The organism is Streptomyces sp. NPDC059582 (assembly GCF_042735715.1).
Classification (GTDB): Bacteria; Actinomycetota; Actinomycetes; order Streptomycetales; family Streptomycetaceae; genus Streptomyces.
In genome coordinates, this window is record NZ_JBHWCC010000031.1 from 1 (window position 1) to 57671 (window position 57671).

Annotated in this window: 42 protein-coding genes and 7 pseudogenes; 25 read left to right on the forward strand and 24 right to left on the reverse strand. The window is 67.2% G+C overall.

Going from position 1 to position 57671, the window contains the following annotated elements; genetic code table 11:
* Positions 1–72 precede the first annotated feature (72 nt).
* Both ACFV0T_RS24810 and ACFV0T_RS24815 read left to right on the forward strand, forming a co-directional pair.
* Complete coding sequence (locus tag ACFV0T_RS24810) at positions 73–4830, forward strand: amino acid adenylation domain-containing protein (RefSeq protein WP_385783065.1); 4758 nt, start codon at positions 73–75, stop codon at positions 4828–4830.
* A gap of 100 nt (positions 4831–4930) precedes the next feature.
* Positions 4931–6241: an MFS transporter gene (locus ACFV0T_RS24815; RefSeq protein WP_385783068.1), complete on the forward strand. Its 1311-nt coding sequence runs from the start codon at positions 4931–4933 to the stop codon at positions 6239–6241.
* Between the two features lie 93 nt (positions 6242–6334).
* Here the strand turns inward: ACFV0T_RS24815 and ACFV0T_RS24820 are convergent.
* Positions 6335–6918: pseudogene (locus ACFV0T_RS24820) on the reverse strand (transposase family protein); the annotation flags it as partial.
* 449 nt (positions 6919–7367) lie between these two features.
* Here ACFV0T_RS24820 and ACFV0T_RS24825 point away from each other — a divergent pair.
* Both ACFV0T_RS24825 and ACFV0T_RS24830 read left to right on the forward strand, forming a co-directional pair.
* On the forward strand, positions 7368–7727 hold the full coding sequence (locus tag ACFV0T_RS24825; protein ID WP_385530519.1) for a hypothetical protein: 360 nt from the start codon (positions 7368–7370) through the stop codon (positions 7725–7727).
* A 400-nt stretch (positions 7728–8127) separates the two neighbouring features.
* Positions 8128–8891: pseudogene (locus tag ACFV0T_RS24830) on the forward strand (transposase family protein).
* Positions 8892–8904: 13 nt separating this feature from the next.
* On the opposite strand, the gene ACFV0T_RS24835 reads toward ACFV0T_RS24830, so the two are convergent.
* From ACFV0T_RS24835 to ACFV0T_RS24845, 3 genes are all read right to left on the reverse strand, one after another.
* Positions 8905–9258, reverse strand: coding sequence for a hypothetical protein (locus tag ACFV0T_RS24835; RefSeq protein WP_385783071.1), 354 nt, complete (start codon positions 9256–9258; stop codon positions 8905–8907).
* Positions 9259–9887: 629 nt separating this feature from the next.
* On the reverse strand, positions 9888–10949 hold the full coding sequence (locus tag ACFV0T_RS24840) for a glycoside hydrolase family 19 protein (RefSeq protein WP_385783074.1): 1062 nt from the start codon (positions 10947–10949) through the stop codon (positions 9888–9890).
* A gap of 753 nt (positions 10950–11702) precedes the next feature.
* Positions 11703–12758 (reverse strand): aldo/keto reductase, encoded by a 1056-nt coding sequence (locus ACFV0T_RS24845; protein ID WP_385783076.1) that lies wholly within the window; start codon positions 12756–12758, stop codon positions 11703–11705.
* A gap of 927 nt (positions 12759–13685) precedes the next feature.
* Here ACFV0T_RS24845 and ACFV0T_RS24850 point away from each other — a divergent pair.
* The gene (locus ACFV0T_RS24850; protein ID WP_385783078.1) at positions 13686–13994 is read left to right on the forward strand and encodes a DUF6896 domain-containing protein; all 309 of its coding nucleotides are present in this window, start codon (positions 13686–13688) and stop codon (positions 13992–13994) included.
* Between the two features lie 180 nt (positions 13995–14174).
* Here ACFV0T_RS24850 and ACFV0T_RS24855 read toward each other — a convergent pair whose 3' ends face one another.
* The 6 genes and pseudogenes from ACFV0T_RS24855 to ACFV0T_RS24880 all read right to left on the reverse strand — a co-directional run bounded on the left by ACFV0T_RS24855 (position 14175) and on the right by ACFV0T_RS24880 (position 18477).
* Positions 14175–15593, reverse strand: coding sequence for an RICIN domain-containing protein (locus tag ACFV0T_RS24855; protein ID WP_385783081.1), 1419 nt, complete (start codon positions 15591–15593; stop codon positions 14175–14177).
* A gap of 368 nt (positions 15594–15961) precedes the next feature.
* A complete protein-coding gene (locus ACFV0T_RS24860) occupies positions 15962–16318 on the reverse strand; it encodes a hypothetical protein (protein ID WP_385783083.1) in 357 nt (118 codons plus the stop codon).
* Positions 16319–16684: 366 nt separating this feature from the next.
* Positions 16685–16912: a hypothetical protein gene (locus ACFV0T_RS24865; protein WP_385783086.1), complete on the reverse strand. Its 228-nt coding sequence runs from the start codon at positions 16910–16912 to the stop codon at positions 16685–16687.
* Positions 16913–17156: 244 nt separating this feature from the next.
* A pseudogene (locus ACFV0T_RS24870) lies at positions 17157–17441 on the reverse strand (DUF3099 domain-containing protein); the annotation flags it as partial.
* 248 nt (positions 17442–17689) lie between these two features.
* Positions 17690–18011: pseudogene (locus ACFV0T_RS24875) on the reverse strand (hypothetical protein); the annotation flags it as partial.
* Between the two features lie 235 nt (positions 18012–18246).
* Positions 18247–18477 carry a hypothetical protein gene (locus ACFV0T_RS24880; protein WP_385783089.1) on the reverse strand — a complete coding sequence of 77 codons (231 nt, stop codon included), beginning with the start codon at positions 18475–18477 and terminating at the stop codon, positions 18247–18249.
* A gap of 285 nt (positions 18478–18762) precedes the next feature.
* Here ACFV0T_RS24880 and ACFV0T_RS24885 point away from each other — a divergent pair, with 285 nt between their 5' ends.
* Positions 18763–18912, forward strand: a complete 150-nt coding sequence (locus ACFV0T_RS24885) for a hypothetical protein (RefSeq protein WP_385783092.1) — start codon at positions 18763–18765, stop codon at positions 18910–18912.
* A 96-nt stretch (positions 18913–19008) separates the two neighbouring features.
* On the opposite strand, the gene ACFV0T_RS24890 is transcribed toward ACFV0T_RS24885, so the two are convergent.
* On the reverse strand, positions 19009–19404 hold the full coding sequence (locus ACFV0T_RS24890; protein ID WP_385783094.1) for a hypothetical protein: 396 nt from the start codon (positions 19402–19404) through the stop codon (positions 19009–19011).
* Positions 19405–19639: 235 nt separating this feature from the next.
* Here ACFV0T_RS24890 and ACFV0T_RS24895 point away from each other — a divergent pair.
* Positions 19640–19885 (forward strand): annotated as a pseudogene (locus ACFV0T_RS24895) (transposase); the annotation flags it as partial.
* A 268-nt stretch (positions 19886–20153) separates the two neighbouring features.
* On the opposite strand, the gene ACFV0T_RS24900 reads toward ACFV0T_RS24895, so the two are convergent.
* Together ACFV0T_RS24900 and hutH are read right to left on the reverse strand one after the other, a co-directional pair.
* The gene (locus tag ACFV0T_RS24900) at positions 20154–21845 is read right to left on the reverse strand and encodes an AMP-binding protein (protein ID WP_385783097.1); all 1692 of its coding nucleotides are present in this window, start codon (positions 21843–21845) and stop codon (positions 20154–20156) included.
* A 287-nt stretch (positions 21846–22132) separates the two neighbouring features.
* Positions 22133–23686, reverse strand: a complete 1554-nt coding sequence (gene hutH, locus ACFV0T_RS24905; protein WP_385783100.1) for a histidine ammonia-lyase — start codon at positions 23684–23686, stop codon at positions 22133–22135.
* Between the two features lie 486 nt (positions 23687–24172).
* Here hutH and ACFV0T_RS24910 point away from each other — a divergent pair, with 486 nt between their 5' ends.
* The 4 genes and pseudogenes from ACFV0T_RS24910 (at position 24173) to ACFV0T_RS24925 (ending at position 27486) form a co-directional block, all read left to right on the forward strand.
* A complete protein-coding gene (locus tag ACFV0T_RS24910; RefSeq protein ID WP_385783103.1) occupies positions 24173–25165 on the forward strand; it encodes a MarR family transcriptional regulator in 993 nt (330 codons plus the stop codon).
* 281 nt (positions 25166–25446) lie between these two features.
* Positions 25447–25575, forward strand: a pseudogene (locus tag ACFV0T_RS24915) (alkaline phosphatase family protein); the annotation flags it as partial.
* A 52-nt stretch (positions 25576–25627) separates the two neighbouring features.
* A complete protein-coding gene (locus ACFV0T_RS24920) occupies positions 25628–26407 on the forward strand; it encodes a phospholipase domain-containing protein (protein WP_385783106.1) in 780 nt (259 codons plus the stop codon).
* 605 nt (positions 26408–27012) lie between these two features.
* Positions 27013–27486 (forward strand): hypothetical protein, encoded by a 474-nt coding sequence (locus ACFV0T_RS24925; protein ID WP_385783109.1) that lies wholly within the window; start codon positions 27013–27015, stop codon positions 27484–27486.
* Positions 27487–27590: 104 nt separating this feature from the next.
* On the opposite strand, the gene ACFV0T_RS24930 is transcribed toward ACFV0T_RS24925, so the two are convergent.
* Positions 27591–28016: a hypothetical protein gene (locus ACFV0T_RS24930; protein WP_385783112.1), complete on the reverse strand. Its 426-nt coding sequence runs from the start codon at positions 28014–28016 to the stop codon at positions 27591–27593.
* 16 nt (positions 28017–28032) lie between these two features.
* On the opposite strand from ACFV0T_RS24930, the gene ACFV0T_RS24935 reads away from it, so the two are divergent.
* The 6 genes from ACFV0T_RS24935 (at position 28033) to ACFV0T_RS24960 (ending at position 36490) form a co-directional block, all read left to right on the forward strand.
* Positions 28033–28218, forward strand: coding sequence for a hypothetical protein (locus ACFV0T_RS24935; RefSeq protein ID WP_385783115.1), 186 nt, complete (start codon positions 28033–28035; stop codon positions 28216–28218).
* A gap of 773 nt (positions 28219–28991) precedes the next feature.
* Entirely contained in the window at positions 28992–29198 is a 207-nt protein-coding gene (locus tag ACFV0T_RS24940) for a hypothetical protein (protein ID WP_385783117.1), read from the forward strand.
* A gap of 1134 nt (positions 29199–30332) precedes the next feature.
* The gene (locus ACFV0T_RS24945; protein WP_385783120.1) at positions 30333–31604 is read left to right on the forward strand and encodes a nucleotide sugar dehydrogenase; all 1272 of its coding nucleotides are present in this window, start codon (positions 30333–30335) and stop codon (positions 31602–31604) included.
* A complete protein-coding gene (locus ACFV0T_RS24950) occupies positions 31601–33358 on the forward strand; it encodes a glycosyltransferase (RefSeq protein WP_385783123.1) in 1758 nt (585 codons plus the stop codon). Before ACFV0T_RS24945 ends, ACFV0T_RS24950 begins: the two co-directional genes overlap by 4 nt.
* Positions 33359–33626: 268 nt before the next feature.
* Positions 33627–35048: a cellulose binding domain-containing protein gene (locus tag ACFV0T_RS24955; protein WP_385783126.1), complete on the forward strand. Its 1422-nt coding sequence runs from the start codon at positions 33627–33629 to the stop codon at positions 35046–35048.
* Entirely contained in the window at positions 35045–36490 is a 1446-nt protein-coding gene (locus tag ACFV0T_RS24960) for a polysaccharide deacetylase family protein (protein WP_385783129.1), read from the forward strand. The genes ACFV0T_RS24955 and ACFV0T_RS24960 overlap by 4 nt, the downstream gene beginning before the upstream one ends.
* A 136-nt stretch (positions 36491–36626) precedes the next feature.
* Here ACFV0T_RS24960 and ACFV0T_RS24965 read toward each other — a convergent pair whose 3' ends face one another.
* A complete protein-coding gene (locus tag ACFV0T_RS24965; protein WP_385783132.1) occupies positions 36627–37103 on the reverse strand; it encodes a hypothetical protein in 477 nt (158 codons plus the stop codon).
* A 315-nt stretch (positions 37104–37418) separates the two neighbouring features.
* Positions 37419–38885 carry a calcium-binding protein gene (locus ACFV0T_RS24970; protein WP_385783134.1) on the reverse strand — a complete coding sequence of 489 codons (1467 nt, stop codon included), beginning with the start codon at positions 38883–38885 and terminating at the stop codon, positions 37419–37421.
* A gap of 1014 nt (positions 38886–39899) precedes the next feature.
* On the opposite strand from ACFV0T_RS24970, the gene ACFV0T_RS24975 reads away from it, so the two are divergent.
* From ACFV0T_RS24975 to ACFV0T_RS24985, 3 genes and pseudogenes are all read left to right on the forward strand, one after another.
* A complete protein-coding gene (locus tag ACFV0T_RS24975) occupies positions 39900–40757 on the forward strand; it encodes an alpha/beta fold hydrolase (protein ID WP_385783137.1) in 858 nt (285 codons plus the stop codon).
* Positions 40758–41081: 324 nt separating this feature from the next.
* On the forward strand, positions 41082–41801 hold the full coding sequence (locus tag ACFV0T_RS24980; RefSeq protein WP_385783140.1) for an SDR family oxidoreductase: 720 nt from the start codon (positions 41082–41084) through the stop codon (positions 41799–41801).
* 232 nt (positions 41802–42033) lie between these two features.
* Positions 42034–42132: pseudogene (locus ACFV0T_RS24985) on the forward strand (IS5/IS1182 family transposase); the annotation flags it as partial.
* A gap of 137 nt (positions 42133–42269) precedes the next feature.
* Here the strand turns inward: ACFV0T_RS24985 and ACFV0T_RS24990 are convergent.
* Both ACFV0T_RS24990 and ACFV0T_RS24995 read right to left on the reverse strand, forming a co-directional pair.
* Complete coding sequence (locus tag ACFV0T_RS24990; protein ID WP_385783143.1) at positions 42270–43871, reverse strand: TROVE domain-containing protein; 1602 nt, start codon at positions 43869–43871, stop codon at positions 42270–42272.
* 818 nt (positions 43872–44689) lie between these two features.
* Positions 44690–45991 (reverse strand): MFS transporter, encoded by a 1302-nt coding sequence (locus ACFV0T_RS24995; protein ID WP_385783146.1) that lies wholly within the window; start codon positions 45989–45991, stop codon positions 44690–44692.
* A 45-nt stretch (positions 45992–46036) separates the two neighbouring features.
* Between ACFV0T_RS24995 and ACFV0T_RS25000 the strand changes: the two genes are divergently transcribed.
* Positions 46037–46651 carry a TetR/AcrR family transcriptional regulator gene (locus ACFV0T_RS25000; protein ID WP_385783149.1) on the forward strand — a complete coding sequence of 205 codons (615 nt, stop codon included), beginning with the start codon at positions 46037–46039 and terminating at the stop codon, positions 46649–46651.
* Between the two features lie 213 nt (positions 46652–46864).
* Here ACFV0T_RS25000 and htpG read toward each other — a convergent pair whose 3' ends face one another.
* The gene (gene htpG, locus ACFV0T_RS25005) at positions 46865–48805 is read right to left on the reverse strand and encodes a molecular chaperone HtpG (protein ID WP_385783151.1); all 1941 of its coding nucleotides are present in this window, start codon (positions 48803–48805) and stop codon (positions 46865–46867) included.
* 402 nt (positions 48806–49207) lie between these two features.
* Between htpG and ACFV0T_RS25010 the strand changes: the two genes are divergently transcribed.
* The gene (locus ACFV0T_RS25010) at positions 49208–49612 is read left to right on the forward strand and encodes a hypothetical protein (protein ID WP_385783280.1); all 405 of its coding nucleotides are present in this window, start codon (positions 49208–49210) and stop codon (positions 49610–49612) included.
* A 422-nt stretch (positions 49613–50034) separates the two neighbouring features.
* Here the strand turns inward: ACFV0T_RS25010 and ACFV0T_RS25015 are convergent, their stop codons facing one another.
* Both ACFV0T_RS25015 and ACFV0T_RS25020 read right to left on the reverse strand, forming a co-directional pair.
* Entirely contained in the window at positions 50035–50484 is a 450-nt protein-coding gene (locus tag ACFV0T_RS25015) for a peptidoglycan-binding protein (protein WP_385783154.1), read from the reverse strand.
* A gap of 669 nt (positions 50485–51153) precedes the next feature.
* Positions 51154–51840, reverse strand: coding sequence for an alpha/beta fold hydrolase (locus tag ACFV0T_RS25020; protein WP_385783156.1), 687 nt, complete (start codon positions 51838–51840; stop codon positions 51154–51156).
* A 111-nt stretch (positions 51841–51951) separates the two neighbouring features.
* Here ACFV0T_RS25020 and ACFV0T_RS25025 point away from each other — a divergent pair, with 111 nt between their 5' ends.
* Entirely contained in the window at positions 51952–52923 is a 972-nt protein-coding gene (locus ACFV0T_RS25025; protein ID WP_385783159.1) for a helix-turn-helix transcriptional regulator, read from the forward strand.
* Between the two features lie 257 nt (positions 52924–53180).
* Here ACFV0T_RS25025 and ACFV0T_RS25030 read toward each other — a convergent pair whose 3' ends face one another.
* The 3 genes from ACFV0T_RS25030 to ACFV0T_RS25040 form a co-directional block, all read right to left on the reverse strand.
* Positions 53181–53585 carry a transposase family protein gene (locus tag ACFV0T_RS25030; protein WP_385783283.1) on the reverse strand — a complete coding sequence of 135 codons (405 nt, stop codon included), beginning with the start codon at positions 53583–53585 and terminating at the stop codon, positions 53181–53183.
* 422 nt (positions 53586–54007) lie between these two features.
* The gene (locus tag ACFV0T_RS25035) at positions 54008–55345 is read right to left on the reverse strand and encodes an MFS transporter (RefSeq protein ID WP_385783162.1); all 1338 of its coding nucleotides are present in this window, start codon (positions 55343–55345) and stop codon (positions 54008–54010) included.
* Entirely contained in the window at positions 55342–56007 is a 666-nt protein-coding gene (locus tag ACFV0T_RS25040; RefSeq protein WP_385783165.1) for an ArsR/SmtB family transcription factor, read from the reverse strand. The genes ACFV0T_RS25035 and ACFV0T_RS25040 overlap by 4 nt, the downstream gene beginning before the upstream one ends.
* Positions 56008–56414: 407 nt before the next feature.
* Here ACFV0T_RS25040 and ACFV0T_RS25045 point away from each other — a divergent pair, with 407 nt between their 5' ends.
* Together ACFV0T_RS25045 and ACFV0T_RS25050 are read left to right on the forward strand one after the other, a co-directional pair.
* On the forward strand, positions 56415–56615 hold the full coding sequence (locus ACFV0T_RS25045; RefSeq protein WP_385783168.1) for a hypothetical protein: 201 nt from the start codon (positions 56415–56417) through the stop codon (positions 56613–56615).
* A gap of 65 nt (positions 56616–56680) precedes the next feature.
* Positions 56681–57262 (forward strand): dihydrofolate reductase family protein, encoded by a 582-nt coding sequence (locus tag ACFV0T_RS25050; RefSeq protein WP_385783171.1) that lies wholly within the window; start codon positions 56681–56683, stop codon positions 57260–57262.
* Positions 57263–57671 lie beyond the last annotated feature (409 nt).

Here is a 57671-nt window from a genome sequence, read left to right on the forward strand (position 1 = left end):
GGCTATGCCGGCCGCGCGGGACTGTCGGCGCAACGGTTCGTGGCGAACCCGTACGGTGGTGCCGGTGAGCGCATGTACCGCACCGGCGACCTGGCCAAGTGGAACACCGACGGACAACTCGAGTTCCTGGGCCGCACCGACGACCAGGTCAAGGTCCGCGGCTTCCGCATCGAACTCGGCGAAATCGAAACCGCACTGGTCTCCAATGCAACGGTGAATCAGGTAGCGGCCGTCGTTCGCGAGGACAGGCCAGGCGACAAGCGGATCGTGGCCTACATCGCATTGAAGAAGGGCGTAGCTGTTGATCCGGCCGCGTTGCGCGCCCACATGGCGGCGACATTCCCCGAATACATGGTCCCGTCAGCGATTGTCACCCTCGACGCCCTGCCGTTGACGGTGAACGGGAAGGTCGACCGCAAGGCACTGCCCGCACCCGACTACACAAACCACCGTGCAGGTCGTGGCCCGGTGGATATGCGTGAGGAGGTGGTCTGCCTTGTCTTCGCCGAGGTCTTGGGTGTGGGTGAGGTGGGGGTGGAGGACAACTTCTTCGAGCTGGGCGGGCATTCGCTGCTGGCGGTGACGCTGGTGGAGCGGTTGCGTGCCCGCGGTGTGGTGGTGGACGTCCGGACGGTGTTCACGGATCCCACGCCTGCGGGACTCGCGGCGAGTACGGGCCGTGCCGAGGTGGTGGTTCCTGCACGGTGCGGGACGGCGGGGCTGGAGTCGTTCACGCCGGAACTGTTCCCGCTGGCTGATCTGTCACAGGACGAGGTCGACCGGATCGTGGGGCAGATCCCCGGCGGCGCGGGCAACATCGTGGACATCTATCCCCTGGCTCCACTGCAGGAAGGCATCCTCTTCCACCACCTGCTCACACACGATGCCACCGCGGACAGCACCGACGACCATGGCGGCCGCGACGGCCGCGCCGGCCGTGTCGGCCGTGTCGGCCGTGTCGGGGCTGACGCCGGGGATGTCTATGTGCTGCCGGCGGTGTTCGGCTTTGACTCCCGGGACCGTCTGGTGACCTTCGCGGAGGCGTTGCAGAGGGTCGTTGACCGACACGAGATTCTACGGACGGCGGTGGTCTGGGAGGGACTGCGCGAACCGGTCCAGGTCGTCCAGCGTCAAGCAACCATCCCCATCACATACCTCGACGCCCCAGACTCGTCCGTCACTGACATCACTGACTGGCTGCTGAACCGGATGTCCCAGGGGTTCGATCTGTCGCGGGCACCATTGATGCGGATCAGCGCGGTGCCGGATCCAGCCGGGACGGATAGTTGGACCGCTCTGGTGGAGATCCATCACATCGTCCAGGACCACACCGCGCTGGAAGTCCTTCTTGCTGAAGTCCACGCCTTCTTCACTGGCCAGGACGGGGATCTGGGTGACCCGGTGCCGTTCCGTGACTTTGTCGGGCGGGCCCGGCTGGGGGTGTCGATTGCGGAGCATGAGGAATACTTCCGCGCTCTCCTGCAGGACGTGGAAGAGCCGACCGCGGCATTCGGTGTCATTGACGTGCAAGGTGACGGCAGCGAGATCCGGGAAGTATCGCGGCCGCTGACACCGGAGCTGGCACAGCGTCTGCGAAAGGCAGCCCGCTGGCACGGGGTCAGTCCTGCCACGGTGTTCCACCTGGTGTGGGCGCGTGTGCTGGCCAAGGTGTCCTCACGTGAGGATGTGGTCTTCGGCACGGTTCTGCTGGGCCGCATGGGCGGCGGCAGCGGTGTCGACCGCGCCCCGGGCCTGTTCATCAACACCCTTCCCGTACGCATCGACGCCGGCAGCGCGACCCTCACGGCTGCTCTGCGAAAGATGCAGCAGCAGCTGGCGGGTCTGCAACTGCACGAACACGCTCCCCTCGCATTGGCGCAGCGCGCGAGTGGCGTCGCAGCCCAGACTCCGCTGTTCACCACACTGCTCAACTACCGGCACAGTGCCCCCACCAGCCCGGCCGAGCAGTTGGAAGGCATCACCCTCCTCCACGTCCACGAACGCACCAACTACCCGGTGGGCGTTTCCATCGATGACTTCGGCGGTGCCTTCACCATCACCGTCAAGGCAACTGAATCAATCAGCACATGGTTGGGATCGACTTTCGAGACCACCACGGAGAGCTTCGTCGATGCGTTGGATGCCCACTCCGAAGTACCGGGCATCGACCCGGCACTCCACGAGATCGATGTCCTCACCGTCGCTGAGCGTCGCCGCATCCTTGAGGAGTGGAACGAGACCACGGCCGATGTGCCGGCGGTAACGCTGCCCGGGTTGTTCGAGGCTCAGGTGCTGCGGACTCCTGATGCGACGGCGATGGTTTTCGAGGGGCAGGCACTGTCGTATGCCGAGGTGAACGGGAAAGCGAATCGTCTGGCCCGGCTCCTTGTGCGGCAAGGGGTCGGTCCGGAGTCGTTGGTCGCGGTGGCGTTGCCGAGGTCGGTGGATCTGGTGGTGGCGCTGCTGGCAGTGGTGAAGGCAGGCGGCGCGTATGTGCCCATCGATCCAGACTATCCCGCCGACCGCATCGCCTTCATGCTCGACGACGCCCAGCCGGTCACCGTCATCACGCGGAGTTCCGTCGAGGCTTCGGGGGCGCTGGTGGGTGCGGAACCCGACCGGATACTGCTCCTGGATGCTTCGGAGACGCAGTCCCTCCTGGCGGGTCTGGGCGGCTCGGATCTGTCCGACACGGACCGCAGTAACGTGCTGCTGCCGGATCATCCGGCGTATGTGATTTATACGTCTGGATCGACCGGGCGCCCCAAGGGTGTCGTGGTTCGCCAGGAAGGCGTGGTGAACTATGTGGCCCGGGCCGGCACCACATATACGGGTGTGGATCAGAGTGTGCTGTTCCATGCGTCGGTCGCTTTCGACACCAGCGTGACCTCGGTATGGGGCGCCCTGGCCAGCGGTGGCTGTGTGTGGGTGGCCGGGCTCGACGAGACGCTTCCCCAGGCGCTGGGAGAAAAGCCTCTGGCGTTCTTGAAAGTGACACCCGCGCATCTGCCCCTGCTCAATTCACTCGGAGACGGTTTCGGCCCCACCGGCCTGCTCATGGTCGGTGGCGAAGCGGTCCAAGCGGAGCAACTGCAGCGCTGGCGTGATGCCCATCCCACTGTGGACGTCGTCAACAGCTACGGCCCGACCGAGATCACCGTTGCATGCACCGACTTCCTCATCCCCGCAGGAGACCCGCTGGATCAGGGAGTTGTACCGGTCGGCCGGCCGGTGGCCAATGCCCAGGTATATGTCCTGGACCGACGCCTGCAGCCAGTCCCTGTCGGTGTCGCCGGAGAACTCTACGTCGCCGGTGCCGGACTGGCCCGAGGCTATGCCGGCCGCGCAGGACTGTCGGCGCAACGGTTCGTGGCGAACCCGTACGGTGGTGCCGGTGAGCGCATGTACCGCACCGGCGACCTGGCAAAGTGGAACACCGACGGACAACTCGAGTTCCTGGGCCGCACCGACGACCAGGTCAAGGTCCGCGGCTTCCGCATCGAACTCGGCGAAATCGAAACCGCACTCCTGGCCCAGCCAGGCATCGCCCAGGCCGCCGTCATCGTCCGCGAGGACACTCCCGGAGACAAGCGGATCGTCGGCTACGTGACTTTGGCCGCGGGCGATCCTGAGGCTTCCGCTCCCATACTCAATGCCGCCGGCATCCGGGCCGCCCTGCACACACACCTGCCCGAATACATGGTCCCGTCAGCGATCATCACCCTCGACGCCCTGCCGTTGACGGTGAACGGCAAGGTCGACCGCAAGGCACTGCCCGCACCCGACCACACAAACCACCGTGCAGGTCGCGGCCCGGTCACGCCTGAGGAGCGATTCCTGTGTGAAACATTCGCCGAGGTGCTGGGCATTGACGAGGTCGGATTGGATGACAACTTCTTCGAGCTGGGTGGACATTCACTGCTAGCGGTCCGGCTCATCAGTAACATCCGATCGGCTGCAGGAATCGATGTATCACTGATCAACTTCATGCAGCGACCAACGGTGGCCGATCTTGCGGAGTTGCTTAACCACCCACTCAGGAGCAAGCCATTCGATCCGGTTCTACCGTTCCGCACCACTGGAACTCAGCCGCCACTGTTTTGCTTGCCTCCTGTCAGTGGGCTGAGCTGGACCTACTCCGGTCTTCTTAGGCATCTCGGCACTGAGCAACCGCTGTACGGACTTCAAGCTCCAACGCGTAGAGGGGAAGTTGCCGATCCTGGGCCGGAAGATCTGGTCAGCTGGTATATCGACCACATTCGGTCGATCCAGGCCAACGGGCCCTACCGCTTGCTCGGTTATTCCGTCGGAGGAAACATCGCCCATGCCGTAGCGGTGGAGTTGCAGCGACAAGGCGCGGAAGTCGAATTTCTCGCCCTGTTGGATTCCTACCCTGTCCAGACTGCAACAGCACCGAGCCAAAAGCTCGATGACTCCATGCTCCTAATGGAACTCCTGGATGGTTTGGGGATCAAGCCGGACGCGGATAGGAGCACGATTACGGTAGCGGAGGCCCGCCATGTCGTGATGAGACATCTCGGCGACTCTTGGGACATTCAAGAGTCTGACATATCGACCTACTTGCGAAATGTGCGCACCAATTCAAGATTTCGGAGGGAAGTGGCGCCCGGCCTCTATCGAGGTCATGCAATCCACTTCATGGCCGTACGCGCTGGACGCGGTTCTCGTGAAGACGTTTGGCACATGTGGCGAGAATTCTTCGACGGAGAATTGCGCGTCGTGCCGGTCGATTCAGACCATGCGGGAATGTGTGATCTCCGTCCATTGGCCCAGATTGGTCCTGTGCTTGCCGAGCAATTGGCCAAGTAAGAATTCTAAGTCGTAACGGTTCTTGACGGGTCGCCGAATTATGCGGCCCGTCAAGACGAGGCCGCATCCGCCACACGCCTTTCTGGCTCGGAGAATCACGATGAAATACTTTTTGCTGGTGTGGATCGGGCGCGTGTTCACTGTTCTCGGCTCAAGGGTCAGTAGTTTCGCACTTACTCTGTGGGTATATCAGCAAACACATTCCATCACGCAGTTCTCGACCGGGCTCTTCCTTGGCTTTGTGCCCGGACTAATAGCCGGTCCAGCGGCGGGTGTCCTTGTGGACAGATTCCGACGCAAGACGATCCTGCTCGTGGCGGACACCGCGGCACTGGCTGGGGTTGTCGCTCTGGTAATCAGCCAGAGCTCGGGCTACCTCACTGTGTGGCAGATTTATGCAGTTGTGGTCGTGAAATCGATTTGCGGTGCCTTTCAATGGCCAGCGTTCTCCGCAAGTGTCAGAACAATGGTCCCACCGCAGCATCGTGGCCGCGCCGGAGGTATGACGCAGACAGGCTTCGCGGTCACACAAATACTCGGCCCGGCAATTTCCACTTCACTGCTAAATACCGGCGGACTCACTCAAGTTCTCTTCGCTGACATTCTTGCCGGAGCAGTTGGAATTATAAGCCTTGCCGGCGTAAAAATTACTGAACTCGCCAAAACGGACACGGACTTCACTGAAAGGAAGTCGTGGAGGTCAGAAATCCTCATCGGGTGGCGGGCAATCAGCAGCGACCACCGACTGGTTCGTCTACTCAGGATCGCTACCGCTATGTACGCCGTACAAGCCGCTGCAAGCGTTCTGCTGTTGCCGCTTATTGTGGCCAGCGTTCCTGAAAGTCAGCACAATGTGGCGGTCGCCGCGGTCAGCACCGCTGGGGGAATCGGCCTCGCAGCGGGTAGCCTCGTCATGTCCATTTGGGGTGGACCGAAACGTCCGCTGCCATGGATCACCACAGCAGCTGTTCTGAGCGGAGTAGCCGTTGTCGTTGCCAGCATGATCTCTCAATCACTCGTCCTTGTCGGCTCTTCGTTTGTGTTTTCCTTTGGTTTTCCCGTTGTCATCTCTTGTTCTCAGAGCGTCTGGCACGAGGCTATAGAACCCAGTTTGGAGGGCAGGGTCTTTTCTCTGCGACGAATGACGGTACAGGCCGGAACGGTGACCGGCCTAGTCACTGTCGGCCCACTCGCAACTTACGTATGTACTCCGCTGCTAACTGCCCGGACAGCACCGTCCCGTGTTCTGCGAGGTATCTTTGGAAGCGGAGCGGAAGGTGGCTCCGGAATGCTTCTATGCTTCCTCGGAATCACCTTGGTCGCCACTTCTGTGATAGGGAATGTGAATTCGATGCCGAGTAATCCATCAGCGACTGATCAGCAGCGCAAGCTTCTGAACTTGAACTCGTGATGTCGGCTGGATCGTGGTGACGTCTCGGTTCGCGACCGCTGGAAGCTGCTGGCTCGGTTCACGAGCGTGACTGAGCCTTTTCCATCTTGATCGGCTGGCGAATTCAAGACTGGCGACAGCTCGGACGATGCCGGTGATCCGGGTGGTGCTACAGCGAAGTTTCCGCAGAAGCCGCCAGGACTTGAGGATCGCATGGCGCGTTCGCCCAGGCTGCGGATGTTGACGTGGGCCCGATTGTGACGCCGGCGCCAGCCGCGCGGGTGCTTGCCCCGGAACGGGACGCGGATGGCGGAGCCTGCACCCTGATACGCCTGGGTCGCCCAGCGCTTGATGCCGTCGGCTGCCAGAGCGACGGGGATCCCGTGGGTCCGGGCTGCGGTCAGGTCGTGCGTGGCTCCCGGCAGCGCGTCCGACACCCAGATCAGGCGTCCGTCTGGATCGGCGAGGACCTGCACGTTCATCCCGTGATGCTACTCCTTCCTCGAGTAGTACGGCCGGTCGGCGGCGATGCGGTCGATCGGCAGGAGCGTGCCGTCGAGGATCACGTATGCCTTCTTCCGTACGGTCTGCATGGCCTGCTCAAGCGTGGGCGCGAGGGCGGCCAAGAGGTCGACGGCCTAGCGTATGTAGCGGTAGACCGTGGCGATCCCGACGCGGAATCCCGCCGCGAGGCGGGCCTAAGGGCTGTCCCGTAATCCCCGGCGGGCGCACGACGACAGCTACGGCACCTCGCCGCGTTGTCGGATCGCCCGCATACGCCCAGTATGCGGGCGACCCTCCGCCTTGCGATGCACCGCATCTGACGCCGCGCGCTGATCCACCAGGGATTACGGGACAGCCCTTAGGTGTCGCCGCAGCGCAGGTGGGCCAGGACCAGCAGGGCCTGTCGGCCAGGTCGGGTCTGCTGGCCACCCGTTGGATCACGGAACGCCTGGCTCACTGACCGCCCTTGAGAGGGAACCAGGCGCCCCACGACAATGTCCGGTAAGGCGTGAAAGCCATTCTCTTCTTGATCCTGGCGTTCTCGCCCCTCGTGTGTCCATGGGTGGTCGTGGGCACGGCCGTTCAGCTTGTGTGGCGCGCACGTCACGGTCAGCCACCAAACGGGTGGACGTCACCGGACGCCATGTCGTGTGCGCTGGTCGTGCAACTGGCCGGCGCAGCGGCTGTGGGCGCGTACGCCTGGGGCGTGATGTCGGGGTTCTACATCCTGGACCCGGACCAGATGTGTGCGGCTTCCGGTGCCGACGGCGACCACGTGGTGACGCGCATGACGCTGCCGGTGAGCGTGCAGTGCGTCACGGACCAGGGTGTGGGGACCGAGTTGGTGCCGGTCTGGGTGAACCCGGTCGTCTTCGCCGGCCTGGCGGTCTGCGTGCTCGCCGTCTGGGCGGGAGTCTCCGCCGCGATACGCCGACGCGCCGACCGGGCGCGCGGTGAGGTTGAGGTGGGAGGCGGCGAACTCCGTAGCGGCGGGGTCGGCTGACCGCTCCGACATCCCTTGCCCGAGCCGTGGCCCGGGGAGCGTGGCCGATCGGGTGCAAAGAACGCGCCATGAGGCGCGAGGGGGGCGTGCCGGGGAGTCCGGTCGGCGTGGCAGGAGCCTGTGTGCTCGTACGTTGATGCCGTGGAGGTGTCCGGATGCGTGCCGGCCGTCGCGAGCGTTCCGTCGCTCCGGTGCGCTCCAGTACCACCCCAGGGGCCACAGTCAGCCAGCGGATTACTCGGCAGCAACTACGGCGCCGAACACAGCCAGGGGATTGTCTCGATCCCAATTTGGAGGCAGCGACCCTTTCCAACTTGCCTGGCAGTTGGGCTGACAACGTGGTGAATCCCCTGGTAGATGGGTTTTCGACCAAGAGAACCGTCTCCACCAGAGGCTTCACGTGCTTGCTTACCCGTCGGGCGTCGACGTGTCCAGCTCTGCCCTCCGCTTCCTCACGCAGCAGTTGCGGCGGCACCGCCGTACGATCGGCTCCCGTTGGCGGCGCCTGAGCGCCGGTCGCCAGGCTTTGCTCGCGCTCGCTCATCTGCGAGTGGGGCACACGTATGCCCAACTCGCGGTGGGGTTCGGCGTCGGAACCACGACGGCCTACCGCTATGTCACCGAGGCTGTCGAACTCCTGGCCGCTCTTGCCCCCAGTCTGGCCGACGCGTGCGGACCGCCTCGGTGAAGGCGTTCGTGATCCTGGACGGCACGCTCCTGCCGATCGACCGCATTGCCGCGGACCGCCCGTTCTACTCCGGCAAACACAAGAAGCACGGGATGAACGTGCAGGTCATCGCAGACCCCTTCGGCCGACTGCTGTGGGTCTCACCGACACTGCCCGAAGCAGTCCACGACATCAAGGCCGCGCGAACCCACGGCATTATCGACGCCCTGGAGGAAGCCGGCGTGGAGTGCTGGGCCGACAAGGGCTACCGGGGCGCCAACGGCACCATCCGGGTGCCCTACTGGGGTCGCTGGGAGACGCTGTCCACAGGTCAGCAAGCCGTCCACCGCTCACACGCGAAGATCCGCGCACTCGTTGAGCAGGCCATGGCCACTCTCAAAACCTGGCGGCCCCTGCGCAAGCTGCGATGCTCCACAACCCGCATCACCACCCTCGTCCAAGCCGCCCTCACGCTGCACCTGACCTGCTCAAACTGAGGTTGGAAACAGCTCACTGTAGCCACTGCCGCGCCGTGGCGAGGTTCACCTCGACGTCATCGCTCCATGAGCAGACCTCCAGCCACGAGAGGTAGCCACCTTGCGCGAAGACCAGGACCTCGCCTGGGCATTCGCCGGTTCCGGTGAGTAGCTGCACGTCGGCGGCTACGACCGTGCCAGGGCCAGTCGGCGCGGGCTCCACCTCGTCCGTGTCAAGTTCGAAGTAGACGGTGCCGCACCCGCATTTGCAGCGGGACTGCACCCTGAGATGAGGGATCTGCCGTTGGAGCGCAACGTGAACGGGCTCATCTTGGTTGAGCACGAGGTCAAGCACGTCGGCTACGTCATCGGGCAGGCTCCCATTCATGCCGCCACGGTAGTTGACCAGCTATTTCCGGCTTGGACCGATCCCGGGTCCGTCGGCCGTGGAGCAGTTGAGGGGGTTCGCACGTGCAGGGCCAAGTCGGTGCCTGCAAGACAGCCGTCGATGCCCTCCGGTCGGTACTGCAGCATCTTCAACTTGCGCTTCACCGCGCGGGTCAGCGGATGATCAGGTCGCGCAGCCGAGTGCGGAGCCATCGACTGCCCGGCCTCGTCCGCGAAGACGGTCCAGGCTCCGCCACACGTCGCAGCCGTCCGGCCCGCCGTGTCCGGCCAGGGACACCGGGGCGTCCTGCCCGCACGCACGGTGGAGCAGGGCACAGGATTTCGCGGTCGGGCTGCCGTGAGGCTCCTCGTCCTCGTAACCGGGAGGCGAAGGGGAGCGGAAGGCGGCCGTGCCGGTGCGATGCACAGCCGCACGGCCGCCTGGTGCGGCCCGGCGATCGACCGCTCGTGGACGCTCGTCGTACCGTGGGGTTGGGAGGGCATCGTCCGTGGACCGCATCACGCAGAAGCAGATGCGGTCCGCGGGCGCGTCAAGCGGTTGTCCGGGTGTGCGTGCACGGTGCTCCCGTTCCGAGGCCCGGAACGATTCGCGCACACCCGGGGACCGGGTCAGCAGTACAGGTTGGCGCCTGCCGACACGCCCAGGATCTGTGTGAACTGCTGGTACGCGGTCACACGGCTCTGCACCTGCGCCGGGTTCCTGCCGTCGCACTCGAGGGAACCGTTGATGGAACGGATCGTCTGGCCGAAGCCCGCGCCGTTGACCATGGCGTTGTGTGGGGTCATGGTGCCAGGTCCGGACTGGGTGTTCCAGTACCAGAGGGCCGTCTTCCACGCCACGGCGGCGTCGGTCTGCACCAGCGAAGGGTTGTTGAGCAGGTCGATGCCGAGCGCATCGCCTGCGGCCTTGTAGTTGAAGTTCCAGCTGAGCTGGATGGGGCCACGTCCGTAGTAGGCCGACTGGCCCGCCGGGCAGCCGTACGGCTGGCCCCAGTCGCAGTAGTGCGAATAGTTGGCGGTGTTCTGCTCCACGACGTGAACCAGTCCGCCCGTCTCATGGCTGACGTTGGCGAGGAAGGCAGCCGCCTCCTGCTTTTTGGTCTGGTCGCCGCCGGTAGTGGCGAAGCCGGGGTACGCGCTGAGCGCGGCGACAAGACCGCTGTAGGTGTAGAAGCCATTGCGGTTCGGGAACATCTGGTTGAACTGGGCTTCGGAGACGACGAAGTTGCCGATCGGCGTGCTGCCACCGTCGCAGTTGTACGGTTCCCAGTACCAGGTGCTGATGACCGGGTCGTAGCCCGGGTTGTCGTGCTCGGCGATGTACGCCTTGCCGTCCGTGTAACGGACGATGTCACCAGTGGCATACGCCCTGCCGGCCACCCAGCTCGGGTAACTCGAGCAGGTGCCGGAGGGCGTGCCGCTGTCGCAGCCGTACGGTTCCCAGTACCAGGTGCTGATGACCGGGTCGTAGCCCGGGTTGTCGTGCTCGGCGATGTACGCCTTGCCGTCCGTGTAACGGACGATGTCACCAGTGGCATAGGCCCTGCCGGCCGCCCAGCTCGGGTAGCTCGAGCAGGTGGCGGCGGACGCGCTGCCGGTCGGCACCAGCACCGGTATGGCGGCGGAGAGGGCGAGCGCGGTCACAACCGCGGCGATATGACGCCTCGACACGAAATCAACTCCTCAGCGGAGAGGGGTCGTACCCGGCGCAGGCAGGACAGAGCGAGCCTTGTGCACGTGCCGGCGGAACCGGACGGGGCGCTGGGCCGACCGCGGTGGGGGGTGTGCGGCACACTCAACCGCATTGGTCTGTACCAGTCAATACGCAGACCGATCGGCGGCGAAGGAACCACGGGGCGAGTGGGGATGGCTAACTAGTCTGAGACAGAGTCCAGTTGAGCACGAGGACCGTGAACCGCCGGCTTCGCCGGGAGCGGCCCGGGGGCCCACAGCGGGGTGGCGCAAGTCTTCGGCGTACGCATCGCCGGTGCGTTGCCCCCGAACCCGATGACCGCGCACGGCGCCCGCACCTGCACCGCGCCGGACATACCCGGCTTCGGCGGCCAGACCCCGTGCACGGTGGGAGGCAGATCTGACGTCGTCCATCGAGAAAGGAGACGACCGCTGATCACCCGTACGCAGACCGTACGTGGCTGCGCTGACGTCCACCTCTTCGGGTCTTCGTGCCGCTGCGGGCCAACCCACCATGCCCGGTGGGTGGCCGCTGGCGACGGACGTCACACACCCTGACCTGCCACGGGCACCACCCAGAACCCCAACGCCGGCCTGACCCTCTGCGGAGTCCTGGCCCCCCCTCCCAGCCTCCACGGACGCCGGACCGGCACCTGCACGACCTGCGGATGCCCTCCTACCCACCACCCGCACAACACCGGCCTACCGAAGCGCTACTCAGCGGGCAGGTAGTCACGATGCGGCCCGTGCGTCCGCGGGGCGGCGGCGCAGACCCGTGTCCGTCAGGGCGGCTGGCTTCCATACGCCGTCGGGGTGGTAGAGGTTCATGCCGGGCGCAACGATCTCGTCGATGCGGTCGAGAGCCGAATCGTCCAGGACCACCGGTGCCCCCTTCAACACGGCCTCCAACTGTTCCGCCGTGCGAGGGCCGATGATGACCGAGGTGACGGCCGGATGGGCGAGCGGGAAGGCGACTGCCAACTCCGGAAGGCTGCAGCCGATGTCCGCAGCCAGTTCGGCGAGTTTGTCGGCGGCCTTCAACTTGGTGATGTTCTCCGGGATGGACGGGTCGAAGCGGGCGGGGTTCAACCGCGCACGCCCGCTGCTGAGATCGACCGTCCGCCCGGCCCGGTAGCGGCCGCTCAGGAAGCCCGAGGCAAGCGGGCTCCACGTCAGCACCCCCATCCCGTAACGCTGAGCCGTCGGCAGCACCGAAGCCTCCACGCCGCGTGCGAGTATCGAGTACGGGGGCTGCTCCGTCCGGAAGCGTTGGAGGCCGCGTCGCTCCGCCACGTGCTGCGCCTCCGCGATCTCTTCGGCCGGGAACGTCGACGATCCGAACGCCCGGATCTTCCCCGCTTGCACAAGGTCGCCGAGAACCCCGAGTGTCTCTTCGACGTCCGTGGTGTGATCCGGGCGGTGCACCTGGTAGAGGTCGATCCATTCGGTGTCGAGCCGCCGCAGACTGTCCTCCACGGCCTGGGTGATCCAGCGGCGGGAGTTCCCGCTCCGGTTCCTTCCCTCCCCCATCTGGAAGTGGACCTTCGTCGCGAGTACGGCCTCATCCCGCCGGCCGGATGCCCGCAGGGCCTTTCCGACGATGACCTCGGACTCGCCGGCCGAGTACATGTCCGCGGTGTCGATGAAGTTGACGCCTGCGTCCATGGCGGCGTGGATGATCCGGGCGCTGTCCTCGTGGTCGGGGTTGCCGACCGAACCGAACATCATCGTGCCCAGGCAGTACGCGCTCACTTCGATGCCGGTGCGGCCGAGTGTGCGGTATCGCATGTTGTCTTTCCTCACTGTCGGGCTACCGTGGTGCGGCGCATCTTAGGAGTTGAAGTGCGCTCGATGGCAAGGCAGTTGGGACCCGCCATGCTTCCGGGACGCACGGGGTGAAACGGCTACGGACTTCCGTACGCGGCGGCCGCAGCCGACCAGGACCTGGGCCCCACAACCGCAACGTGGAATGATCAACAGATGACCGACGCGAACCACGGGGAAGACCAGGCCTCTGGGCGCGAGACCGAGTAGATCGTCGATGTCTCGCCGAGGACCTCCAGCCCGGCGACCTCCTCGAGCTCCCGACCGACTTGGGCACCCCCATCGTCCGGTTGACTCATGTGGAGCGGCGTGCCCAAGGCATCAAGTTCATGGGCCGCCATCACCAAGGGGTCCTCCACTCCAGCGTCATGAAGTACGGCGAGCTGGCGCGGTGCGTCCGGTCGTAGACCGTCGCGTGGACTACCGCCGGCAGTTACGGGACAGCCCTTCGGCTTCGCTTCTGCGGGCAACACCGCGCTTGGTCGAAGCCTGCGGGTCTCCGCCTTTACCGATCGTTGCAGAATGCCGCTCGACGGAGATGTCGGAAGCCCCTGTGTGACAATCGCTTCGAGCGCGGACGGGGGAAGGGCACATGGAACGGAGCTCGGCTTCGGAAGAACCGCATGCGGTGACAACGCGTGATCTTGTGATCGGTTACATCGATGCCCTCAACGCGGTTGGTGTGGCCATGAGAGCGGCAGTCACCCCGCTTGAACGGCTAAGGGCTGTCCCGTAATCCCTGGTGGATCAGCGCGCGGCGTCAGATGCGGTGCATCGCAAGGCGGAGGGTCGTCCGCATACTGGGCGTATGCGGGCGATCCGACAACGCGGCGAGGTGCCGTAGCTGTCGTCGTGCGCCCGCCGGGGATTACGGGACAGCCCTTAGGGGACGTGCTCAGCCTGGTCCGTTCGCACCGGATCATCAGCTGGCGCGGCGAAATCGGGTCCTACTCATACCAGGTCCACGGAGCAGGCTGCCTCTTCATCAGCGACAACGGCACCGAGATCGACGTGGACTTCGCGGCCGACGGCAGGGAGATCTTCGATTTCTGGCGGCTGCGCTGCTACGGGCGGAGTTTGCCTGAGCCTCATGACCCCACGGAGCAGGAATTGCGGTCCGCAGTGGAGTCCGTGAAGCCCCTGCTGGTCGAGGTTCGGCCGGGGTGGTTCAGCGTGGCTGAGGCCAAGGCTTCAGCATGAGATCGGCATGTCAGCCGGCAGTTGGTGATCTTCCGCGGCAGGGTCAGCGAGATGTCCGAACAGGGGCGGCCGGCCGCCCTTTGCCCACGGCACGAACAGCCCCCCGGCCCTCTCGGGTTCCGAGGGTTTCCCAGGTTTCCCGGGCTTCTCGGGTTTCTCAGGTCTCTCCACCGCGCTCCGTCAGGAGGGATGGATGATGTCCCACTCCTGGTCGTCGGCGTTGCTGCAGGTGAAGATCGTCAGCGCGGTGTCGTTGCCGCCCGTGCTGTAGCCGGAGACGTCCAGGCACAGGTGGTTGCTGGAGTAGTTGCGGATCCAGTAGTGGCCGTCGTCCTGCTTGTCGAGCCACCACAGCTGGTTGTCGGCGGTCGTGCCGTCGCACTGGAACTCGTACACGCCCGTGCGCGCGGGCTTGGCGCCGTAGTCGGGCAGGTCCATGCACATCTGGTCCTTGACGTTGCGGATCTGGAACAGGTCCGACTTCTGGGGACCGACGCCCTTCTCCCGCACCTCCAGGTTCCAGAGCTGGTTGTCGTGCGCGGTCCCGTCGCAGGTGTACTCCCTGACCGGCCCGGCCGACCGGCCCTTGTCGTAGCCCGGGACGTCGGCGCACTTCCTGGTCGTGACGTTCCTGAGGACGACGCCGGACGCGGGCAACGGCCCCGTCGCCGCCTTCTTCGTAGCCTTCGGACTCGCCACCGCGCCGCCGCCTCCGCCGTCGCCGGCCGCGGGCGACTGCTGCGCCGCCGCCTGCGTCGGCTCCTGGACGGGAGCCGGACTCGTCGGCGCAGGCAGGCTGGGGGTGGGCGCGGGAAGGGTGCTGACGCCGGCGTCCTGGAGCTTCTCGGTGGCGGCGCTGCGGACTGGTGGCCTGTACGCGAGCCACAGCATCACGAACGTGATCGCCAGCGCCATGAAGACACCCAGGAACGTCGCCAGCCACCGGGGCAGGAACCCGCGCTGCACATATGTGCCCTCCACCGGCTGCGGCTTCGTCCCCGACCGCTGGACAGCGAGCGTGTACGGCCGCTGCTCCTTCGGTCCGAACCAGATGATCTGCCGCGGCTTCAGCGTCGCCTTCACAAAGGCCGCACGCCCCGGCTCGATCTGCACATTGCCCGGATGGATGTCGTAGGAGAGATGATCCCCGTTGTCACTCCCACTGACCGACGCCGTCAGCCTCGTATTGCCGAGGTTGTCGATCGCGAGCTTCGGTCGCCCACGGAAACGCCCCTTGACCGTCGGCGGCACCAACTCCGCACGCAGTTCGGCGAACGGAGTGATCGTCAGATTGCCCTCGGGAACCGTCGTCGCCTCCGGATGTCCGGTCGACGTGATCCGCACCGCGTACGGATTCGGGCCCGCCGCCGCATCCGGAGTCCTCGGCGGCGCGAACGTCAGCTCCACCGTCCCCGTCGTCCCCGGATACAGCCGCAGCGTCTGCGGCTCCACCGTCGTCCAGGGCGCGACATCACCCACCGGCTCAAAACGGTACTCGTCGACGATGTCTGCGGTGTTGCGCAGGCGCAGCCGCACACGCGTACTGGCGCCCGGGTCCACGGTCGCGGACGCGGGTTCCAGAGAAGTCCACATACTCACCGTCGAGACGCTAGCGGCGCGAGCGGTGCCGGTCAGGAGGCTCAGGGGTAAGGCCGCCGCACGAACAGGCAGGCAGGAGTGCCCTTCGGGGTACCGGCACGGCGCCCGGTCCGGGCCAGACCGGGCGGGACCGGACCGGACCGCCTGGACCGGACCGGCCTGGAGAGGACCGTCGTACGCCCGCCACCACCGTGCGCGTGCTGGTGTGCTGGGAGTTGGGGACGAAGGCGCGGCTGTTCTCGTCCCAGGTCGGCAGTGGATGGTTGTCGTCGTCGCAGATCGTCCACGGAGCGGAGTCGACGGCGGTCATGGAGCATTGTCTGCGCCGGTCGCCGTCGAACCCTCGTGCAAGGCTGAGGCTGGGTTGGTCAGGGGTGGACAACGATGAGCGAGGCCAGGAGCAGTGCGGCCGCGGCGGACAGCCCCAGGATCCGGTAGCGCCGCCATGCCGTCAGTGCCACGGCGGCGGCCCATACCGCTCCCACCACGACGGCCGGCCACTTGCCGAGTGCGCTCAGTGCGGCATTGAGCGGGAACGGTGCCAGCAGGAGCGTCGGCGGGATGACCGTCAGCCCGGGGCGGATGCCCAGCAGCCTGTACGCCACGATCAGCCCGACGAGTGCGACGGCGAACGAGGCGGGGAACGAGAGAACCGGCAACGGCGTCAGGCACACACTCGTCTCATCGGCGCACACCCGGGCGTCGTAGGCGTACGCCTCCTGCACAAGATGAATCGACAGGTAAGTGAGAGCGGCACCGGTTGCGGCAGCGCCCGTGATGCGCACGGCCAGAGCCCCACCGGATGGCGCCGCAGGCTCGTCGTGTCGCTGTACCGCAGTAGCGTCCATGACGAAATTCTCTCCGGTCGTGACGACCGGGGCCTGAGTACGCGTACTCACGCCCCGGCCTACTGACCGCCGGTTCCGTCTCGCACCGGGATTGGCCACCCGGCCCCTCGCCGCACACCCCTACTGGCAGAGCCCGTCGGAACGCCGGCGGCCCCATGGCGCTCACAGCTCACGCGCGGCAGCGAGCACACCATGACCCCCGTGACGTCGGTTGGCGACCCGGGTCGCTCACTCGCGCCGGTCTCAGCCGCTCACGGCGACAAACAGCCGAACGGTGCCGATCGTTGTGCCGGTCACGCCGAGGACGGCACCCGCGGCCCGCAGCACCGTGGGAGTGAGAACGACGCCCACCCTCGGACGACTCGCGACGTAGCCGTGCAGCCGCCAGGCGCAATTGCGCACGTTGAACGCCACCAACATCATGGCCACCCCGAACCCGAGGTCGTAGACCGCCCTGCTCCAAGCGCTCATCGCACCCCCTCCCTTAGAGATCCGCGCCGATCATGCCTGATCCGGGCCCTGATCCGCGAGGCGTACGGCACGGTCCGCGCGGAAGGTCGGTCACGGGGTGGCCGGGGTGCCGACCAGAACAGCTAAAGGCGCACAGTGAGGGTCTCGCAGTGGAGAGGAAGATCCAGCGGGAAAGCCCAGAAGAAGATCTCGTTCTTCCTGGTCACAGCCTGCGTGCGGGTCGGATTTCCGAGTCGGCGGCCGGAGTCGGCGCGGTCACGAAGGTCGTCGGCAGCGACGGCGCGTTCTCCCGCCCGGCGTTGGCGACGACCACCGCGAAATAGGGCAGAAGTACGCCCAGAACGAGGGCCGCGATCGCGATGTATCGTTCCACGCCCCACAGGGTGGCCGCGAGGATCACGGACAGCGTACGGACCGCCATCAAGATGACGTACCGGCGCTGCCGGCCGTGCACGTCGTCCTGCAGGCTCTGCCGGGCGCCGGTGATCCGGAATACCTGAACGCTGCCACCGTCGCGCTGCTTCCGCATCACATTCCACCATCCACCCGCATCGGGCTGATATGTCCCAAAAGGGATCCATCAGTCACCGCTGTCGGCCCTCCATGCCGGACGCCACGTCGGTAGCGTCGTTCTCGTCAGGGCTGCTGCCCCCGCCACAAACTGACCGAATGGCCTCCTGTTTTGTGACAAGATCACCTATCCGCGGCGGCAGGCCGGTCACCGAGCGAGGCACGGCCACGTGCATACCAGAACCGACGCCCCGAGGAGTGACAGCCCCGGTACGCCAAAGACACCCCCACCTTGCGGATACCGGGATGTCCGGCTGCCACCTGGTCGGGCAGCTGGGTACCGGTCACGGAGTCCTGGACACGGGCCGCGGTGACCAACACTGCCCGTAGGAGGCCAATCGCGTCAGTCACCACCCCGGTGTTTGGTCACATGGAGAAGCGCATTCATGGTCTCGCGTAGTTCCTGTTCGGGTGGCCGCCCAAAGTTCAGGGCCCGGCCTCGGCGCTCGAAGCGCCAGGCCGCCAAGACCGGCTCGATCAACTCCGAGCGGGTGTCGGACAGATGACTCGGATGCCGCACCCACGGCACAGCCGCCGCCCCGAGTCGTCGTCCGCGACCAGCCGCAGCCGGGGCACTCCATCCCTGCCCATGGTTCGCCACCGCATGACTTGCAGTGGCATCCGTCGAGCCCTGCATTGTCGGCAGTGGTAGCGCGCAGTTCCCAGAACCGGGCTCGGAACTGCTGCTGGGCGTAGGCACCACCGGCGGCTGGCGCCTACGCCCAGCACTGGGTGTCAAGATCCCTCGATCAGCCGGGCACGCTCTAGCGTATGTACAGCCAGTACTTCGTCGCGGCGGTGGAGACGTACTCACACTTGTACTCGTTGAAGCCCTCACGCTGGTACTGCTGTCCGGCGTCCACGCAAGCGGACTGGGTGGCGTAGGTCTTCACCAGCAGCCACGACGCTGTCGAGGTCGCCTGGGCGGGGGCGCTGACGGCGGTGGCTGCCAGCAGGCCGGCACCCAGGGCGAGAACTGCTAAACGCTTACGCATCACAATCTCCCTCCGTTTGTGTTTCGAACTGCGAAGTAACACAGAGGGAGCTTGGTTAACATGCCAGGCGGAACGCAAGCCTCCATCATCAGGATCAAGCAAAGAGCTTGTAACAGGATATTACTGAAGTTCCTTGGGGTGGTCAGACGGGTGTGATGATCCTTCCGTTTATGGCCGATCACATGCGCACCGGGCTCGTCACCGACGCGCCGCCGGCCGAGTCGGATCAGCGTCGAGAGAAGCCGATCCGAACGGCAAACAGAGATTCTCCCGCCGTATAGCGCCGTGAGCACCACAATGAATTGGAGACACAGCTTCTCATCCCTGCTGTGCGAACAGCTCGAGGCCCCTGTCCATGAAGCCGCGGTCGCCGACCTGAACGAGGTGGGCAGCGACACGTCGCTGACGCGCCAGGCGCACGAGGCCGTCGGGTGATCTCCCTGCGGTCGGGGCATGGACGGGAGGGTAGGTTGCTACGCAACTCGTGGTTGGGGTGGAGGGTCCTGACGGTGTGTATGTGAGTGGTGTCGCTCAACGCGTGTGCTCTTGCCGGTAGCGGCGGTATGTGAGGGCTGCCAGCATCACCAGGCAGCCGGTCAATGTTGCGGCCATGCAGGTGAACAGGAGCGGGTTGATCCAGCTGCTCACGAGCTCCTTCTGCTCACCGTTGTCCCAGTAGCACGTGGCCTGCAGTGGGAAAACGCTGTCCTCGTAGGGGTCGACGTGGACGGTGGGGCGCATTTCGAGGAAGTCGGGACATGCATGCGACGGGAAGGCGAAGAAGACCTGAAGCCAGCCGAGCAGGTAGCACGCGGCTCCCGTGGCGGTGGAGCCCTTGATCAGGCCGAGAAGCCGTCGGCCTTTCTGGACACGCACGAAGGCCAGCCCGTAGCCCAAGCAGAGCGCCGCCAGGATCCAGGAACCCATCAGGCTGCAGCACCCGCGATCCGTCTGGCGTGGTTGCACTGTGTCGTTGCCTGACAGGTCGGTGTCGCGCCGATCACGGTGAGCATGAGTTCGAGTATGGCGGCTCGGTCGGGTGATCACGTCCGGGTAGGCGCATAAGGACAGGGCCCCTTGATGGCTCGGAGGTTGCGACACCGTTCGAGTATCAGGAGGCCCTGTTGTCCCAGTCCGACGTCTCGGTCCCTGTTCCGTCCAACGTGAGGCGGAGCCGACCGCGGCCATCATCGACTCGCAGTCGGTCAAGGGCGCCGCCTCGGTGCCGGCAGCATCACGCGGCTACGTCGGCGGCAAGAAGATCAACGGCAGGCACCGGCATGTCATCGAGGACCGAATCGGCCTGGTCCTGATGGTCCTGGTGTGTGCCGCGCACGTCACAGACCGCGAGGGTGCCCGCCGCATCATGCTGCCGGGCCTGCGGGCACGGTTCCGCACCATCAAAATCGCCTGCCGGACTCGGTACACCAACACCCGTCTGGATGTGCGGTTTTGAGGGCGCGGAGAGGCAAGCACCGAAGCCGATCGGGAGGATCTACTCCGGTGCAGGCAAGTCTCCCTGCGCCCCAGATGGCAAACTCTGTTGGTGAACGGTGCTGCTCTCGCTGGTCTTCACGTCACGTCGTACTCGTGGCTTCCGTCTGGCTGTGACGGGCGGCGGGACGGGCGGTCACACCACTGATCACTCGCCTGGCGCCGCCACTTCCCACCAGACGTCACACCGTCATCTGATCCACCATGCGACCGTCCTTCACCTGAGCGCGGAGAAGGTCTTTACGGACCTTTCCGGTGGCGTTGCGCGGCAGTGCTGTCACCAGTTCGAGCCGACTGGGCTGGTACCACTCGGTCATGCCGCGGGCGGCCAGGAAGTCCCGCAGACCGGACAGAGTGGGTATGGCCGCACCGGGAACGACGACCGCGCAGGCGAGTTCATTGCTCCTGTCATCCAGGTAGCCGACGAGGGCGACATCATGGACATCAGGGTGCGCCAGCAGCTCCGTCTCGACGTCATTGATCGGAATCATGAAGGAGCCGCCGATGCGGTCCGCGGTCCGGCCGATGATGCGCAGGCCCCCTCGACCGTCTGGAATCGCCAGGTCACCAGTGTCGTACCAGCCGTCGTCCACGTCGGCCATCACCCGCAGTCGACCGCTGTCCCGGCCGAAAGTCGCGAGGCACACACCGCCTCCACGGACGAAGAGCCGGGCCGGCTGCTCGGCGGTGGGCGGGGTGTCGGTGTCGGACCGGAAGTCGAGTTCCAGTCCGGCTCCTGGCCTGCCGTCGCTCCGCGAGCCCCACAGCGGCGGATCGTCGCGGCGGGTCCAGGTGTGACCGGGGACCTCGGTCATTCCCCACAGGGTTCGCAGCGGCACGCCCCAGGTCTGCGGAACAGAGGTGACCAATTGGCCGGGAACCGTGGTGGCGCCGCTGAGCACCATGCGCGGCGAGAGCGCCGGCCGGGGCTCCACCTGGGCAGCGGTGACGAGCGCGGTGACGAACGGAGGTGCTCCCGCCAGGACGGTGGTCTCGCTCTCGGCGACGATGTCCAGCGCCCCCTTGGGGTCCCAGACGTCGGAAAGCACGGAGGCGCCACCGACCAGCAGCGGGATCATGATGTTGTACATCAGCCCGAAGATGTGGGTCAGTGCCTGGGTGGTGAAGAACCGGTCTCGGGTGTCCAGCCCCTCCGCGTGGGCTATCGCCGAGGCTCCGGCGTACAGCGTGTTGAAGGTGTGCAGCACGCCCTTGGGCTCGCCGGAGGTTCCTGAGGTGAACAGGACCAGGGCCACCCGGTCGGGGTCCTCGGCGGGCAGCACCCCAGGGAGCGTCCCGGGCTGTCGCTCCCGGGATGTCTCCTCGAAATGGCGGCGGAAGTTCACCACGTCCTCGGACGTCTCGCCCCCGGTGATGACCACCCGGTGCCGCAGCTTCGGCAGGCGGGGCGCCATCTCGGCCACCGCGTCCGCGTACCGTACGTCACCCCACTGGTCGACCGTGACGCACACGCCGGCGTCCAGTCGCGACAGGATGCGTTCCAGCTCGCGGGGGCCGATGGACATCATGACGGGAGCGACGACGGCTCCGACTCGTGCGCAGGCCAGCAGCAGCGCACTGACCTCCCACCAGTTGGGCAACTGCATCGCGACGACCTGCCCTGGCCCGACGTTGAGCTCATGCAGCGCAGCTGCGAACCGCTCGACGTAGTCGCCGAATTCGCGGTACGTAAGTCGACGCACGCTCGTTCCGGCACGGTAAGCGATCACCGCGATGGCTTCGGGTCGTTCGTCTCGCCACTTCTGCAAATCTGCCAGCGGGCCCTCGTTCCGCCAGACGCCCGCGGCGCGATATCTCTGTACTGCGTCCTCGTTCGGCCTCAGCTCGGACAAGATCATCTGTATGTTCCTCATCTCGCGTTCCCGCCCGCCGGCGAACCACTGTGAATCCCCGGCCGATCAATTCCGGGCCGGGCTTGATGAACCTTCTCTTCCGCCTTGCGGAGCTTGTCGGCGGCCGCCCGCCGCTCCACCAAGCAGGGCCCGGCGTAAGGCTGGTTGGAGGGCCGCCGCCGACTGGTCGGCGACCGCCTCGTGGCATCGTCCATGGATGCCTCGAACCCCGAGTCCTCGACGCCGAAGCGACCGCCCGGGTCACATCCCGCCCATGGCGCACCGCTTGAGATCAAGCGTCGTCGCGGTCAACCGGCCATGACCGTGCGGCGGAGGGTGCCGTCCATGAGCAGCTTGGCGATCTGCTGGAACTCTTCGTCCAGGGGGCGATCCTCCTGGACGAAGGGGACGGTGCTGCGCAGGTAGGTGTGGGCACGGGCGGTGAGGGGGCCGAGTCCGTCTGCGCCGATGATGTCCGCGGCCTGGCAGAGTGCCACCAGGTGGATCGCGGTGACCTCGCTGATCAGGTGGACGGCAGTCCTGGCGTGCCGGGCGGCGATGGTGCCCATGCTGACCTTGTCCTGATTGTGCGCCTCGGTCGACCGGGAGAAGGAGCTGACCGGCATGGTCAGATGGAGTGCTTCGGCGGTCAGAGCGGAGGAGGCGATCTGCGCGCCCTTGAAGCCGTGGTGCAGTCCGGCCGCCGGATGGGTGGCCTCGACCGGGGCGATGAGGTTCGCCGGAAGCCCCAGGTTGAACTTCGGGTCCACCAACAGCTGCACCTGTCGGTCCAGGAGGTCACCCACACTGGCGATGGTGGCGGCGAGCGCACCGGCGGCCTGGGCCACATGGCCGCCGTAGAAGTTGCCGCTGTTGTGGACGCTGAAGGACTCCGCGTCGAAGAGTGGGTTGTCGTTGGAGGAGTTGATCTCGTTGGTGATCCACTGCTCGGTCCACGTCAGGGTGTCGCGCAGCACACCGATCACGTGGGGGGCGCAACGGATGGAGTAGGGGTCCTGGATACCGCGTTCGAGTTCCAGGTAGGTGGAGCCCTCGCTTATGCCCTCTCCCCGGAGATCGGCGTCCGTGCCGATCAGGGCGGATCCTTCAAGGATCCGCCTGATGTTCTCCGCACTGGTCATCTGGCCCGGATGCGGCTTGTTGATGTGCGGGAAGGCGGTGAACTGGTCCCTGCTGCTCCTGCGTACCTCGGCAGCCAGTGCCGTGCACAGTTCGGCGCACCAGGCGAGTTCGCGTGCCTCGGTGAACGCCAATGTCAGATAGGCGGACATGAAAGAAGTACCGTTGACCAGGGCAAGGCCTTCCTTGGCCTGCAGTTCCACTGGCTGCAGACCGGCCGCGCGCAGGGCCTCGGCGGCGGGCATCCGCTCACCCCGATAGGTGACGGTGCCTTCGCCGGTGAGCGACGCCGCCAAGTAGCTGAGCGGGGCCAGGTCGCCGCTGGCGCCCACCGAGCCCCGCTCCGGGATCTGCGGCAGGATGCCGTGGTGCAGCATGTCCAGAATGAGGCGGACAGGTTCCTGCCGGATGGCGGAGTGTCCTCGGGCGGCGCTGTTGGCGCGGATCAGCATGGTCGCACGAATGACTTCGTCAGGCGCCACCGGGCCGGTGCCCACACGCAGGAACCGCAGCAGATTCCGCTGCAGAGCCACCGTCTTCTCGGGACTGATCTGCCGGCTGCTGCTGTCACCGAAGCCCGTGGTCACGCCATAGATGGGTATCCCTGATGCGATGAGGTCATCCTTGACCTGAAGGGATTTCTTCATGCGCAGGATCGCGTCCTCCGCCAGGTCAAGCTTCGCTCCTTCCTCTATCACGGAAACCCTGTAGACCTCATCCATGCCCAGATTGTGACCGTCGAGGTGGAGTTCAGGCATCGTGACCGGAGAGGTGTTGTGCATCATGGTTCTCTTTCACTGTGCAAGAAATAGGAATTGCGTGTAACGGTGTGCACGACGGGAGTATGAGCGCGGCGGCGCCTCGCCAGGACGGGACAGGTCCCCTCCGTGGAGGCTTTCCTGTCGTCTTTGGCAGTCAGCGTGGCCTAGCAGTGCTCAGACCGGTGGGCTGGGGCGCCACGTACCCATGAGGGCACCGTCGACGGGCCTTTACGTGATCACGATTCCAAGTGCAGTCACTCGGAAACTCCTATTCGGCCGGCCTGAATGCCTTCGTGCTGTCCACCGGAATCGACGAGCATCCATGACACGTCGTTGTGCCATACATGCAGGTCGGCGGATCCAGCTTCCCCTTGGCTCGATACGATGGCGACCTGATTCGGGCTGGCCCGAAGAACGACATTCCGAAGGGACTCCGCCCAGACCGCCATGACCTACCGCATACACTTCACGGTGCAGGATCTGGCCCGGACACGTGTAGCCGAGGCGCCGATGCCGCTGCATGAGCTGGAACTTGCGGCGCGAGCCCTGCAGAGCCGCAGTCAGCCTGCCCGGCTCGATGCCTGGCGAAACCGTGCTCGCACGCAGCTGTCAGCCCAAGCCCGCATGGCCCTGGCCCTGATGCCGTCCGTGGGATCTTCACCGGACTTCCTCAGTCCCACGAAAGCGGGCACTATCGAGGAGCTGCTGGACCAGATACGCGCCACACCTCCCGAACGCATCAGGTCAGATGTGCGCGAAGCAGCACTGCATCATCCTTCCTTGCCCGCCTGGGCAAGCCGGCTATCAGACGATCCCTCTCTGCTCGCCGAGCTCTGTACGGGGCTCCGGCATCTTCACGCATGCCTGCTGGCTCCACATTGGGCCCAATTCACAGAATACCTGGCGGTCGACCAAACCCTGCGCCTACAGCACCTACTCACCGGCGGCGTCGAACAATTGCTGACCCAGGCCAACCCCCGATGGATGCGATGGAATCCGCCAGTTCTGGAAATCCGAATGGCGAACGGAGCCGAGCGTGACCTTTACCTGGAGGGGCAGGGCCTCCTGCTCATTCCCTCGATGTTCGGCACGCGCGCCATAGTCACCGAATGCCAGACCGTGTCCGTGAGCTATCCCGCCGCCCAGAACCCGCATGAGCTCACCCCCCTCGCTGCCACGCCCGGCCAAACGCGCTCCCCCGGTGTGTCGACGCTTCTAGGGCGGACGCGCACCGCGGTGCTGACCACCATCGCAGAGCACCAAGGCTGCTCCACCAAGGAATTGGCCGCGCGTGCAGGTATCGCAGCCGCGAGCGCCAGCGAACACGCAACCATTCTCCGCGAAGCCGGGCTGGTCCGTTCGCTCCGTCACCGAAACTCCGTACGTCACAGCCCCACTCCCCTCGGTCTGGCACTCCTCAACACACCAGGGGCAGGCTGAGGTCTCAGGGAGTTCTCGTCCTGCAACACCTTTGTTCTGTCGGGGTGTTGGTCCATCGCAGCGGGTGGAGTTGCTCCGGTCCGGTGGAAACAGGCGAGCCGGCGATCCAGGCAGCAGCGTGCGCGAGGCAGCTGATCAAAAGCTCCTGGCGTGCGTCACACCATGCGCGCAAGACCGTACTGTGGACGCTGCGGCCACCATGCCCCTGATCAAGATCACGGCAAGCTTCAAGATCCTGCCCGCTCAAGCCGTCGTCGTGGCTCAAGGCCGACGACACGGTCACCGGGACGACCCGCTCGTGGGACATGGGCCCGCGCGTGCCGCTCTACGTCGTCTCCCCGTGGAGCCGGGGCGGCTGGGTCGACTCCGAGGTGTTCGACCACACCTCGATCGGCATGTTCCTCGAGCAGCGCTTCGGCGTCCAGATCGACGCCGTGAGCCCGCGGCACCGCGCCGTCTCCGGTGACCTCACCTCGGCGTTCGACTTCAAGCACCCCAACAAGCAGCGGTTCCCGGAACTCCCCGACCAGAGCGACTGGGCCGCCTCCGACGCCCACCAGCGCACCCTGCCGGCACCGAAGGCGCCGACCGCACCGGAGCCACTGTTCCAGGAGCGCGGAACGCGCTACTCGCGCGCTGCCGTACGAACTCCACACCGACGCCTCCACCGACCCCGGCGAGGGCACGGTCACCCTCCAGTTCCTCAACACCGGCCACAAGGGCGCCGTCTTCCACGTGTACGACAGGCTGCACCTCGACCGGATCCCGCGGCGCTACACCGTCGAGGCCGGAAAGCGGCTCGCCGACATATGGGACACCATGGCGACGGACTCCGGCGCCTACGACCTCGAAGTCCACGGTCCGGGCGGGTTCTTCCGTTCCTTCGCCGGGACCACTGCCTCCGAGGGCGGCCCGGAGCTCCGGGTTCGGTACGATCGTCACGGCAAGTCCGCCGTCCTCACCGTGCGCAATCCTGGACCGAAGGCGGTCACGCTGCACGTCGAGCCCCACGCCTACCGCTTCTCCGAGCCCCGGACCATCCATGTGCCGGCCCGCGAGGAAGTCGAGCGGCACTGGTCACTGAAGCCGAGCGGTCACTCGTACGACTTCACCGTCACCATGTACGGCTCATCGCTCGAGCGCCGCTTCGCCGGCCGAGTGGAAACCGGCAGGGACGGCATCAGCGACCCGGCCATGGCAGCCCACCTCCAGCGGCCGGAGAATCCCGTAGTCGTCGGCTGACACCGGCCCGGGCTGGGCTGCGGCACCACCCTGCGGCGCCGCGCCCGCGCAGCTCGCAGCGCAACCGTAGAAATGATGGGCGTCGTCTCGTCCCAATTCGAGTGCGGTTCGTGAGGAGTCGTCCCTGCAGATGAACAGGGCGGCGTGCTCCGACGGAGTGCCGGGGTACGCCGCCCACAGCTCTCCCGATGGGCCGAAGCCGGACTCATCCACAAGGTCGGCCCCGGCCTCTACGCCGCCACGACATGGACCTCAACTCCCCTTGCACGACCTGCGAAGAACCCCAATTGCCCGGCCTTGGGTCAAGCCCCCGTGCGCAGCATCCGGAGAACGGGCTGTCGTAGCTTTCCTGCGGGGAGGTCCCGGCGGTGGCGCGCCGCTCGTCGACCTGCTACCCGACGGGCCCTCCGCGCCCGGCTGGCGCCCCGTCCGTGGCTGTGCCACCTTCACCGGGAGGCGTCTATCGCCGTCTTGAAAGTCACACATCGCTGTTGGATCAAAAACGGTGAAAGCCAAAGTCGCTCACGCATGCCAGTGCTCGTGCCGACGTGGGGGTGGCAGGGCCGTAGAGTGGACTTCTCGACAAGGCGGTAAGGGCAGAGGCTGTGGAGATCACCGTCCAGTGGATCCGGACAACCTGGACGAAAGAATCTCGGGGCGGGGATGCTGCAGCTCGAAGGAACGCGTCCCCGGTCGGCTTCACTCTCCCGGATGAGGCAGCTCCCCTGGCACATGTGATCCGCATGCATGAGCGCGACGGTTTCGAGCCCTATGAGAGCCGGGAAGTCCTGAGCAAGGTCGAAGTCCAGCTCCGTGAAGCAGATGACCGACTGCGGGTATTCCCCCGAGTACAGCCGCTGTTTGCCCTACCGCCCCGGAAGCGGCGGCCACCGGGTGTCCGGCTCGCCCCTGGCCAATGGGTCCGCTGGCAGCTCAACTACCGTTTCAGCAGTGCCCTGGGGATTCGGGGCTGGACATACTGGCTGGACACGTTCAACATCGCATACGGCCCGGTGAATGCCGATGTGTTCTTGTCCGCACCCACCGTGTTCATCGATGAGCGCGGACCACTCCGGTAGTTCGAATCGACGTAGTCATCCTGTGCGTCGTTCGGCCGAGTGTCCTGCGCCGGTAGTTCGTCGTCAGAGCTGGCGGGTCCCATCCAAGCCGCCCGGTCTGCTCCTCAGGGCCTGAGCGGACCGCACGTCAACCGGTAGGCCTCCTGGACCCAGGGCTCCTTGGTGTGGGGGTTCACGCCGCAGGCCAGGGATGCGCCTGTATGGCCGAACCAGGTGGTCACGCCGCCGTAGACCTCACGGCCGGGGCAGGTCACGGTAAAGCTCGCGTCGACGGCCTGGACTCCCTCGGCCTCGACGAGACGCCCCGCGTGCCCGAGGGAGTCGACCTTGACGGGGTGGCGCCGACGATCGGCGGACTCCTCTCCCGGAGCGGCCAGTTGCTCGACGTCCCACCACTTGAGGCGCTTGGCGAGCGCGGCGAGGACCTGATGCGCTGATACTCGGTCGTCGCTCGTGCTGACCTGGGCCACTATGTTGCGCACGAGCCCCGGGTCGAACGTGACCCAGCCGTCGCTCTTGCGGACGTTCACGACCGGCGAGACTTCGGTGAGTCGCCACTCCCGGTGTACCGAGGTCCACCGGACGGCCCCGCCCTCGCAGGACGGCGTGGTCGCGGTGGCCTTCGTCTCGGCCTCGGTCGTCCTCCTCGTCGCCGGCTTCCCGGTCGCTGCCGTACAGGCAGCCGCCGACGGCACCACCACGCACAGCAGCGCCACCACCGCCCACCCATGACGTCGTGTCATCCTGCCGCGTGCCATTCGCTGTGGTTCCGCTCGCTCAAGTGCCGGACCCCGGCCGTTCGGGCAATTGGGTCCAAGATCCAGGAGTCTGCGAATATAGGCCCTCTGAACAGCCAGAACAGAGTCCGTGAAGCAGTCGCAACGCACCGGTGCAATGTCCCGGGATGCAGCAGGGCAGACAACACCGCAACCGTCTTCCAGGCCTTGGTCTGGGCGATGCGGCAGAAGTCAGCGCCGAGCCGAAGCGCCCGCCGAAGCCGGATGGACCTCCACACACGCCAGGCCGCTGACCCGCCAACTGTCGCCCAGCCAACGGGCCGTCGGCCCGGGGTGCTGGTAGGCCGCGCCGGCGAACCGTGCACTCCCTTGCCGGGTTCCTGGCCGTCATGACTGACCTCCCGAGCCCGTCGATCCCCCGCACCTCACGGCCGGGAGTGACGTCGCGGTCGAGGTCGGCCCCGTGCACGTGATCGGGCCACATGGGTGCGCCTGCCGTCCAGTTGCTGTTCGAGTACTTCGTAAGCCCAGGTCACAGCCAAGATGTGACGGCCGATGTGGGAGTCGCCTCTCCGGGAGAGCGTCACGGTGATGGGAGTCCGAAGCGGCGCATGCGCATCATGACGGGACCGCTCCGTCATCGGCCTCGCGTGCTTCTACTGTGTCCCTGTAGTTGCCCGGGACGGTCCCGGGCTCGGTGAGGGGGGAACAATGGAAAAGACCTGGTTCGAAGCGGTGTTCCGCAGGAGACCGCATCCAGTACTTCGCGTGTTGGGCAACCTGCTGATCAGCTCGGTCCAGGTCTACTGCGGGATCTACGTGATCACACAGTTCCACAGTGCGTGGCGGTGGCTGGCCGCCCCGATGGTGCTCCTGGCACTGGTGTTCACCGGCCGGGGCGTGGCAGTGGCGGTGCAGGATCTCCTGCGGCGCGGTGCCGCGCCGTCGCCGTCGCCGTCGCCGTCGCCGGAGTGACGCTTCGTCAAGGGCGTCGTTCAACGACGCACCCGAGCCGTGCTCCGAGGGTTCCTGTCCCCGGGGGGCCGTCGATCACCCAGAACTCATGGTCGGGCCCGTGGTCGGCCTTACGGCCCGTGCTCGGGCTCGTGGCCAGACGTGTACTCGGCCTCCATGGCGATGACCGGGACCCCGCGGGCGCCTCCGCTGTTCAGCTGCGGCGCCTCAACAGCACTGAGGGGAAACTCGGTTACTGCTGCGACAGACACCTGCGGCAGTCGGGACAGTGCCGGCCGTCCTCGGGCAGCACGTCGTCGTGGTAAAGGTTGTCGGCCGCCCAGCACGAGACCGACCGCACCGCTCGCACAACTCCTCCGGCTCAGGCGGCTCGGACTCACGCGCCGCGGGCAGCTGCGCCACCGCCGCCGCCTGGCCCCACACCGCTCGCTGATGCTCGAGCTGTTCCTCGCGTCAGCGGCCGCGTACGTCATCGTGTGCGCGCCAGGCGTCGTAGTCGCCCGGGTCGGTGAGCGCGCTGTCGAGGCTCTCCCACCGGCCGTGCACCAAGCGGCAACGGGCCGGGGGATCCGCGTGCGGGCCGCGCAGCAGAGGTCGCTGTCACGTTCGCCTTGAGTCCGTAGGGCTCGTGAAGGTGGTCCTTGAACCGCTCGGAGTGCGGGTTCACGATGTCGTCTTCGATTCCCAGCATTACGACGCCATTGGTGCCTTCGGCGCCGTACGCACCGTATTTGAGCATTTTGATGCTTTTCGGGATAGTTAGCACCTTCACGCCTGTCAGCTCTAGGTCTTTGTCCGAGATGTCGCCATCGCCGTCGAACAGGCTCCACTCGTAGCTGCCGGCGCAGCTCCGGCGAATGCCCGGATGCCGGACAAAACCTCACCTCCCTCGCGTGCCCGTGCCGCGGGGCGAAGCGGAACTGGCGACTTCCCTTTCGTCGGAGCGGCCGCGGATCAGGCACCGCTACACACGTCGCAGCAAAAAGGTTGTACATGCACGTAGGTGATGAGGAGCACTCGTGTGAAGGTGGGAAGTGATGTGAATGTTTTGTTAGCCTCCTGACTCCTGATCGATTGTGTTGACCGGCGGGACGACTGTCGTCAGCGTCCGCCTGGGGGTATGGGGACGGTGTCGTGAACAGAACCACCACGGTGGATCTCGTTGTCGTCGGACTTGGCTATGTAGGACTGCCGCTGGCCCGCTCGGCCTCCGGGGCCGGGCTGAAAGTGGTCGGTCTCGACCGCAGCCGGCGGGTTGTCCAGGGGCTGAACTCCGGCAGGTCGCACGTCGATGACATCACCGACGCCGAGGTCGGCACGATGCTGGAGCAGGGCTTCGAGGCGGTCGACCAGGCCGACGTCATCGCCGGCGCCAACGCTGTCGTCATCTGCGTCCCGACCCCCCTGACCGAGCACGGTTCGCCCGACCTGGGCGCGGTGCACGCGGCCGTCGACGACATCGCAGCACATCTGACTCCGGGCACGCTGGTCGTGCTGGAGTCGACGACCTACCCGGGCACCACCGAAGAGGTCGTCCTGCCTCGCCTGCAGGCCGGCGGTATGCGAGTCGGGACGGACTTCCACCTGGCCTTCTCGCCCGAGCGCATCGACCCGGGCAACGCCAGCTACGGTCTGGAGAACACACCGAAGGTGGTCGGCGGCGTCACGCCGGACTGCACCAAGACCGCACGCGCCCTCTACGAGCGCTTCGTCGGGCGCGTGGTGGAGGCAAAGGGCACGCGCGAGGCCGAGATGGCCAAGCTCCTGGAGAACACCTACCGCCATGTGAACATCGCTCTCGTCAACGAGATGTCGATGTTCTGCCGTGAGATCGGCGTCGACCTGTGGGACGCGATCCGCTGCGCCTCCACCAAGCCCTTCGGGTTCGCGCCCTTCTACCCCGGTCCGGGCGTGGGTGGCCACTGCATCCCGATCGACCCGAACTACCTGTCCTACAAGGTGCGCTCTCTGGGCATCCCGTTCCGATTCGTAGAACTCGCCCAAGAGATCAACCACCGCATGCCCGTGCACGTCGTCAACCGTGCGGCGGACCTGCTCAACGACCAGGGCAAGCCGGTCCGTGGCTCCCGCGTCCTGCTGCTCGGCGTGACCTACAAGCCCGACATATCCGACCAGCGGGAAAGCCCGGCCCTTGCCGTGGCCGAGAACCTCCGCGACCGCGGCGCCGAACTCGTCTACTTCGACCCTCGTGTGGCGCACTGGACGGTCTCCGGGACCCCGGTGGAAAGAGCGGACGACTATCTTGCCGCCGCCGAGTCGGCGGACCTCACCGTCCTGCTTCAGCCGCACCGCGAGATCGACCTGGACCTGCTGGCAGATCGCGCGCGCGTACTGTTCGACACCCGCGGCCGCTCCGCCGACCACCCCCGGGTGGTCAAGCTGTGAGCACCGACCACACGTACATACCCGGGGCCGTCGACTCCGGTGGCCATAGGGCGCACCGCAAGCGCCGGCACCTGAAGGTCTCCTACTTCGTCTTTCTCGTCCTGGCCGGGCTGATCGCCACCCGGCTGGACGCGGGCTCCCTGCACATCTACTCACTTGGTGCCCTGGGCCTGCTGAGCCTCAAGATGTTCGGTGCCCTCTTCTACCGGCCGGCCAAGGCCGGGCGGGAGGAGCTGGAGTACCTGGAGAGCACCTGGGTCACCGCGGTCATCCCGATCTACAACGAAGACCCGGTGATGTTCGAGCAGGGCATGCGCAGCCTTCTCGCGCAGAGCCGGCTCCCCAACGAGGTCCACATCATCGACGACTGCAGTGTCGACCCGGGCGGTATCCGGGCGGCGAAGAAGCTGCGCCGCGAGTTCGAGGCCAGGGGCATCAAGTACACGGTCAGCGTGCAGCCGGAGAACAAGGGCAAGCGCGAGGCGCTCGCCCTCGGCTTCGAGGCGGCGCCGTACTCGGACATCTTCCTGTGCGTGGACTCCGACACGATCCTTTCCCGGGACACGGTCCGCGAACTTCTGCTGCCGCTCGCCGACGAGCGCGTCATGGCCTCCACCGGAATGGTCCTGGCGCTCAACCACGACAGCAACATCTTCACGCGTCTGCAGGACCTCAGGTACGGCAACTCCTTCCTCTTCGAGCGTGCCGCGTACTCCCGTCTGAAGTCCGTGCTCTGCTGCTGCGGAGCGCTGTCCGCCTACCGGGGCACGCTGGTGCGCAAGTACCTCCCCGACTTCCTCAACCAGCAGTTCCTGGGCAAGCCGGCGGTCTTCGGTGACGACCGCCGGATGACCAACTACTGCCTCATGGAAGGGCAGGTCGTCTTCCAGGAGACCGCCGTCGGATACACGGCCGTGCCCGAGAAGCTGCCGCACTTCCTGCGACAGCAGGTCCGCTGGAACAAGTCCTTCTTCCGCGAGTCCCTGTGGGCCTTCCGGCACCAGAAGAAGTACCGCCCGGCCTTCTGGCTCACGTGCATGGAACTGGCGCTGTGGCTGGTCTTCGGCTCGGCGATGTTCTACTCCATGGTCATCACCCCGATCCTGCACCCGGACCGGTTCATCGCCCACATCGGTGACTACCTGGTCTTCATGGTGCTGATGGGCTACCTCCGCAATGTGCGCTACCTCGACTTCCCGCGCCGGGGCATGGGCTTCATCAAGCGGTTTGGCATGTTCCTGCTGGCCCCGCTCTACGGCGTCATCCAGCTGACCCTGCTCACCCCGCTGCGGTTCTACGCTCTGCTCACCCTGCACAAGGGGAGCTGGGGCACCCGGCAGGCCGGCGTCGAGGTGTCCGTGCAGGGCGCCGACGAGGCCGACGTCACGGAGATCTTCGAGGAAGAGGATCCCTACTCCGACAAGAAGGTCACCGACACCCTGCAGCTCATGCGGCTGGAGGGCACCGCCCTGCGGCGCACGGCGCAGCGGGTGGCCGCACCCCCGATCCCGTCCCAGCCGCAGCCGCTGCCCGGCTACGACCAGCAGCACGCGCACACGCCCCAGCAGCGCGTGTCGTGGGGCACTCCGGAACCGGCCGCCGCCCCAGGACAGCAGTGGCAGGACTTCCAGCAGCAACAGCAGTGGCAGGGCGGTGGTCCGCACGACCCGTACCACTCCGACGCCGGCCGTCAGGGCCAGTACGCCGATCCTTCCTGGTGGCAAGGCGACAACGAGCCCGGACAGGACAGGTAGGCACTTGAGGGGGGCTTGAGCGGCCGGGGGACATACCCCGGCCACGGCTTGACGCAGGTCTCGATCCTTCGGTTCTCAGGGGTCGAGACCTGCGCAACGCCCTCGGGTGCGAAGATGCTCCACGCCGCCGGCTCCGCAGGCGAGACGGCTGCTGTTCGTGTCGTGGTCGAACGGCTTCGGAACCCGCACACGCCGTACAGCCGACGGGTGCTGCGGAAACCGGCGTATGTGTACGTTCCTAAACCTTTTGAATGCGGAGGATCTCGTGGTGTCAACCGGCCGCCGGACACCCAGACGTCGGGTCTGGCCCAAGGTCAGGCTCCTTCTCCTCGTCGCGGCGGTCGTCGCAGGGGGGACCGCGCTCTACCCGCTGTGGCGCACAGCGCACCCTGCGCCCTCCGACCTCGTCGTCCGGTACCGCACCGACACCGCCGGCGCCGTCCAGGCCGCCAAGCCGTCGCTGGAAGTCTTCAACCAGACGAAGAAGCCGATAGCGTTGAGCGACATCACGCTGCGGTACTACTTCACCGCGGACGGGAACGCGCCGTACACCTTCAACTGCGTCCAGGCCGCCGTCGGCTGTTCGCACATCGCGGGCTCCGTCCTCGCACTCGACGACCCCACGCCCACCGCCGACCACTACCTGGAGATCAGTTTCACCTCCGGCGCGGGCTCCCTGTCGCCCGGCGCCAACAGCCGGGGCATCGACCTCCAGCTCTACCGTGTCGACCACAAGCCGCTGGACCAGTCCGACGACCGCTCCTTCGACGCCGGGATGACCAGCTACAAAGAGGCGAAGAAGATCACCGCCTACCACCGTGGTCTACTCGCCTGGGGTGAGGAGCCGACCGGGGACAAGGGATCACCATCGGCCTCCCCCAAGGCCGCCACGGCCCCGACCGTCCCGCCCGGGGTACTGTTCGACAACTTCGGCTATCTCGGCCCCAAGGACCCCGCGCTCTTCAACCACGGCTGGCTGGTCCGCACCAGCAAGGGCGGCCCGGGAATCGAGGACACCTGGTCGGCCGACGGCGTCAGCTTCCAGCACGACCCCAAGGCCCTCGGCGACGGTCAGGTCCTGCGGCTACGAGCAAGCACCGACGGCACCAAGGCCGGCACACAGCAGGCCAGCCTGGGCACGTCCAGCCAGGCGTTCCGCTCCGGGACCTACGCCGCCCGCGTCCACTTCACCGACGCTCCCACTTCCGGCGCCAAGGGCGACCACATCAACGAGACCTTCTACACCATCGGCGGCACGGGCTCGACATACAGCGAGCTCGACAACGAGTACATGCCCAACGGGGGTTGGGGCCGGCCCGGCCCCAAGCTCGACAACGTGACCTGGCGCAGGATCGACGACCGCGTCTACAACACGACGCACAGGAGCCTCGCCACCGGCTGGCACACCGTCGTGGTGACCGTCAAGGACGACGTGGTGACCTACCGTCTAGACGGCGAGAAGATCTACACCACCAGCGGCAAGTACGCACCGCGGGCGGGCATGTCCGTGAACTTCAGCACCTGGTTCATCGACCTGCCGTTCAAGGGCGAGCGCACCTGGGACATGACGGTCGACTGGTTCTATTACCACGCCAACACCTCGCAGTCCGTCACGGAGGTCGAGGCGGCGGTCAAGGGTTTCAGCAGCAACGGCCTCAACTACTTCGACGCTTCCAAGGAGTCCCCGTGAGCAGTGAGCGCTCGACTTCGCTCGGAAACGCACTGAGCCGACGCGCCACTTTGCGGCTCGGCGGGGCCGCGGGCCTCATGGCTGCGAGCGGAGTGCTCCTGGACGACACGACCGCCGCAGCGGCCCCTTCGGCGACGATCGGCGGTCTGGCCAACCGCCCGCCGTACGCTCCGTCGGGGCGTCGCCCCCGGTACCGCCGCGCCACCTGGTCCCAGCAGTTCCAGTCCGGGCACGGCTGGAGCGCGACCGGCTCGGGCACCGCGTCGGCCCAGCTGAACGACACATCCTCCTTCGTACGCGGCACGCAGGCGGTCCGGGTCACCACCACAGGTACGGGCCAGCAGTCCTCCGTCCGCAGGACCGGCGCGCCCGCGCTGAACCTGACGGGCAAGATGATCAGGCTCGTGTTCCGCGTCGAGGACACGACCCGCCTGTCCAAACTCTCCTTCTACCTCGGCACGAGTTCCCTGGCGAACTACTTCCTCTGGCAGTTCCACACCCACGCCGCGGGCACGACCAACTATGTGCAGTCCGGGGAATGGGTGACGGTGCACCTCCAGTGGGCCGACGTCGTCGGCGCCGCGGGCGCGTACTCGATCTCCTCGGCCGGCGTCCCCTCCACCAAGTCCGGCTTCACCGACATGTCGTTCGCGGTCTACGACAACGCGGGTGGCCCGGTGACCTATCAGCTGCAGGCAGTCGAGTTGATACCCGACACCAGCTCCGTCTTCCCGAACGGCGCGGTCTCGATAACCTTCGACGACTCCCACACCTCGGTACACGGCATCGCCCGGCCGGTCATGGACGCGTACGGGTTCTCCGGAACCGTCTACAACATCGCCGACGCGATCGGCACCGGGAACTTCCTGACCATCGACCAGATGCGCTCCCTGCAGGACTACTCGGGATGGGAGATGGCCGGACACTCCTACGCCACGAGCGCCCACACGGCAAGCTACGGCAAACTCACCGCGCAGCAGGTGGACAACGACCTCGGCACCCTGCGTGAGTGGCTCGTGTCCAACGGCTTCACCAGCGAGCACTTCGCCTATCCGCACGGCTCGTTCGAGAAGACGACGGACGGCGTCCCGGTCGACCTGATAGCGAGCCGGCACTTCACCACGGCCCGCTCGATCATCGCCGAGACCATCGAGTCCTTCGGACCGGCGATGCCCTACCGTCTCAAGGCGCTGACCGGCGTCACCGACGGCACGGGCCTGGGAGGCGCCGCGCTGTCGAATCTCACGGCCGCGGGCGGCCGACTCGACCGCTGCGCACACAACGGCGACTGGCTCATCCTGTGTCTGCACCAGGTCGTGGACGGCGCTCCGTCGAGCAGTACGCAGATCAGCCGCACCGGCCTCACCACCCTGATGAAGGCGATCGCGGACCGGGGCATTCCCGTGGTGACGGTCGCGGAGGCGATGGAGTACTACGCGTAGAGGTCGCCGATACCCCTACGGCTGTCAGGCAGCACCTCGTGAGGCTTGCCGACCGGGGTATCGACGAGGCGCTCAGGACACCGGCGCCGCCCGCCCCGACCGTGCTCCACCGGGACGGGCGGCTTTCGGACAACGGTCAGATGCCGCTGGGCCGGTTGACGATCCAGGTCTTCCGCTCGGTGGAGAAGCCCGGGTCAGTGGTCGGCTTGCGGTGCAGGTCGACCTGCACCTTGGGGTCGGTACTGTCGACGGTGATCGTCAGAATCCTGTTCGTCCAGGCCGCGTTGCACTCCTTCTCTGTCTTCTGCTGGGTATTGCCATACAGATTCCACCAGTTGGCGATACTCACCCGGCCGCAGTAGCCGTCACTCGACATGTCCTTGATGTCTGCCTTGAGGGTGACCCACTGCGCCCCCGTGGTCAGGTCCTTGTACCAGGTGACGGTGCCGTTGCGGAGGCTGGCCCTCACTGCGCCCGAGGCGGAGAAGTCACCAGGGCCGAAGGGTACGACCTTGTAGACCGTGTCAGGGGCAGCCGAGGCAGTGGACGGGACTGCCACCATCGTGGCCAGGACAGCACCGGCAGCCGCAGCACCGGCCCAGATTTTCCTCATGTGTTACACCCTCCCCACACTCGCCATGCGCGTCCTGCAGGTCGATTACCTGCCGGCGTGGCGAGATTTGACCGTATCTTTGCGATCTCAGTCAGTGGTTGTCAATGACATGTCACGAAGCCGGTCGGGCGAGTTTCACACGTGGAAGCCGACGGAACGCGGGGGCGGCAACTCTTCCGAGGCTCACCTCCTCCTCCGGCGGCCCCCGCCAAGGCCGCAGCGGACAGGACGAGTTGCGAAGTGGACCGCGGCACCCACCGACCCGGCGCTGGAGTCGGGGCCGCCTCGGTGGGTGCGCGTGTCTGATGTCGTTTCTCAGACGGAGCAGCCGGGTCCGGTGACGGGGCGGGCGCAGACGTTCAGGCCGGCGCCGCCGTTGTTGGTGTTGGTGCCGGGGCCACCGTCGAGGACGTCGGGGCCGTCGCCGCCGAACAGGGAGTCGTTGCCGTCGCCGCCGGTGAGGACGTCGGCGCCGTCCTGACCCTCGACGCGGTCATTGCCCGTGCTGCCGGAGACGCGGTCGTTGCCGTCGCCTCCGCACAGGATGTCGTTGCCGCCACGGCCGTCGATGACGTCACTGCCGCCGAGACCGAAGATGACGTCGTCCCCGGGCGTGCCGATGAGAGTGTTCGGCAGGTTGTTCCCGGTGATGGTGGGCGTCGCGGTGGCGCAGGTCAGCGGGGCGGACGGCTGCACGGTGATCGTGAACTGCCGCGAGGCCGTGGGCACGCCCGGGGTGGGGTCGGTCGCGGTCACGGTGAAGGTGAACATGCCGGTCGTGGTCGCAGTGCCGGCGATCGCTCCGGTCGCCGGGTCGAGCGTGAGACCGGGAGGCAGCGACCCGGTGGTGACGGCGAAGGTGGGCGCAGCCGTGCCGCCGGTCGTCTGCAGAGTGGTGGAGTAGGGCGTGCCCTGGGTCGCGTTGGGCAGCGGGCTGGTCGTGACGAACGCCAGGTCCGTGACCTCGAAGCTGATGATCACCTGGGCCGCGCCGGCGGCGGGGCCGGAGGTACCACCGGCCGGAACCAGGTTCGAGCCGCCACCGCCGGTGCCGGAGCCGAACTGGCCGGGGGCGAGCTGGAAGCAGCCGCCTCCTCCTCCGCCGCCGAACCAGCCACCGCCACCGCCGCCGCCCCCGAGGTTGACGCTGGCACCTCCCGCGCCGCCCGCTCCCGGGGCGCCGATGACACCAGGGGAGTCCAGACGGCACGCAGTTCCTCCGGCGCCGCCCGCGGTCTGGGTTGCACCTCCGCCGCCTCCGGCCCCACCGGGCAGACTCCCGCCTGTTCCACCGGTGTTCCCGGCCGCACCGCCCGGCGTCGGATTGTTGGTGCTCGCGTTGAAGCCCGGCGCCGATCCGCCGCCGCCACCCGCCACGATCAGCCGCGGATCGGTGCCGGCGTTGCCGGTGAGAACACAGCCGGGCGCGGTCGAGTCACATGTGCGGACATCGCTGGAGCCGCCTCCGGCGCCACCGTTGCGGGCCGGGAACTGGCCGGTTCCAGCCGCACCGCCACCGGTGTCGACGTTGACGAATTGGGTCGAGCCCGGGGTGACGGTGAGCGTGCCGGCCACCTCGGCACCGGCACCCGGCGTACCGCCCTGTTGGGCCTGGAAGCCGGCGGCGCCGGTGGCGGTGACGTTCAGTTGGGTGACGCCGGACGGCACCACGAACGGCTGGTTCGCACCCGCGTTGAAGGTGCGGGTGATCGTCGCCGCGAAAGCGGGCGGCGCCACCGACACCACGGTGGTGGCCGCCGGAAGGGAGCTGACAGCGAGCATCAGGGCGGCCTGCCGGGCCGGGCCACGCCACGACCTCCCCGATACCGACGGTCTCTGCCCAGAACCGTGCCGAGTGACCTTGAGCGCCACGCGCAACACTCCTTGTGATGGGGCGGGCCCGCAGCCGCCGGGGCGGGGCGACCGCCGGGTGTCGCGACCCACTGCCGGACCGCTCCAGGATCAAGCCACACCCGATCGCGCGCCGCGCGGCACACACGCGCTGCCGCAGACCCGTTTCCACCCATTGGACGTGACACTGCACTCCGGTGGCTTCCGCGCCGGTCGGTCCTCCCCTGGGTCGCTATGCGAGCGGCACTGCGACGGGGCCTCAGCCCGACGTGGCGGCGCCCCCAGCCACCGGTGCGAGCAGGGCGGGAGGCAGTTCGCAGGCCCAGGCGATACGGAGTACCGGGGCTGTCGCCGGCTCTCCAGGACCGGGCTTCGACCCACCGGGCACCCGGTCTGTTGTTCTCGCGGCAACGCCGACAGCCGTCATTGCCGATGGCGAACGCTGATACGGGAGAAGGCGATCACCAGGGCTACTGAGCCGGCCCTACTCGGCCCTCATAGCAGCCAATCCCTGCCCGGCCTGGACGCCGGCCGGCATCCGGCGTAGTGGCTGGTCGACCGCGCGCTCATCTTGGCCGACGATCGCGTTCAGTCATAGCCGCGGCGCACGGAGCACGCAGGGAGAGCAGAGAATCGAATCGACGTTCGATGACTCGCCCCGGACCGTCCGCGCACCTGCACCCTGCGGGTGTGACACGACATGCGGCCGGCGAGCGCCATAGCGGCCCTCGGCGGGGTTCTCCTGACCCGATCGGCCCGAGCTTCTTGCGGACCCGACGCACTTCGTAGCGATTCAGCAGCGCCCCTTGTCACATTTCGTCCCGCTACTTCATCAATACGGTGAAATCGCCAGCAGGGTCCGTCTTCCACATGGATCATCTCCGGCCCTGCGGCCTCCAGGTCACCGCAAGCCGACGACCGCCCGTCATGCTTTGGAGGGTCTCCATGTTCAGTACGTCCAAGAGGATGCGCCGCGCTCTTCTCACCACCCTGGCCGCCACCCTCGGCACAGCCGCGGTGGTCACCCCCGTGGCCACCGCAGCCCCCGGGCACCAGCCGGCCAAACACCGCCCGACCGTCGTCCTCGTCCATGGCGCCTGGGCGGACGCCGCCGGATGGAACGGTGTGGTCAAGCGCCTGCAGGCGGACGGCTACAAGGTGACCGCCCCGGCCAATCCGCTGCGCGGTCTGGCCAGCGACTCCGCCTACCTCGCCGCCTATCTCAAGACGATCCCCGGCCCGGTCGTCCTGGTCGGCCACTCCTACGGTGGCGCGGTGGTCACCAACGCCGCCACCCAGAGCTCGAACGTCAAGGCGCTCGTCTACGTCGCCGGCTTCGCCCTCGACAAGGACGAGAGCGGCAACGAGATGTTCGCCAAGTTCCCGGGCTCGCACCTCACCGACGACCCGGCCGCGCCGGTGCCCACCGCGCTCAACGCCGTTCCCCTCCCCCCGGCCGGCGGCAATACGGGGGTGGACCTCTACATCAAGCCGGACAAGTTCCGCGACGTCTTCCTCAGCAACCGCCTCACGACCTCCACCGCCGCCTCCCTGGCCGCGACCCAGCGCCCGATCAGCGCCCAGGCGGCCGGGGACGCCTCGGGCACCCCGGCCTGGAAGACCATCCCCTCCTGGTACCTGGTCTCCAGCAAGGACCACGTCATCCCGCCGGCCGCCGAGCGCTACATGGCCAAACGCGCGGGCTCCCACACCGTCGAGGTCAACGCCCCGCACGCCGTCCATGTCACCGACCCGGACGTCGTCACCCGGCTCGTCGAGCGAGCCGCCTCCCACGCGCACTGAACCGGCGGCCCCGCCACGGCACGCGGTGCAGCGGCGGGGCCGGCGGTGCGGCCCGGCGCAATGACGCCCCGGGCCGCACCGCCCGGTCCGCGCTGCGGCGGCCGCAGCGCCGACCGCAGCGCCGACCGCAGCGATCCGGCACCGTCCGGAGCAACAACGAAGCAGACCGTGCCGGCTCCGGCACCACAGCACACGCTGCCGGGCGGTGTCCCCACGGAGCGGCTTGACATCGCCCACCCGCACGGGCCACCCGGCCCTCGGGCGAGCGCTCCACCCCCACACCCACAAGCGACGCGCCGACCAGCGCAGCATAGGAGCGAACCCATGACCCGCAGGCGCGTACTCATCACCGGCGCGTCCAAAGGCATCGGCCGCGCACTCGCCGAGCAGCTGGCAGAAGAAGGCCATACCCCTGTGGGAATCGCCCGCAGCGCACCGCAGTCCTTTCCCGGCGAGTTCCACGAAACCGACCTCGCCGACCGCGCAGCCACCGATCAGGTCCTCGGCGCCGTGCTGGAGGCGGGACCCGTCGACGCCGTCGTCAACAATGTCGGATCGGTACGACCCGCACCCGTCGGGAAAGTCACCCTGTCCGACCTCGACGCCGTACTCGACATGAACGTGCGCACCGCCGTCCAGGCCGTCCAGGCGCTCCTGCCCGGCATGCTCGAACGGTCCTGGGGGCGCGTGGTGAACACCACCAGCCTGGTCACCCTGGGACTGCCCGACCGAACGTCCTACGGTGCCGCCAAAGCCGCCTTGGAATTCCTGACCCGAGGCTGGGCCGGAGAACTCGCCGCACACGGCATCACCGTCAACGCCGTCGCGCCGGGCCCCACCGAGACAGAGTTGTTCCGGCAGAACAACCCGCCCGGATCGGCCGAAGCCGCCCGCTACCTGGCCAGCGTTCCCATGGGAAGACTCGGACGGCCGGACGAGCTCGCTGCCGCCATCGCCTTCCTGCTCTCCGAGAAGGCCGGTTTCATCACCGGCCAGATCCTGCGCGTCGACGGTGGTGCGAGCATCGGCCGCAACACCGCCTGACAACCACCGACACAGCAGCACGCACCGGCACCACACGCCGAGTCCGTAGGACGAGCTGAGTGCTGCCACGACCTGCGGAGGTATCTCCGCAAGTCATGCCGCACGAGCCGTGGGGCTTCGACAACCTGGTTGCGCAGCAAGCCGGTTGACCCAAGGGCACGTCGAGGAGGAGGTGAAGCTCCTGGTGGACGGGTTGCCGACCGAGATCAACCCCTCCCGCCCGGAGCTTGACGTGCTTGTCCACGTATCGGAGATCGATCCGTCCAGCTCGGCCCTGCGCCACCTGTCCGACCTGCGGACGGCCCGGCGCCGTGAGCGCGGCACGCGCTGGCCTCTCCGGTGCAGGTTCGGGCACATGGCTGCCGCCCTGCCGCCCTGCCGTACAGGGCGGTACCGTCCCCGCCCTGCCGCCCTGCCGTACAGGGCGGGGACGGTACCGCACACCGGCCGGAGGACGACACCCGTGGGTCAGGCCGGCTCGGCGGTCCACGGCCAAGCGGCCTCACGGCCTGCCTCGATGAGGCCGACCATCCGGAACGCGGCGTCCGTCAGGCCGCCGAAGGTGTGCCGGTGGGGGCCCGTGGGCCCGTGGGCGGGCAGGTACCCCGCCAGGTTCCACGTGTAGACCGGAATGTCGGCCGGGACCGGTTCGGCCGGCCCGCCGCGGCCGCTGGGGGCGGCCTGCTCGTCGGTGACGATCAGAACCCGGTCGTGCCCTCGGTAATGCGTCCGCACCGCCGTCGTGGTGTGCGTGCCGCCGAGACGGTGAAACCGTTTCAGCACCTCCAGCACCGGCTCGCCTGCCGCGAACGGCACCTTTGCGCTGCTCCAGCCGAACTCCACCAGATCCGCCTGTTCGGCCCGCATGGCCAGCGCGGTGCCGAAGACGGCCGCCGCGTCCGCCCGCGTCAGCTTGGACCGCTCGGAGACGGTGTCCCAGAACATGGAATCGGACCGGTCCACCAGGATCAGTGTCCGGCCGGGCAGGGCCGGTACGTTGGCCAGGGAATGGCCCAGGGCTCGTTCCAACGCGGCCGCCCAGCGCTGCGACGGCGCGTGCTGGTGGGCGGCCAGGTAGCGGAAGGGGAACTGCCGGGACCGGGCGACCTCGGAGGGGTCCGAGAGCCTGGCCGCAACCCGGGCCGCGATGTCGTCCGAGATCCCCGCCTCGTCGAAGTTGCGCAAGTTCCGCAGGAGCGCCATCGGCGCCATCGTGGGGATCACGGCTTCCCAGACGGCGGCGTCCATCGGTCCGTGGAGCCAGCCCGCCAGTGCCTCCCACGTCATGCCCGCGTCGGCCAGCCGTTGGGAGCCGCCCGGCCCGGTCGCCACCGCCCGCCGTTCGTCGGCAGGCGACTCCATCAGCGCCCGGTTGGCGGTCAGCAGGTTGTCGCAGGGCGGCACAACCGCCTGCTCCGGGTGATGGCGGCGATCCAGGGCGTACCGGAAGAGCGCGCTCTGCCAGGGCTTGTCCGGGTCAGGGGAGGCGTGCACCAGGTTGAGCACGTCGCCGAAGCGGAAGTCCTTGGAAGCGGTGTCGTACTTGAGCAGGGACCGGGACGTGTACAGCCTGCGTACGCCGTCGGCGATGCCTCGCTTCACGGGCTGGGGCACGTTCCGCCCGTACACCGAGATCCAGTAGGCGAGCAACTCGCCTGGTTCGTCGGCGCGTTGGAGCACCGAATCGATCACGGACCGGTTGGAAGGACCGCCGGACGCTACGGCCGCGAGCCGGGCCCGTACGTAGGCGGCGGCGCCGACCAGGGACGCAGTGCGCATGTTGCCCTCACCGCGAAGCCAGCGCAGCAGGCCGGCCGTCCATGTGGGGTCCTGGACGGCGAGTTCACCGACGAGACGAGCGTACCGGTCGTCGCGCTCCTCACCGCTCTCGTAAAAGGTCCGCTGCGACACGAAGTTGCCTACGGCCAGGAGGAAGAGCTCCTCACGGGGCTCCCGGACGAAGGCCCGGCCACCCGCGTACGTGCGCAGGTCCGGCCTGGCGGGAAGGTGGTGGTGCTGTGGTGTGGGCAGGGAGCGCGCGGTTGCCGAGACATGCGGGGTCACAAGCATCTCGGACCAGATCTTGGAGACGCGTGGGGTGTAGCGAGGCAGCGAATCCCCCCGGATTCAAAGGAGTGGCCGACCCTCCGGCCACAGGGGCCGACGGGAAGAAGACGCCCGCGCCTGCCGAGATCAAAGAGGGCGGCGGCGTCACTTGGTTGTCAGAAGGAAGTAGCCGCAGCCGAGCGCATCGTCAGGCGCGGTCGCGATGCCAACCTACAAGGGCGGCCGGGCCGCGCACCATCGATTAACGGCAGCCTGTTCCCGGAGGTGCGGCATGGGCGCCGCCGGCTCCGGTGATCCGGCTGACGGCAGACCGCCGGCCCGGACCGAAGCGGGAGTAGTAGGGGTGCGGCGGACGGGGCCCTGTGCCCGATCCCGGCTGCGATTGACGTAACGGATGGCGCGCAGCACGCCCGGCCCGTCGCTCGATCCCGAGCTGGGCTCCACTCCGCCGCGTCGCTGTCTGCCGGTGTCACGCCACGGCCGGAAGCGTTGTGGACAGTCAACCAGGCGCCGGACTACGGCGTCTCCCGCCACTGTCCGCCAGTCCTGAACCGCCAGATCACGCCTTCGAACTGCTGCGGCGGTCGTTCGCGGTACGGGCCGTACTCGCCGATCGACAAGGACGGCCCGATGAACTTCCGTTCCGCGTCAGTCGCTTGCAGTCGCGTCAGGCGAGAAGACCCACCGGTCCGGACCTGTATGCCGCTTCACCGGTGATCACCTGCCGCTGCCGGTGAACCCGTCCACAGGTACTGGCAATTTCTCCCTGCTCCGGGCGAAGGCTTCGCGGAGAACTGGTGCCAGCCCCCTCCCGGCACGGCTCATCGGTCACGCTCCGACTGCCTATCTCCCGTACGTCGTCGGACCGCATGAACCCTTGACGCCGTCGCACCATCTGGTGTTGATCTGTCGTTGCCGGCGGGACGCATGCTGACCAGGCTTGCGGCGAGCAGCAGAGCGCCGCCGATGTAGAAGGGGGCGCGAAGCCCGAAGGCGTCGGCTTCAAAACCCGCGAGGGCAGCGCCGAGCGTGGTTCCGCCGCCGATGACCATCTGGTAGGCCATGCCGACGCGTCCCAGTAGGTGAGCGGGGACGAGTGTCTGGCGGAGTGACACTGCCGTCACGTTCCACGCAAGGTTCGCCGCTCCGTACGCAGCGATGCACGCTCCAGCGGCGAGGCCCGAGGAGGCCGCGCCGGCGGCCACCGCGGTGCCTGCAGTGGCCGCAGCAGTGAGCCGCAGAACTCGCGGGGTTCCGAAGCGGCCGCTCAGGCGAGGAGTCGCCATCGCCCCCGCTACGCCCCCGATCGCGAAGGAGGCGACCAACAGGGCGAATCCGAGGCTGGTCAGGCCCAGGATCTGCCGGGCGTAGAGCACCAGAATGGCGATAAGACCACCACCAACAAAGTTGGTGATCCCAGACGTCAGGCAGAGGCGACGCAGTAATGGCTGGTGCCAGAGCCAGCGCACCCCCTGACTCGTGTCGCCGAGCAACGTCCTCCAAGGCTTTGGTGCGGCTTGCGACTGTGGCCGGAAGTCGCCGCTCAGCGTCAAGGCCAGGATGGCAGCGGCCGCGAACGACGCCGCATCCACGGCGAAGGGAAGCGTGGCAGCGACGCCGAAGAGCAGCGCGCCCAACGGGGTGCCTAGGAGAGTGTCGGTGATGAGAGAACCGGCCTGCAGACGGGCGTTGGCGCGCGTCAGTTCCGAGGAGGCAACCAACGTCGGCACGATGCCTGACCAGGCTCCGTTATAGAGGGTCTGTCCGAGCCCGAGAAGGAAACCGATGCCGGCCAGCAATGGGACCGTCATCGCGTGCACTGCCACCGCGACAGCGAGTGCCCCGACGATCAGGGCTCGGACAGCGTCGACGACCCACAGGATGCGGCAGCGGTCGAGGCGGTCCGCTATGGCGCCCGAGAGGAGGCCGAACAGCAGGAGGGGCAGTTGTTCGGCCACATAGACGAAGGCGACCTGGCGAGGGTCGGAAGTGAGCTGAGCCGCGAGCAGCGGCAGAGCGACGAAGCGCATCCCGTCGCCGAGGCTGGAGACGGTGACAGAGGCCCAGATGCGCTGGAAATCCGGCCCGAGCTTCGTGCGCGTGATGCCACTGGCCAAGAACATGAACTAGACTCTGGTTCATGTTTTGCGCAGGTGTCAAGGAGTTCGATGGTTGAGCAGGTGCATAAGCCGCAGCAGCAACGCAGCCGAGAGAAGGTCGCTCGCATCCTTGAGGTGACAGCCTCTCTGTTGGAGACGACCTCCTACGAGGATCTGGGTACCAAGCTGATCGCCGCCGAGTCCGGGGTATCGGTCGGTGTGCTGTACCGGTACTTCGCTGACAAAGAGGCGATCGTCGCCTCCCTGGTACGCAGTTGGCTTCAGCTGGATGTGCAGATCGCCGAGCGCGTCACAACCGAGCCTCTGCCCGAACGCTCACAGGACCTGCTGGAGAAGCTGATCACCGCCTACGCCGACCGCTTCCGCAAAGAGCCCGGCTACCGTCGGATCTGGTATCACGGACCACGCATCGCGTCGCTGCGAGCCGACACGCGGCGGACCGACCGGGAGATCGCCGACCGGATGCACTGGGCACTCGTCCGCGGCTATGCGATGCCTGACACGGACGAGTCACGTCGACGGGGTCGGCTCGCTGTCGAGGTCGGCAGCAACCTCCTCGACCTCGCCTTCCGCGACGACCCCATGGGGGACACGGAGACACTCGCCGACGCAGCACTCATGATGGATCGTTACCTCTTCGCCCCACCGACCGGCTCGGACTGAGGCCAGCCCCTGCAAAGACGCCGTCACCGGAGCGACGTGAGTGGGCCATCGGCCGGCCCTGTCACAGACAAAACAGGTCGGCCGTCCTGGAGGAGATCAGGGATATCGGGCCGGGCCCACTGCGGAGTTGGGCCGGCACGCGCATGCCTTGGGTGCGGTGGGCCGCGTCACATCGTCGCGTCGGATCGCGGCCCACCGACCAAGGCCGGCTGGCTAGACGGCCAGGTGGTCTGCCATGAGCTTGGTAAAGCCTGCCGGGTCCTTCAGCGCACCGCCTTCGGCGATGAGGGCCATGCCGTAGAGCAGTTCGGCGATTCCCGCGAGGCGGCCCGTAACGGCGTCGTCACCGCGTTCGGCGTGGGCCTTGTTGAGGCTTCCGACGAGCACGTGGCCTGGGTTGAGTTCCAGGATGCGTTTCGTGTGCGGGACGTCCTGGCCCATGGCCCGGTACATGTTCTCCAGCGCCGGGGTGATGTCGTGGGTGTCCGAGACGAGGCAAGCCGGGGAAACGGTCAGGCGGGTGGACAGCCGGACCTCCTTCACGTCCTCCGCGAGCGCCTCGGTCATCCACGCCAGCAGATCCGCGTACTCCTTCTTCCGGCTCTCGCGCTCACTGTCGGTCTGTGTGTCCTGCTCGCCGGCGTCCAGTTCGACCACGCCCTTGGCGACCGACCGAAGCTGCTTGCCGTCGAAGGCTGGCACCGTGGTGACCCAGACCTCGTCGACCGGATCGGTCAGCAGCAGCACCTCGATCCCCTGCGCGCGGAAAGCCTCCATGTGCGGGGAGTTCTCGATGGCCTCCCGCGAGTCGCCGGTCAGGTAGTAGATCTCTTCCTGGCCGTCCTTCATGCGCTCCACGTACTGCGCCAGCGTCGTTGGTTCGTCAGCGTCGTGCGTGGAGGCGAAAGAGCACAGCGACAGCAGAGTGTCACGGTTCTCATGGTCGCCCAGCAGGCCCTCCTTCAGAGCGCGGCCGAACTCCCGCCAGACGGTGGCGTAGCGGTCGGGGGCGCTGGTCATCAGGTCCTTGATGGTGGACAGGACCTTCTTGGTCAGGCGCCTGTGGATCATCTGGATCTGCCGGTCCTGCTGCAGGATCTCGCGGGAGACGTTGAGCGAGAGGTCCTGGGCGTCGACGACGCCCTTGACGAAGCGCAGATAGGGCGGCAGCAACTCTTCGCAGTCGTCCATGATGTGGACCCGCTTCACATACAGCTGCAGGCCACGCCGCTGGTCGCGGGTGTACAGGTCATGGGGAGCGTGCGAGGGGAGGAACAGCAGAGCCTGGTACTCGAAGGTCCCTTCCGCCTGCAGCCGGACGGTCTCGACCGGGTCCAGCCAGTCATGGCTGATGTGCTTGTACAGCTCGTGGTACTCCTCATCGGACACCTCCTCCCGCGCCCGCGCCCACAGTGCCTTCATGGAGTTCACTGTCTCTTGATCCGCCGGGGCCGACTCGGCACCCTGGCTGTCGTCGCCGTTCGCGTCAGTTGCCGCAGCCGTGTGCACGGGCATGCGGATGGGCCAGGTGATGAAGTCGGAGTACCGCTTGACGATCTCGCGGAGCTTCCACCCGTCGGTGTAGTCGTGAAGTTGGTTCTCCACGTCGACGGGCTTGAGGTGGAGCGTGACCGTCGTGCCCTGCGGGGCCTCGTCGGCTGCCTCGACCGTGTAGGTGCCCTCACCGTGCGAAGTCCATCGGGTGCCCCGGCTCTCACCTGCCCGCCGGGTCACTACGGTGACCTCATCGGCCACCATGAACGCCGAGTAGAACCCGACACCGAACTGGCCGATCAGCCCAGCCGCGGCTTCCGCGTCATTGGTGTCCTTCAACTCCTGCAGCAGCCGCGCCGTCCCGGAACTGGCGATCGTGCCGATGAGAGCGACGACCTCCTCACGGGACATGCCGACGCCGTTGTCCCGCACGGTCAGCGTTCGCGCCTGAGCGTCCGCCTCAATTGCGATGTGCAGATCGGAGATGTCCACCGCGAGCGTGTCGTCGCGCAGCGCCTCCAGACGCAGCTTGTCCAGCGCGTCGGAGGCATTGGAGATCAGCTCCCGCAGAAACACATCTTTGTTCGAATAGATCGAATGGATCACCAGCTGCAACAGCTGACGCGCTTCTACTTGAAACTCGTGGATCTCAGCCGACATGACGGGCAAAACCTCCGTAGACCAGAAGTGCGAACACGACAGAACCGCACTCTAAAACGCGCGCCGCCAACGCCGCGCCGGCAACCGGAAACGGCTACGCCACGACACCTGCGGCATAGCACCGTATATCGACCCGGGACACCCGTCAGCAAGCTTCCCGACAGGCCGGTACGCGTGCACTGTGCCGCCGCTCTCCGAGCCCCGTGGGGCCCGGGTGCTCGCCGCCGCCGGGGGCTACGACACTCCCTCCCTCCCTCGTCGGCGTACGAACGCGCCGACCACCGGCCCCAAGGAACCCTCCTCTACCTGTCACTCCCCTGAGCAGCAGCCCTCACCACACGAACCCCGGAAGTGAGTACGCGCGCTCAGGACGGTGTTCCGGTGGGCTGGAAACCTGAGGACATGATTCAAGGACCGCTGAAGGATGTCCGCCAGATGATCTCGATACCCGTGCTGGCGGGGGTGGCGCTCGCGATTTGGGCCGCGTGGCTGGGCTGGGACCAGCGGCGTGACGTGCACCCCGACGGCTCGACGACCGGTCCCTACGAGGCGTGGCAGGTCGCCGGGCTGGTGCTGACCCTGCTGGCGTCGGTCTGCTGGGCGGCATCGCGCCGGTACGTCGTGGGCGCCGTGTTCGGCACCACCGTCGGCCTCACCGCTGCCGCCTGGGCCGACTGGTCGGACGACGCCAGTGGCCTTTCCGCGATCGGGGTGGGCTTGGTGATGGTGGGGAGCCTTGCCGCGACCGCTGCCGTGTCGTTCATCATCGCCGGCGTGAACAGAAGCGGGTCCGATCGCGCTTCTTGACGGTGCCTGACGTGCACATCGACAGTTCGTGCGCCGAGACCGGACATGCCTGACCGTGTCGCAGTCGACCAGGCGAGTGTTCGCTGCCGGAGCACTTCACGCGCCTGCGCCGATGTCAGGAACTCGTCGTCCGTCCGGCGCACTCGTCGCCCGTCCGGCGCACGTGTCGGCCGTCGCCGACGGTCGGCGACTCCTCCTCGCCCAGACCGGGACGCACCGCCCTTCACAACGGCCGCACGGGCACGCGCAGCACATTGGCCGGCATCGCACGAGCGACCTCCCCGCGGGCCGTCTCCGTTCTGCTAGCGAGAAAGCACGAAGGACGCATCCCAGCGGGCGTGCTGTTCCCACCGCGGCAGGACGAGCACACCCGCGGACGTCGTGAGGGTCGTCACGAGCGAGGTCGCTCCGGAGAACTGCCCTTAGAAGAACCAGCAGCCGCTGTGTGTTGCCGACCGCCACAGCAGCAGGTCGCGGGTGATCGGGCCGTACACTCCGTCGATGTCCGCAGGAACGTCGGTCTTGTAGTCCTGCGCCTCGGTCAGTGCCTTCTTGGTGTTCGGACCGAAGTCACCGTCTTCTGCCAGTGGCCAGTAACTCTTGTCTGATCCATAGGCGTTGTAGAAGCACCTGTTCAGCGCTCTCTGAAGTTCCTGTACTGCCGGGCCCGAGTTGCCTTGTGCGAGCGCGCACGTGGTGGAACCAGTCGCCGAGTACGCCGGTACTCGGATGAGGAACTTGTTGTATCCCTCAACCGCCTTGACGGTGTTGCATGTCGGGGTCGCCGCAGCTGCCGACGGGGCGTTCACGAAAGCCCCGCCGATGGCAAGCAGGGTCGCCGCGGCGGCGGTGATGGCTCGTGCTCGTCTCATGGGTCCTCCTGGTAGGAGTCGACCGGGCTCGTGCCGAGTCAACACGCACACTGTCCAGGCAACTTCGCCAATGTGGGCGGCAGTTGGGACGAGCAGACGGTACCGGCAACCCTTGGCCCAAAGCCATAGGGACGCCGGCATCGACGTGGACGCTCTGCGTGTCCACCACCGCCGGCCGGGCCGCCGTCCCCCAGATCTTCTTCACCCGCCCTGGGGCCGCCGCCGTGAGCCTGACCGCCGACCAGGCAGCCGACGCCGGTCACCGGATCAAGACCTCGACGTCGACTTCAACACCGCCCACGGCGCCCACCTCTACGCCGACAACAGTGCCGTTCTGTGACGAGACGCATTCTCATGCAGAGGCTGCCCGCCTGCCCGGCGACTGCCCCCGTGCGTGACGGCGTGCGCCTCACTGTTCGGGGGCAGAGGCTGAAGGACGTGTTCAGTCAGCTGTGCAGGGTATGGGCGCCCTCGACCGCCTAGGCCGGATCCTGGTGCGGAGCCCGCACCAGGCTCACGCGGCGAACCGGTCGCCGGTCGCGTCTTCGATCCTGATGCATGACCTACAGGCTAGATGCGCTACCGAAGATCCCGTTGCCGCGTTCGGCGAGTTCCGCGAAGGCGTCCCAGGTGGAGGCGTCCAGGGGGCGGCCCGTGTACGGCGTGGGCTCAGGCCTCGGCGGCCGCTGCGGCCAGGAGCCGGGTGAGCTCGACCGGCTCGGTGGTCATCGGCCAGTGGCCCGAGTCGATGTCGACGAAGTCCAGGTGCCTGGTGCGGGCGACCTCGGGCACGTCACCGGCGTCGATCCACTCCCGGGCCTGGGCGGGGGTGAACTCGGGGCACACGAGCAGCATGGGCACGTCGAACCGCCGCTCGTCCTTCAGCCGCACCGTGCCCTTGGCCACCCCCTCGGGCACGGGGATCGCCACCGACGCGATGCGGCGGCGCGTCTCCTCGTCGAGGTCGGCGGAGTCCGGTCCTTCGAACGGGCCCCAGCCGGGAAAGGGCATCACGCCGTCCTTGGTTTCGAAGAAGTCGGCGTACGGCTGCCCGTCCGCGGTCGGGAAGCCTCCGATGAGGACGACCTTGGCGATCCGCTCCGGCCGCGCGTCGGCGGCCAGCCAGGCCAGGGTGCACGCGGCGGAGTGGCCGACCACCATGGGTTTCTCGGGCGCCGCGTCCACGGCGGCGAGCACCGCCGCCACCTGGTCATCCAGCGTGGCGGACGCAGCGCCGTCACCCTGACCGGGGAGGGTGAGCGCTCGGGGGCGGTGGCCGAGTTCCTCGAGCGCGGGCACGACGTCGTCCCAGGCGGATCCGTCGAGCCACAGGCCGGCGATGAGCAGGATGTCCATGGATCAGGTCTCTTTCCCGTGAAGGCCGTGAGGTCGGTCAGTGCCATCACGCTACGGCCAGTTCCGGACAATCAACTTCCGGTATGTCGCGTGACCACTTAATCTGCTCGGGTGCCGACCGATCTCAGCCCCACCGCGCGAGCCCTGCGCACCCTCGAGATCCTCCAGTCGCGCACCACCGGCGTGACGGCCGACGAGCTCGCCGCGTCCCTGGGTGTCACGGAGCGGGCCGCGCGCCGGTACGTCGGGATCCTCCGGGAAGCGGGCATCCCCGTGCACTCGACCCGGGGCCCTTACGGCGGGTACCGGCTGGGGCGCGGGGCCAGGCTGCCGCCGGTTGTCTTCACGGAGCCGGAGGCGCTGGGCCTGGTCATGGCGGTCCTCGACGGTCAGCCGGCGGCCGCCGACCCCGATGCCGACGACCTCGTCGGTGCCGCCCTGGGCAAGGTCATCCGGGCGCTGCCCGAGAGCGTCGGCCGACAGGCGGCCGCCCTGCGTGAGCACGCGTCCGCGGCGCCCGACCGGAACCCGTCCCGTCCGGATCCCGCCCTCACGAGCACACTCGTCGCGGCCGGCGCGGCGCGACGCCGCGTGCTGGTCACGTACCGCGGTGAGTCCGGCGACGAGTGGGAGGCCGAGGTGGACCCCTGGGCGGTCGTCGTCCGCTACGGCCGCTGGTATCTCTTGTGCCACTCCCACCACTCGGACGCGATCCGCACCTACCGGATCGACCGGGTCCGCGCGGTCCGGCAGACCGCCCATGGCTTCGAGATGCCCGACGGTCTCGACCCGGTGGCGGCGCTGGAGGAGAACCTGGGCAAGGGGTGGGAGTTTCCCACGCGGGTGGTGTTCGACGTCCCGATGGCCGAGGTGGTGCCGTGGATCCGGCCGCCCATGGGACGGCTCGAACCGTCGGGAGACGGGTGCGTGCTCGTCGGCAGCACGAGGAATCCGACGATGTACGCGCAGGAGTGGCTGGCGCGGCTGCCGTTCGCCTTCCGCGTCGAGGGCGGGCAGGAACTGCGCGCGGCGGTGGAAGCGCTCGCCACGCGTCTCACCGCCGCCGTGACGGACGAACCCTGAGCGTTCATCGCGAACGCCCGTTCCCCGCGCTCTACTTGACGTTGCTCGCTGTCCTCCGAAGAGTCTCGGCGGGTGTGGATCATCTGCGCCAAACGGAGGATCATGCGGGGACTGTGGACCGCGGTGCCGGCGCTCGGGGCACTGCTGAGCCTCACTGAGCGATGTTCATCCTGAGTTGCTGGTCATGGGGCTGGTGTGACTTCGCTTCGGGGCGCGTATGCCGGTCAGGGGCAGGTGTCTGGGCGGTAGTTCGTCTGTCAGCGCGCGACTTCGCTGTTCGTCAGGACGAGTAGGGCTCGAAGCGGCATCGTCGCGTGGCGGGCGCCGAGGCGGAGTTCGGGCAGAATGTGCCGGTTCTTCAGGTGGGCGAAGGCGTCCTCGCAGGCCGCGCGTTCGGTGGCGAGCAGCTTGTTGGCCCCCTTCTGAGCGGGGGTCAACGGCCTGGCGTAGGCGGCCTTGAACCCGGTGACCAGGACCGGGTCGTCGGGGTCGTCGTCCAGGCCGATGAAGCCGAGATCGCCGATCGCGCCCAGCCCGACCTCACGCGGTTGCTCGATGACGTCGTTGTGGCGGGCAGTGGTGATATCCGAGGACCGCCCCCGCCGGCTGGCGGAGATCCATACCAGGCGGCCCCGGGTGTCGGTGATGGCGAGGAACCGCAGGCCGTGGCCTCGGCGTTGCCGGAGTAGTCGCGGCGGTTGTCCGCGCCGGTGCGGCGGCGGGTACGGATCAGGGTGCCGTCGAGCGGTACGACGTGGCCACCCTTACGGATGATTCGCTTCAGCGCCCGATCGGGTCACTCGGCGCGGGCGGCCGACAGCCGGCGAACCTCGAGCACCCAGCGGCGCACGGTGGTGTGGGAGACCCCATTGCCGCCGGCGATGTCCAAGTGCCGCTGGTCGTGGCGGAGTACGGCCAGGACAATGGTGGTGATCTTGCCGGGCGGGAGCTTGCGCCACCGCGAGCGGATCCTCTTCAGGTGGCCGCGCAGCAGGTCTCCGACGAGCGTGAGAGTGGCCGTGGACAGCAGCGGAGCGAAGGTCCGAAGACCTCGGAGGGAAAGGACACCCTCCCTTCGGGAGGGTCATGTCGATACATTCGTACTGCTTTCTGAGGTGTCTTCCTTTGCATGCCGCTTCAGGACACCCCGCCCGCCCGTACGGTCCATCTCGCGCCATTCCGGCCGCAGTCCCGCCAGGTTCGTGGTGAGGAAGTACGCGGCTCCGCAGGCGAGCAGCACCGGCGCGAGTCCGGCTGTGGCCACCGCCGCCCCAGCGAGCAGGCCGCCGAGAGGGATCCCGGCCCAGGCCAGCGAGTCACCGAGCGCGTTGACCCGGCCAAGCATGCGGCGTGGCACCCGTTCGAAGAGGACAGCCCCCAGCACTGGGTTGATAAAGCCGGCACCGAACCCGCTGACGGCGAAGACGGCCAGTACCGCCCCCAGCGGGGCGTCGAAGGCGAGGATCAGGAATCTCGGTGCCCCGGCCAACAGGAAGCCGGTGAGAACTACCACTCTGCGGCGCAGCCTGTGCGCGGCCGCCGCGGCGATCAGACTCCCGGCAACCGCCGCGGCTCCCATCACACTGCCCATCAGGCCGATCGCAGTCGGCCCGTTGCCGGACTCCCTGGCCCAGACGGGGATGAGCACCGTACCGATCGCCGCGTCCAGCAGGTTGGTGATCCCCACCATGACGATGACGGTGAGCAGCAACGGCTCGCCGCGCAGGAAGGTGAAGCCCTCGCCGAATCGCCGCCAGTAGCCCGGTCCCGTGTCGTCTGCCGTTGAGGAGGCTTCCACGGTTGCGTGCCCCATGCCGCGCGGCAGCGCCAGCCCGATGATTACCGATCCGAGAGCGAAGGAGGCTGCGTTGACGACAAGCCCTGTCAAAGGGCCGAGCAGTGTCACCAGGGCGCCGCCGGCCGCTGGGCCAACGGTGGAAGCAAGCCGCTCGATCACTCCGGACAGACCGGTGGCCCGCTCCAGCGGTACCCCACCGCGCTCAGCTGCTTCCGGCACCATGACTTCCTTGGCCAGATCGCCTGGGCCACGGGCCGCGCCGATCACGGCGACCAAGGCCAGCAGGAGCGGAAAGGACAGTAGGTGCAGGGCGTGGAAGAGGGGAACCACAGCAGCGGCGGCCGCGCTGACAAGATCCGTGGTCCAGGAAACAGCCCGCGGGCCGATCCGGTCCACCAGTGGCCCGGTGAACGCCTTGACCACCACGTAGGGCGCCATCTCGAAGAAGGCGACCAACCCGGTCTGGGTTGCGCTGCCAGTCGTCACGAGCACGAACCAGGGCAGTGCCACGGCCGAGATCCGAGTACCGGTCAGCGACACGGCCATGGCCGCCAGCACCCCGCCCAGCGGCCGTAAGGACCGCCTGCCGGATATGTAGTCAGCGCCCACAACACCCTCCCTCATGGCCTCTCCGTTCCTGACGCGTCCTCAGGACCGGCATGGACTGCGGCCGCTGTGGACGCGTCCAGCTCGGGCAGGAGGTAGGTGATGACGGCGACGCGTTCGGCTCCTTCGGGGGCCCTCGCCGCCGCCTCCGGCGTATCCCGCCGGTAGCGGGCGATGACGTCCCGCAACTCCTGGTACAGAACGGCGGTCTCCTCGGGCGTGAGCCGAAGGGCCCAGTCGCTCATGTCGAAAGAGTCCCGCCACGCGCGCGGCATCGTCTGCAGCTCGTTCAGCGTCTGCTGAGTGCGCAGGGTGTAGATGGCGGCGACAGACTGCAGGTAGGCAAGTGTGGCTTCGGGCTCCCGCTCGGTCAGGTCTGGGTCGTTGAGCCAGGTCGTCCGATGTACCGAGCGCCACCAGCGCTCTCGCGCGTTACCGCGTTCCGTGTCCTCCTCGACAAATCCGGCCGCGCCGAGCTGGCGCAGGTGGTAGCTGGCCGTGCCGGAATTCACGCTCAGTCGTTCCGCGAGGCGGGTAGCCGTGGACGGGCCGTACTTCCGCAGCAGCCCGACCAACTGCACGCGCACCGGGTGCGCCAAGGCGCGCAGCCCCTTGGCATCCAGGACAACCGCGTCCGCTTCGGTTTGCGGGCCATCCGGCCCCACGTTCGGGTCAGTCATGCCGTACACCCTAGACCGCGAAGACTTGTTCGCAAAGACTTCTTCGCGAACAAGTCTTCGCAATCGCACGGCCGTTACAACGCCACTGCTCACCTTTCGACCGGCACCTGAACAAGATCAGTGGGCGGCGACTCGCGGCCGGAACGACTCCGGATCATGCCGAGAGGCGGTGTCAAAGGCGACATGCTCAAGAACTTGAGAGGCAAAGCAGGGGCGGCAGATCATCCCCTCAACGGGGGCACTGGAGGCCGTCGCCGCCGCGCTGCGGCCGGCCGCGCCGAACGCGCCCACCTGTACGATCTCGCCGGCCCAAGCCTGGCTGCTGGACGAAGCCGACCGTTCCCCTACCCGGACCGGGAACAGGTCGCGCCGAAGCGGCTGGCCCGCACCTACGCTTCGCCGCCACCGTGTTCGCGATCGGCCCCGCCGGACCGATCGACTGGGGCGACCTCGCCGGTGGCGCAGGCTACTTCGACCAAGCCCACTTCGGCCACGAATTCCGGGCGTGCGCCGGGCTCACGCCGACCCGGTACGTCGAAGTCCGGCGGCGGTTCCTGCGCGAACATCCCGGTAACGTGCTGAACGGCTGTCCCCTGCCGCCCGATTGACTTCCTACGAGAGCGACAGCTCACGGCACGCTAATTTGGGGCACCCCAAAGCAGAGGAGAGCCCCGTGGGCAAGGTGGTCATGTACAGCTCGGTGTCGGTGGACGGCTTCGTCGCGGACGAGAATGACCAGCCCGGACCGCTGTTCGACTGGTTGTCCAGCGGTGACGTCCCGTTGGACGAGAGCGGCGGGCTGAAGGTGTCCCAGACGTCCTACGACTACACCCGGCCGTACTGGGACCAGATCGGGGTGACAGTCGTCGGCCGCCACGTCTTCGACCTGACGGACGGCTGGGACGGGAAGCCTCCGGGCGGGATCGACCACGTGGTCGTCGTGTCGCACCGGCCGGAGCCCGAGGGCTGGGACCCCGAGGCGCCGTTTCACTTCGTCGACGGCGTCGAGGCAGCCGTGGCCAAGGCGCAGGGGCTTGCGGGTGACCGCATGGTCGAGGTCGCCGCCGGCGACGTCGGTGGCCAGGTGCTTGCCGCGGGTCTGGTCGACGAGGTGCGCATGGACGTCGTACCCGTGGTGTTCGGGTCCGGCAAGCGCTACTTCGGGTCGGTCCACGCGCAGCACCTGTTGGAGGATCCTGACGTGGTGATTGAGGGCAACCGGGTGCTTCACCTGCGCTATCGGGTGCGCCGTTGACCGATCTGAGCGGGTACGCGAACACGTCCACCGCGAACGGTGACACAAGATCGGGCCTCCGGCTGCGTTTGCGCATCGCTGTCTCTGGTCGGGCAGCCGACACCGATCCGCCCGGGTACCTCACCTGCGGCAAGTTCGACTCAAGATCAGCTCAGTCACTCCTCGCCGTTCAATGACCACGCCCTGAGCCCGACCCACATGAAACCGCCGCCCCAGGTCCAGATCAAGCGCCGGCACGGCTGGTCAAGGAGCCCGCCGACTGGCCAACGCAGCGGTCGCCAGGCAAATCCGACCATCGGCATCCCGAAGTCGGCGGTCTCAGAGGTTGGGCGTGCCTATCCCCCGAGCCAGGTCATGAAGCGCGTGCGTTCTTCGCCGCACCGGCCGTTGTCGGAGGCTTGGGCGCTTT

Excerpts from the sequence above, each read along its gene's own strand:
- ACFV0T_RS24810 (WP_385783065.1), top strand. The coding sequence starts at position 73 with ATGTACCGCACCGGCGACCTGGCCAAGTGGAACACCGACGGACAACTC.
- ACFV0T_RS24815 (WP_385783068.1), top strand. The coding sequence starts at position 4,931 with ATGAAATACTTTTTGCTGGTGTGGATCGGGCGCGTGTTCACTGTTCTC.
- ACFV0T_RS24825 (WP_385530519.1), top strand. The coding sequence starts at position 7,368 with ATGTCGTGTGCGCTGGTCGTGCAACTGGCCGGCGCAGCGGCTGTGGGC.
- ACFV0T_RS24835 (WP_385783071.1), bottom strand. The coding sequence starts at position 9,258 with ATGAATGGGAGCCTGCCCGATGACGTAGCCGACGTGCTTGACCTCGTG.
- ACFV0T_RS24845 (WP_385783076.1), bottom strand. The coding sequence starts at position 12,758 with ATGCGATACCGCACACTCGGCCGCACCGGCATCGAAGTGAGCGCGTAC.
- ACFV0T_RS24865 (WP_385783086.1), bottom strand. The coding sequence starts at position 16,912 with ATGAGCGCTTGGAGCAGGGCGGTCTACGACCTCGGGTTCGGGGTGGCC.
- ACFV0T_RS24880 (WP_385783089.1), bottom strand. The coding sequence starts at position 18,477 with ATGCGTAAGCGTTTAGCAGTTCTCGCCCTGGGTGCCGGCCTGCTGGCA.
- ACFV0T_RS24890 (WP_385783094.1), bottom strand. The coding sequence starts at position 19,404 with ATGGGTTCCTGGATCCTGGCGGCGCTCTGCTTGGGCTACGGGCTGGCC.
- ACFV0T_RS24900 (WP_385783097.1), bottom strand. The coding sequence starts at position 21,845 with ATGAGGAACATACAGATGATCTTGTCCGAGCTGAGGCCGAACGAGGAC.
- hutH (WP_385783100.1), bottom strand. The coding sequence starts at position 23,686 with ATGGATGAGGTCTACAGGGTTTCCGTGATAGAGGAAGGAGCGAAGCTT.
- ACFV0T_RS24910 (WP_385783103.1), top strand. The coding sequence starts at position 24,173 with ATGACCTACCGCATACACTTCACGGTGCAGGATCTGGCCCGGACACGT.
- ACFV0T_RS24965 (WP_385783132.1), bottom strand. The coding sequence starts at position 37,103 with ATGAGGAAAATCTGGGCCGGTGCTGCGGCTGCCGGTGCTGTCCTGGCC.
- ACFV0T_RS24970 (WP_385783134.1), bottom strand. The coding sequence starts at position 38,885 with ATGCTCGCTGTCAGCTCCCTTCCGGCGGCCACCACCGTGGTGTCGGTG.
- ACFV0T_RS24975 (WP_385783137.1), top strand. The coding sequence starts at position 39,900 with ATGTTCAGTACGTCCAAGAGGATGCGCCGCGCTCTTCTCACCACCCTG.
- ACFV0T_RS24980 (WP_385783140.1), top strand. The coding sequence starts at position 41,082 with ATGACCCGCAGGCGCGTACTCATCACCGGCGCGTCCAAAGGCATCGGC.
- ACFV0T_RS24990 (WP_385783143.1), bottom strand. The coding sequence starts at position 43,871 with ATGCTTGTGACCCCGCATGTCTCGGCAACCGCGCGCTCCCTGCCCACA.
- ACFV0T_RS24995 (WP_385783146.1), bottom strand. The coding sequence starts at position 45,991 with ATGTTCTTGGCCAGTGGCATCACGCGCACGAAGCTCGGGCCGGATTTC.
- ACFV0T_RS25000 (WP_385783149.1), top strand. The coding sequence starts at position 46,037 with ATGGTTGAGCAGGTGCATAAGCCGCAGCAGCAACGCAGCCGAGAGAAG.
- htpG (WP_385783151.1), bottom strand. The coding sequence starts at position 48,805 with ATGTCGGCTGAGATCCACGAGTTTCAAGTAGAAGCGCGTCAGCTGTTG.
- ACFV0T_RS25010 (WP_385783280.1), top strand. The coding sequence starts at position 49,208 with ATGATTCAAGGACCGCTGAAGGATGTCCGCCAGATGATCTCGATACCC.
- ACFV0T_RS25015 (WP_385783154.1), bottom strand. The coding sequence starts at position 50,484 with ATGAGACGAGCACGAGCCATCACCGCCGCCGCGGCGACCCTGCTTGCC.
- ACFV0T_RS25020 (WP_385783156.1), bottom strand. The coding sequence starts at position 51,840 with ATGGACATCCTGCTCATCGCCGGCCTGTGGCTCGACGGATCCGCCTGG.
- ACFV0T_RS25035 (WP_385783162.1), bottom strand. The coding sequence starts at position 55,345 with ATGAGGGAGGGTGTTGTGGGCGCTGACTACATATCCGGCAGGCGGTCC.
- ACFV0T_RS25040 (WP_385783165.1), bottom strand. The coding sequence starts at position 56,007 with ATGACTGACCCGAACGTGGGGCCGGATGGCCCGCAAACCGAAGCGGAC.